The 57,671-nt window shown below is 71.8% G+C and carries 50 protein-coding genes and 1 riboswitch (2 of these 51 cut by a window edge); of the genes, 37 read left to right on the top strand and 13 right to left on the bottom strand.

Going from position 1 to position 57,671, the window contains the following annotated elements; genetic code table 11:
* A protein-coding gene (locus AC069K_RS05365; RefSeq protein ID WP_478612255.1) for an HIT family protein crosses the window boundary here: on the top strand, positions 1-321 show its 3' portion. 255 nt of this gene lie to the left of the window's left edge; the window shows 321 of its 576 coding nt (coding positions 256-576); its start codon lies off the left edge, out of view; it ends in the stop codon at positions 319-321.
* A gap of 25 nt (positions 322-346) precedes the next feature.
* On the opposite strand, the gene AC069K_RS05360 is transcribed toward AC069K_RS05365, so the two are convergent.
* From AC069K_RS05360 to gcvT, 8 genes are all read right to left on the bottom strand, one after another.
* Positions 347-1,114, bottom strand: coding sequence for a hypothetical protein (locus AC069K_RS05360; protein WP_478612252.1), 768 nt, complete (start codon positions 1,112-1,114; stop codon positions 347-349).
* A 68-nt stretch (positions 1,115-1,182) separates the two neighbouring features.
* A complete protein-coding gene (thiL, locus tag AC069K_RS05355) occupies positions 1,183-2,292 on the bottom strand; it encodes a thiamine-phosphate kinase (RefSeq protein ID WP_478612249.1) in 1,110 nt (369 codons plus the stop codon).
* Positions 2,289-2,954, bottom strand: coding sequence for a (d)CMP kinase (locus tag AC069K_RS05350; RefSeq protein ID WP_478612246.1), 666 nt, complete (start codon positions 2,952-2,954; stop codon positions 2,289-2,291). Before AC069K_RS05350 ends, thiL begins: the two co-directional genes overlap by 4 nt.
* Positions 2,955-2,975: 21 nt before the next feature.
* A complete protein-coding gene (locus tag AC069K_RS05345; RefSeq protein WP_358833244.1) occupies positions 2,976-3,653 on the bottom strand; it encodes an HIT family protein in 678 nt (225 codons plus the stop codon).
* A 311-nt stretch (positions 3,654-3,964) separates the two neighbouring features.
* On the bottom strand, positions 3,965-5,335 hold the full coding sequence (locus AC069K_RS05340; protein ID WP_358833243.1) for an L-serine ammonia-lyase: 1,371 nt from the start codon (positions 5,333-5,335) through the stop codon (positions 3,965-3,967).
* 161 nt (positions 5,336-5,496) lie between these two features.
* The gene (glyA, locus tag AC069K_RS05335) at positions 5,497-6,759 is read right to left on the bottom strand and encodes a serine hydroxymethyltransferase (protein WP_478612243.1); all 1,263 of its coding nucleotides are present in this window, start codon (positions 6,757-6,759) and stop codon (positions 5,497-5,499) included.
* 25 nt (positions 6,760-6,784) lie between these two features.
* Positions 6,785-7,162 carry a glycine cleavage system protein GcvH gene (gene gcvH, locus AC069K_RS05330; RefSeq protein WP_358833241.1) on the bottom strand — a complete coding sequence of 126 codons (378 nt, stop codon included), beginning with the start codon at positions 7,160-7,162 and terminating at the stop codon, positions 6,785-6,787.
* A 69-nt stretch (positions 7,163-7,231) separates the two neighbouring features.
* Complete coding sequence (gene gcvT, locus AC069K_RS05325; RefSeq protein ID WP_365100704.1) at positions 7,232-8,344, bottom strand: glycine cleavage system aminomethyltransferase GcvT; 1,113 nt, start codon at positions 8,342-8,344, stop codon at positions 7,232-7,234.
* A 143-nt stretch (positions 8,345-8,487) separates the two neighbouring features.
* Positions 8,488-8,610, bottom strand: a riboswitch (glycine riboswitch).
* A 127-nt stretch (positions 8,611-8,737) separates the two neighbouring features.
* Between gcvT and AC069K_RS05320 the strand changes: the two genes are divergently transcribed.
* The 11 genes from AC069K_RS05320 (at position 8,738) to AC069K_RS05270 (ending at position 21,175) form a co-directional block, all read left to right on the top strand.
* Positions 8,738-9,400, top strand: a complete 663-nt coding sequence (locus AC069K_RS05320) for an AAA family ATPase (RefSeq protein WP_365100706.1) — start codon at positions 8,738-8,740, stop codon at positions 9,398-9,400.
* Positions 9,401-9,476: 76 nt separating this feature from the next.
* Positions 9,477-10,244 (top strand): enhanced serine sensitivity protein SseB, encoded by a 768-nt coding sequence (locus AC069K_RS05315; RefSeq protein WP_478612240.1) that lies wholly within the window; start codon positions 9,477-9,479, stop codon positions 10,242-10,244.
* Positions 10,245-10,368: 124 nt separating this feature from the next.
* A complete protein-coding gene (locus AC069K_RS05310; protein ID WP_358833237.1) occupies positions 10,369-11,166 on the top strand; it encodes an enhanced serine sensitivity protein SseB C-terminal domain-containing protein in 798 nt (265 codons plus the stop codon).
* A 377-nt stretch (positions 11,167-11,543) separates the two neighbouring features.
* Positions 11,544-12,542 (top strand): ABC transporter permease, encoded by a 999-nt coding sequence (locus AC069K_RS05305; protein ID WP_358833236.1) that lies wholly within the window; start codon positions 11,544-11,546, stop codon positions 12,540-12,542.
* 65 nt (positions 12,543-12,607) lie between these two features.
* A complete protein-coding gene (locus AC069K_RS05300; RefSeq protein ID WP_365100710.1) occupies positions 12,608-14,365 on the top strand; it encodes an ABC transporter substrate-binding protein in 1,758 nt (585 codons plus the stop codon).
* Between the two features lie 103 nt (positions 14,366-14,468).
* Positions 14,469-15,479 (top strand): ABC transporter permease, encoded by a 1,011-nt coding sequence (locus AC069K_RS05295; protein WP_358833234.1) that lies wholly within the window; start codon positions 14,469-14,471, stop codon positions 15,477-15,479.
* Entirely contained in the window at positions 15,476-16,570 is a 1,095-nt protein-coding gene (locus AC069K_RS05290) for an ABC transporter ATP-binding protein (RefSeq protein ID WP_478612237.1), read from the top strand. The genes AC069K_RS05295 and AC069K_RS05290 overlap by 4 nt, the downstream gene beginning before the upstream one ends.
* A gap of 50 nt (positions 16,571-16,620) precedes the next feature.
* The gene (locus AC069K_RS05285) at positions 16,621-17,973 is read left to right on the top strand and encodes an ABC transporter ATP-binding protein (protein WP_478613286.1); all 1,353 of its coding nucleotides are present in this window, start codon (positions 16,621-16,623) and stop codon (positions 17,971-17,973) included.
* A gap of 96 nt (positions 17,974-18,069) precedes the next feature.
* On the top strand, positions 18,070-19,476 hold the full coding sequence (locus AC069K_RS05280) for a M1 family metallopeptidase (protein WP_478612235.1): 1,407 nt from the start codon (positions 18,070-18,072) through the stop codon (positions 19,474-19,476).
* A gap of 75 nt (positions 19,477-19,551) precedes the next feature.
* Entirely contained in the window at positions 19,552-20,208 is a 657-nt protein-coding gene (locus tag AC069K_RS05275) for a trimeric intracellular cation channel family protein (protein ID WP_358833231.1), read from the top strand.
* A 127-nt stretch (positions 20,209-20,335) separates the two neighbouring features.
* Positions 20,336-21,175, top strand: coding sequence for a thioesterase family protein (locus AC069K_RS05270; RefSeq protein WP_478612232.1), 840 nt, complete (start codon positions 20,336-20,338; stop codon positions 21,173-21,175).
* A 427-nt stretch (positions 21,176-21,602) separates the two neighbouring features.
* Here AC069K_RS05270 and AC069K_RS05265 read toward each other — a convergent pair whose 3' ends face one another.
* A complete protein-coding gene (locus tag AC069K_RS05265) occupies positions 21,603-22,253 on the bottom strand; it encodes a TetR family transcriptional regulator (protein ID WP_365100717.1) in 651 nt (216 codons plus the stop codon).
* 93 nt (positions 22,254-22,346) lie between these two features.
* On the opposite strand from AC069K_RS05265, the gene AC069K_RS05260 reads away from it, so the two are divergent.
* The 4 genes from AC069K_RS05260 (at position 22,347) to mnmA (ending at position 25,207) form a co-directional block, all read left to right on the top strand.
* A complete protein-coding gene (locus AC069K_RS05260) occupies positions 22,347-22,505 on the top strand; it encodes a hypothetical protein (protein ID WP_329401865.1) in 159 nt (52 codons plus the stop codon).
* Positions 22,506-22,507: 2 nt separating this feature from the next.
* Entirely contained in the window at positions 22,508-22,777 is a 270-nt protein-coding gene (locus AC069K_RS05255; protein WP_365100718.1) for a DUF4190 domain-containing protein, read from the top strand.
* Positions 22,778-22,812: 35 nt separating this feature from the next.
* Positions 22,813-23,982 carry a cysteine desulfurase family protein gene (locus AC069K_RS05250; protein WP_478612229.1) on the top strand — a complete coding sequence of 390 codons (1,170 nt, stop codon included), beginning with the start codon at positions 22,813-22,815 and terminating at the stop codon, positions 23,980-23,982.
* Between the two features lie 100 nt (positions 23,983-24,082).
* Positions 24,083-25,207: a tRNA 2-thiouridine(34) synthase MnmA gene (gene mnmA, locus AC069K_RS05245; RefSeq protein WP_358833225.1), complete on the top strand. Its 1,125-nt coding sequence runs from the start codon at positions 24,083-24,085 to the stop codon at positions 25,205-25,207.
* 66 nt (positions 25,208-25,273) lie between these two features.
* Here the strand turns inward: mnmA and AC069K_RS05240 are convergent, their stop codons facing one another.
* Complete coding sequence (locus AC069K_RS05240; RefSeq protein WP_365100722.1) at positions 25,274-25,702, bottom strand: DUF427 domain-containing protein; 429 nt, start codon at positions 25,700-25,702, stop codon at positions 25,274-25,276.
* Positions 25,703-25,806: 104 nt separating this feature from the next.
* Here AC069K_RS05240 and AC069K_RS05235 point away from each other — a divergent pair, with 104 nt between their 5' ends.
* From AC069K_RS05235 to AC069K_RS05175, 13 genes are all read left to right on the top strand, one after another.
* On the top strand, positions 25,807-26,346 hold the full coding sequence (locus tag AC069K_RS05235) for an LOG family protein (RefSeq protein ID WP_358833223.1): 540 nt from the start codon (positions 25,807-25,809) through the stop codon (positions 26,344-26,346).
* 16 nt (positions 26,347-26,362) lie between these two features.
* Positions 26,363-27,052: an SDR family oxidoreductase gene (locus AC069K_RS05230; protein WP_365100726.1), complete on the top strand. Its 690-nt coding sequence runs from the start codon at positions 26,363-26,365 to the stop codon at positions 27,050-27,052.
* Positions 27,049-28,077, top strand: a complete 1,029-nt coding sequence (locus tag AC069K_RS05225) for a methionine synthase (protein ID WP_365100727.1) — start codon at positions 27,049-27,051, stop codon at positions 28,075-28,077. Before AC069K_RS05230 ends, AC069K_RS05225 begins: the two co-directional genes overlap by 4 nt.
* Before the next feature lie 31 nt (positions 28,078-28,108).
* Positions 28,109-30,301, top strand: a complete 2,193-nt coding sequence (gene ligA / locus AC069K_RS05220; protein WP_365100729.1) for an NAD-dependent DNA ligase LigA — start codon at positions 28,109-28,111, stop codon at positions 30,299-30,301.
* A gap of 254 nt (positions 30,302-30,555) precedes the next feature.
* The gene (locus tag AC069K_RS05215) at positions 30,556-32,679 is read left to right on the top strand and encodes a putative bifunctional diguanylate cyclase/phosphodiesterase (protein ID WP_365100731.1); all 2,124 of its coding nucleotides are present in this window, start codon (positions 30,556-30,558) and stop codon (positions 32,677-32,679) included.
* A 774-nt stretch (positions 32,680-33,453) separates the two neighbouring features.
* Positions 33,454-33,750, top strand: a complete 297-nt coding sequence (gene gatC / locus AC069K_RS05210) for an Asp-tRNA(Asn)/Glu-tRNA(Gln) amidotransferase subunit GatC (RefSeq protein WP_003966094.1) — start codon at positions 33,454-33,456, stop codon at positions 33,748-33,750.
* Positions 33,751-33,754: 4 nt separating this feature from the next.
* Positions 33,755-35,248 (top strand): Asp-tRNA(Asn)/Glu-tRNA(Gln) amidotransferase subunit GatA, encoded by a 1,494-nt coding sequence (gatA, locus tag AC069K_RS05205; RefSeq protein ID WP_478612224.1) that lies wholly within the window; start codon positions 33,755-33,757, stop codon positions 35,246-35,248.
* Positions 35,245-35,484, top strand: a complete 240-nt coding sequence (locus tag AC069K_RS05200) for a hypothetical protein (RefSeq protein WP_344070060.1) — start codon at positions 35,245-35,247, stop codon at positions 35,482-35,484. Before gatA ends, AC069K_RS05200 begins: the two co-directional genes overlap by 4 nt.
* Positions 35,485-35,500: 16 nt before the next feature.
* Complete coding sequence (gene gatB / locus AC069K_RS05195; protein WP_478612222.1) at positions 35,501-37,009, top strand: Asp-tRNA(Asn)/Glu-tRNA(Gln) amidotransferase subunit GatB; 1,509 nt, start codon at positions 35,501-35,503, stop codon at positions 37,007-37,009.
* Between the two features lie 182 nt (positions 37,010-37,191).
* The gene (locus tag AC069K_RS05190; RefSeq protein ID WP_365100736.1) at positions 37,192-37,704 is read left to right on the top strand and encodes a hypothetical protein; all 513 of its coding nucleotides are present in this window, start codon (positions 37,192-37,194) and stop codon (positions 37,702-37,704) included.
* Between the two features lie 198 nt (positions 37,705-37,902).
* Positions 37,903-40,116: an MMPL family transporter gene (locus AC069K_RS05185; RefSeq protein WP_478612219.1), complete on the top strand. Its 2,214-nt coding sequence runs from the start codon at positions 37,903-37,905 to the stop codon at positions 40,114-40,116.
* A 36-nt stretch (positions 40,117-40,152) separates the two neighbouring features.
* Positions 40,153-40,710: a GNAT family N-acetyltransferase gene (locus AC069K_RS05180; RefSeq protein ID WP_478612217.1), complete on the top strand. Its 558-nt coding sequence runs from the start codon at positions 40,153-40,155 to the stop codon at positions 40,708-40,710.
* Between the two features lie 69 nt (positions 40,711-40,779).
* Positions 40,780-41,388: a hypothetical protein gene (locus AC069K_RS05175; protein WP_478612215.1), complete on the top strand. Its 609-nt coding sequence runs from the start codon at positions 40,780-40,782 to the stop codon at positions 41,386-41,388.
* A 4-nt stretch (positions 41,389-41,392) separates the two neighbouring features.
* Here the strand turns inward: AC069K_RS05175 and AC069K_RS05170 are convergent, their stop codons facing one another.
* The gene (locus AC069K_RS05170; protein WP_478612213.1) at positions 41,393-42,094 is read right to left on the bottom strand and encodes an SIMPL domain-containing protein; all 702 of its coding nucleotides are present in this window, start codon (positions 42,092-42,094) and stop codon (positions 41,393-41,395) included.
* 267 nt (positions 42,095-42,361) lie between these two features.
* On the opposite strand from AC069K_RS05170, the gene AC069K_RS05165 reads away from it, so the two are divergent.
* Positions 42,362-42,541 carry a hypothetical protein gene (locus AC069K_RS05165; protein WP_365100745.1) on the top strand — a complete coding sequence of 60 codons (180 nt, stop codon included), beginning with the start codon at positions 42,362-42,364 and terminating at the stop codon, positions 42,539-42,541.
* A 19-nt stretch (positions 42,542-42,560) separates the two neighbouring features.
* Complete coding sequence (locus tag AC069K_RS05160) at positions 42,561-45,668, top strand: helix-turn-helix transcriptional regulator (protein WP_478612211.1); 3,108 nt, start codon at positions 42,561-42,563, stop codon at positions 45,666-45,668.
* A gap of 27 nt (positions 45,669-45,695) precedes the next feature.
* Here the strand turns inward: AC069K_RS05160 and AC069K_RS05155 are convergent, their stop codons facing one another.
* Both AC069K_RS05155 and AC069K_RS05150 read right to left on the bottom strand, forming a co-directional pair.
* Positions 45,696-46,853 (bottom strand): PQQ-dependent sugar dehydrogenase, encoded by a 1,158-nt coding sequence (locus tag AC069K_RS05155; protein ID WP_365100748.1) that lies wholly within the window; start codon positions 46,851-46,853, stop codon positions 45,696-45,698.
* Positions 46,854-46,944: 91 nt separating this feature from the next.
* Positions 46,945-47,943, bottom strand: coding sequence for an aldo/keto reductase (locus tag AC069K_RS05150; RefSeq protein WP_365100750.1), 999 nt, complete (start codon positions 47,941-47,943; stop codon positions 46,945-46,947).
* A gap of 84 nt (positions 47,944-48,027) precedes the next feature.
* Between AC069K_RS05150 and AC069K_RS05145 the strand changes: the two genes are divergently transcribed.
* From AC069K_RS05145 to serA, 6 genes are all read left to right on the top strand, one after another.
* Positions 48,028-48,966, top strand: coding sequence for a 2-hydroxyacid dehydrogenase (locus AC069K_RS05145; RefSeq protein WP_365100751.1), 939 nt, complete (start codon positions 48,028-48,030; stop codon positions 48,964-48,966).
* 464 nt (positions 48,967-49,430) lie between these two features.
* Positions 49,431-52,280 carry a putative bifunctional diguanylate cyclase/phosphodiesterase gene (locus tag AC069K_RS05140; protein WP_478612208.1) on the top strand — a complete coding sequence of 950 codons (2,850 nt, stop codon included), beginning with the start codon at positions 49,431-49,433 and terminating at the stop codon, positions 52,278-52,280.
* 230 nt (positions 52,281-52,510) lie between these two features.
* A complete protein-coding gene (locus AC069K_RS05135) occupies positions 52,511-54,370 on the top strand; it encodes an acetolactate synthase large subunit (RefSeq protein WP_365100755.1) in 1,860 nt (619 codons plus the stop codon).
* Positions 54,371-54,393: 23 nt separating this feature from the next.
* Positions 54,394-54,921: an acetolactate synthase small subunit gene (ilvN, locus tag AC069K_RS05130; protein WP_358836664.1), complete on the top strand. Its 528-nt coding sequence runs from the start codon at positions 54,394-54,396 to the stop codon at positions 54,919-54,921.
* A 100-nt stretch (positions 54,922-55,021) separates the two neighbouring features.
* Positions 55,022-56,023: a ketol-acid reductoisomerase gene (gene ilvC / locus AC069K_RS05125; RefSeq protein WP_358836665.1), complete on the top strand. Its 1,002-nt coding sequence runs from the start codon at positions 55,022-55,024 to the stop codon at positions 56,021-56,023.
* A 394-nt stretch (positions 56,024-56,417) separates the two neighbouring features.
* Positions 56,418-57,671 carry the 5' portion of a phosphoglycerate dehydrogenase gene (gene serA, locus AC069K_RS05120; protein ID WP_358836666.1) on the top strand. Its footprint extends 336 nt past the window's final position, so 1,254 of the gene's 1,590 nt are visible here — the first part of the coding sequence; it begins with the start codon at positions 56,418-56,420; its stop codon lies beyond the right edge, outside the window.

The following is a 57,671-nucleotide window of genomic DNA, read 5'->3' as shown; positions in this document are numbered from 1 at the left end:
CATGTCGAATCCTTCTTCGACCTGACGGCGAGGGAACTCAAGGACGCCTATTCCCTGATCCGGTCCGCGCAGGAGAACATCGACGACCGGCACCATCCGGACGGCTACACCATCGGGGTCAACGAGGGCCGGGCCGCCGGCCGGACCGTCGACCACCTCCATATCCATCTGATTCCCCGGCATCACGGAGACGTGGACGATCCGCGCGGCGGGATCCGCCAGGCGGTGCCGAACTGCGATCCGGACTCCTGGGCGGGTGAGCGGCGCTGCGAGGACGAGGCGGCCGAGGGCCTCGCGGGCGCGCACCGGGGCCGCGGGTAGTTCGCGGACGTGTCCCTTCGCGGCCCTAGATGTCGTCGAGACCGCCGTGCCCGAGGCGTGAGCACAGGGAGTTGACCTCGTGCCACAGGTCCGGGACGTTCAGGGAGTCGTGCCCGCGGCCGGCGTCCACGCTGACGCAGCCGCGAAAGGTGCCGGTCGCGCCCCGGATGGGGCTGGCGAATACCGCCCCGCGGTGCCGGACGCGCTGGAACTCCTCCCAGCTGAGCCTCATGACGGACTCCGGTCCGTGCGAGGCCTTGTGAGCCTCGAACCTCTCCCGGTCGGTGAGGGCGGCGGCCAGTTTCTCCACGTCGACGGACACCTCCGTATTGCGCTCCCAGCAGAGACCGACCACGCCCACACCGCGGGGCGGCGCGAAAGTCCGGGTCGCCGGGGTGCTGCCGAGCCGATAGGTGGCGACGCGCTGGAGATGTCCGTGGAGGGGGTGGCGCGGTGATCTGCGGATACGCCAGACGTGCAGTCCCAGATCCTGGAGTTCGACCGGCGGCCGTGCGCTGATGGCGATCCCCGCCATTTTTCCGTAGTGGGTGAGCACTTCCTGGCGAATGGCCGATCTCCGCTCGACCCGTTTCCGTTCGGACAGTGCCTGGAACGGGGTGAAGGCTCCGAATATCCCGATCGTGCAGATCAGGACCACGATGAGGTAGGGGCGACCGCTCGATAATTCGGTCCAGAATGTCCGCTCGGGGAAGTCGTACTGGCGGGCCACCATGCAGACGCTGGCCGTGAGCAGGATCAGACGATCCAGGAGCTTGGCCGACAAGGACCTCATTTCTCGATTGTAGGGTCGGTTCCCGGCCGCGGCGCCGACCGGTACCGTACTTCTTCGCCGCTCCTGCGCTAATCCTCCACGGGCCCGGCGGCGAGGAGACTGATATCCGTCTTCTGGTGCTTCCAGGCGACTCCCGGAAGCGGACGCACCGCATGCAGATGGTTGACGGACTCGGCTCTTGCGCTGTCCGTCGCCTCACCGATGACATGGAAGTCCAGTCCGGCCACGTCGAACGCGGACCGGCAGCTGTCGAGGGCGCCGGCATCGAGGGTGAAGGCGAGCTGGAAGTCGGAGGACGCGCTCATCGCCAGGGCCAGCGGCTCGACGCCCATCAGGTCGGCGACCATGGCCACGGCGGGGTCGACGGGGACGTCCTCCTCGACGACGCGGAACCCCACACCGCTCGCCTGCATGATCTGCTCGACGGTCGCCTTGAGGCCGTCCGAGGTGTCCTGGCAGGCCGTCGCGTACGACTTCGCGCCGAGGAGCCTTCCCTCGGCGACGCGTGCCCGCGGACGCTTCCAGGCGTCCAGGAGCAGACGCTCGACCTCCTCGGGGAGGCGCTTGCCGAACGTGTCCCGGCGGGGGAAGTAGGCGACGGCCGCGCCGAGGAGCCCGCAGGGCCCCGTGACGCAGAGCAGGTCGCCCGGCCGGGCGCCACCGCGCATCAGCGCGGTCCCCGGCCGGCACACGCCGAAGGCGGTGGCCGAGAGGATGAGCCGTTCGGCGTTGCCGATGTCGCCGCCGACGTTCAGCGTTCCGCAGTCCGTGCACCCCTGGTGGATGCCCGCCATCACGTCCCGGAACTCCGCGTCGTCCACCTCGTGGGGGTAGCGGACCACGCTCAGCAGGCCGATCGGAGTCGCTCCCATGGCGGCCACGTCACTGACGTTGGCGACGGCCAGGTAGTAGCCGATGTCGAAGCCCGAAAGCAGGCCGAGTTCGTAGAGGACGAACTTGGGGCCGCGGATGTAGTCGGAGCCGATGACCAGGCTCATGGGGGAGTCCAGGTCGTAGACGGCGCAGTCGTCCCGCGCGTCCGCCCCCGCGGTCAGCCGGACCGCGAGCCCGTCCGCGTCGAGGACCGTTCCCGACTGCCCGGTGAGGAACGCGCCGACGAGCTGCCCCACCCTGGTCGGTTCGTCGGAGTACGCCGGCCGCTCCTCCCGGGGGCTCACGACGAATACCGCCGCAGCCCGTGCAGGGCGGCCCTGAAGACGGCCGCGGCCGGGGTGTACGTCGAGTCGATCTCCAGAGCGTTCGGCATGGCCCGGATGGCGTCGCGGTTCTCCAGGTCGCGCGCCGTCGCGGGGCCGACCGCCGTGGAACGGTCCGTGAAGTCCCGGTACTGGGCTCGGCGCCGCTCTGTGCGCACGGCGTGCTCGGCGGTGAGATAGACATGGAGCGAGGCTCCGGGAAGCAGGGTCGTGGCCACGTCGCGGCCGACCGCGACGATGTTCTCGTACTTCTCCACGATCTCCCGGTGCATGAGCAGGATTTCCCGCCGGCAGGCCTGGTCCTGCGAAATGGCTTTCAGATGTCCGTCGAGTTTCGCGTTCCAGATCCTGTGCGTGATGTCCTCTCCTTTGAAGAGGACGCGATGGTGCTGGCAGATTCCGCCGCCGCGCCCGGGATGATGAACCTCCGGCTGGTGGACGAGCAGGGATCCCAGTTCCGCCCTGAGCTTTTCGACGGGTACGTGGTCGAGGGCGTAGGCCAGGCTGCGATAGGTGACGCCGGTATCCAGGAATGCCAGACCGAGTTCCTCCGCGAGGCCGGTGGCCAGGGTGGTCTTGCCGCTGGCGGTCGGACCGTCGATGGAAATGGATACACCGGACATGCGGGTTCCTCCGGGCTGCGTTCAGGTCGAGTGGGAATCCGGTCCGACGCGCCAGGAAGAGGTGAGCGCGACGGTTTCACGGAAGAGGTCCTTGCGGACGACGAGGGCGTAGTCCCACAGGGGATCCGCGATGCCGACGGTCCTCGCGACCCGCGAGCGGAGGTACTGGCGGGGCATGCCGCGCCGCGGCCGGTAGACCCGCGCCCCTTCCTCGTGCAGGCACAGGAAGTAGGGGGCGTCGTCGAAGCCGGCCAGGTCGTCCAGGCCGGTGAGGGCGGTGGACGCCAGCCCGTCGGCCGCGATGAGCTCGTTCATCCGCCGTCCGTCGACCGGCAGGATGTGCCAGTGGGCGTGGGATATACAGGCACTCGACTCCATACCGGGGCACGATCCGTGTTCCAGTACGGTGAACGCACCGAAGGTTTCCCGGTAAGCCGGTTCGAGCGTGCCCATGAATGCGCGGAGCTCGTCGCCGAAATCCTTTACCAGCTGAGCGAAGCTGACATAGTGGTCCACCGGCAGGAGAAGGAGGTGGCCGAGCGTCATGGGCGAAAGATCGGCCAGCAGCCGGAAATTCTCCGTCGCCGTGATAACCCGGCTCGGCGGCTCGCCCTCGTACACCATCGAGAACGTCGTGTCCTGGGCCCCCGCGAGTTCCTCACAGAGATCGGATCCGGCGCACTCGATCCCGCGCGGCATGTTCCACTCCTCGGCTTGTGGAGCAGGCGAGTCCTCGGATGAAGGCCGAAAAGACGGCGATAACGTACTGTAGTCGCCCGTAACGTGCAAGCGGAGTACGGTAATTGGCCAAACTGCACCGGCGGGTTCCGATCCATGGGTGATCGGCCATTCCGGACAGCCGGCCGGGGTTCGCCCTTTCGTTCGGGAAGCGGAATCCGTCTTCCTTCTTTCATGGCGAAAGGCGGCGGCGAGGAGACCACGAAGGTCCTCGCCACCGCCTTGCCGGACAGCCGGGGGCCGTCAGGAGACGTCGGGGGTGCTCGTCGCCGTCAGCACTCGATGATGTTGACGGCCAGACCGCCGCGCGCGGTCTCCTTGTACTTCACCGACATGTCCGCGCCCGTCTCCTTCATGGTCTTGATGACCTTGTCCAGGGAGACCTTGTGGCTGCCGTCGCCGCGCATCGCCATCTTCGCCGCCGTCACGGCCTTCACGGCCGCCATGCCGTTGCGCTCGATGCACGGGATCTGGACCAGACCGCCCACCGGGTCGCAGGTCAGGCCCAGGTTGTGCTCCATGCCGATCTCCGCGGCGTTCTCCACCTGCTCGGGGGTGCCGCCGAGGACCTCGGCCAGGGCGCCCGCGGCCATCGAGCAGGCCGAGCCGACCTCGCCCTGGCAGCCGACCTCGGCGCCGGAGATCGAGGCGTTCTCCTTGAAGAGCATGCCGATCGCGCCGGCGGCCAGCAGGAAGCGGACCACGCCCTCGTCGTCCGCGCCGGGCACGAAGTTCATGTAGTAGTGCAGTACGGCCGGGATGATGCCCGCGGCGCCGTTGGTGGGGGCGGTGACCACCCGGCCGCCCGCCGCGTTCTCCTCGTTGACCGCCATCGCGTACAGCGTCGCCCACTCCATCGCGTGCGCGTCCGGGTTGCCCTCGGCGCGCAGCTGGCGGGCGGTGGTGGCGGCGCGGCGGCGGACCTTGAGGCCGCCCGGCAGGATGCCCTCGCGGGACATGCCGCGCGAGACGCACGCCTGCATCACGCGCCAGATCTCCAGGAGCCCGGCGCGGATCTCGTCCTCGGTGCGCCAGGCCTTCTCGTTCTCCAGCATCATGGCGGAGATCGACAGGCCCGTCTCGCCCGCGAGGCGCAGCAGCTCGTCGCCGGTGCGGAAGGGGTACTTCAGGACGGTGTCATCGGGGACGATCGGGTTCTCGCCGGCGACGGCATCCTCGTCGACGACGAACCCGCCGCCGACCGAGTAGTACGTCTTCTCCAGGAGCAGGGCGCCCTCGCCGTCGTAGGCGAAGACCGTCATGCCGTTGGCGTGGTACGGCAGCGCCTTGCGGCGGTGCAGGATCAGGTCCTCGTCGAAGGCGAAGGGGATCTCGTGGGCGCCGAGCAGGTTGATCCGCCCGCTGGACTTGATCCGCTCCACCTCGTCGTCGGCGCGCTCCACGTCGACCGTGCGCGGCGAGTTGCCCTCCAGGCCCAGCAGGACCGCCTTGGGGGTGCCGTGGCCGTGGCCGGTGGCGCCCAGCGAGCCGTACAGCTCGGCCCGTATCGAGGCGGTGTGGGCCAGCAGGCCCTCGTTCTTCAGACGGCGCGCGAACATGCGGGCCGCGCGCATCGGGCCGACCGTGTGGGAGCTGGACGGGCCGATGCCGATCGAGAACAGGTCGAAGACCGAGATGGCCACGGAAAAACTCCTTGGTGAGGTAGACGCCGTTGTCTGCCGGGTGGTGCAGAGCGAGCAGGTGGAACGGGCGGTGCAAGGGTTCGGGGCACCGCACTCACTGTCCAGTGTGCGTCCAGTGTGCGCGATGCCCCGAAGGTTCGTACGAACAAAAGGGTACGAAATTACTTCAGGCCGGGGTACAGGGGGTGCTTGGCGGCCAGGGCGGAGACCCGGGCTGCCAGCGCGTCCTTGTCGAAGTCCGGCTTGAGGGTCTCGGCGATGATGTCGGCGACCTCACGGAAGTCGTCCGCGCCGAAGCCGCGGGTGGCCAGCGCCGGCGTGCCGATCCGCAGGCCCGAGGTGACCATCGGGGGGCGCGGGTCGTTCGGGACGGCGTTGCGGTTGACCGTGATGCCGACCTCGTGGAGGCGGTCCTCGGCCTGCTGGCCGTCGAGCTCGGAGTTGCGCAGGTCCACCAGGACCAGGTGCACGTCCGTGCCGCCGGACAGGACCGAGACGCCGTGCGCGGTGACGTCGTCCTGGACCAGGCGCTCGGCCAGGATGCGGGCGCCGTCCAGGGTGCGCTGCTGGCGCTCCTTGAACTCCTCGGAGGCCGCGACCTTGAAGGACACCGCCTTGGCCGCGATCACGTGCTCCAGGGGACCGCCCTGGAAGCCCGGGAAGACCGCGGAGTTCAGCTTCTTCGCGAAGTCCTTGTTCCGGGCCAGGATGATGCCGCCGCGCGGGCCGCCGAGCGTCTTGTGCGTGGTGGAGGTGACCACGTCCGCGAACGGCACCGGGTTCGGGTGCAGCCCGGCCGCGACCAGGCCCGCGAAGTGCGCCATGTCGACCCACAGCAGGGCCTCGACCTCGTCCGCGATGCGGCGGAACTCGGCGAAGTCCAGCCGGCGCGGGTACGCCGACCAGCCCGCGATGATCACCTTGGGGCGGTGCTCCTTGGCCAGGCGCTCGACCTCGGCCATGTCGACCAGACCGGCCTCGTCGACGTGGTACGGGACCACGTTGAACTGCTTGCCGGAGAAGTTCAGGCGCATGCCGTGGGTGAGGTGGCCGCCGTGCGCCAGGTCCAGGCCGAGGATCGTGTCGCCGGGCTGGGCGATCGCGAAGAGGGCGGCCTGGTTGGCGGAGGCGCCGGAGTGCGGCTGGACGTTGGCGTACTCCGCGCCGAACAGGTCCTTGACCCGGTCGATCGCGATCTGCTCGGTCACGTCCACGTGCTCGCAGCCGCCGTAGTAGCGGCGTCCGGGGTAGCCCTCGGCGTACTTGTTGGTGAGGACCGTGCCCTGGGCCTCCATGACCGCGACCGGAGCGAAGTTCTCCGAGGCGATCATCTCCAGGGTGGACTGCTGGCGGTTCAGCTCGGCGTCGACGGCCGCGGCGACGTCCGGGTCGAGCTCGTGAAGAGGGGTGTTCAGAAGCGACATCGGAAGATCAGTCCTTACGCCGTGGTCAGCTGCCTGCGAACGCGGTGTACTCGTCGGCGGAGAGCAGGTCGCCCGGCTCCTCGGCGACGCGCACCTTGAACAGCCAGCCGCCCTCGAAGGGGGCGGAGTTCACCAGGGACGGGTCGTCCACCACGTCCTGGTTGGCCTCGACGACCTCGCCCGAGACCGGCGAGTACAGGTCGCTGACCGACTTGGTCGACTCCAGCTCGCCGCAGGTCTCGCCCGCGGTCACCGTGTCACCGACCGCCGGGAGCTGGACGAACACCACGTCACCGAGCGCGTTGGCCGCGTGCTCCGTGATGCCGACCGTCGAGACGCCGCCCTCGGCGTCCGACAGCCACTCGTGCTCCTTGCTGTAGCGCAGCTGCTGGGGGTTGCTCATGACCAGAATTCTCCTGTACGAGGGGGAGTGGTGGTGAACGGAAAAGTCATGCGGTGCGTGTGCGAGGGGTCACTTCTGGCGCTTGTAGAACGGCAGCGCCACGACCTCGTACGGCTCATGCGTACCGCGAATGTCCACGCCGACGCCGGAGGTGCCCGGTGCGGCGTGCTCGGCGTCCACGTACGCCATGGCGATCGGCTTGCCCAGGGTGGGCGACGGGGCGCCCGAGGTCACCTCGCCGACGACCTCGCCGTTCGCCACCACGGAGAACCCGGCGCGGGGCACCCGGCGGCCCTCGGCGATCAGGCCGACCAGCTTGCGCGGCGCCTTGGCGGCGGCGCGCTCGGCGGCGGCCTCCAGGGCCGCGCGCCCCACGAAGTCGCCCTCCTTCTCGAACTTCACGACCCGGCCGAGCCCCGCGTCGAACGGGGTCAGCGCGGTGGTCAGCTCGTGCCCGTACAGCGGCATGCCCGCCTCCAGGCGCAGCGTGTCGCGGCAGGACAGACCGCACGGCACCAGGCCCGCGTCCTTGCCCGCCTCGGTGAGCGCCTGCCACAGCTTCTCGGCGTCGGCCGGGGCCACGAAGAGCTCGAAGCCGTCCTCGCCGGTGTAGCCCGTACGGGCGATCAGCGCCGGGACGCCGGCCACGGTGCCGGGCAGGCCCGCGTAGTACTTGAGGCCGTCCAGGTCGGCGTCGGTGAGCGACTGCACGATGCCGGGGGACTCGGGGCCCTGGACGGCGAGCAGCGCGTAGGCGTCGCGGTCGTCGCGGACCTCGGCGTCGAAGCCGGCCGCGCGCTCGGTGACCGCGTCCAGGACGACCTGGGCGTTGCCGGCGTTGGCGACGACCATGTACTCGCTCTCGCCGAGGCGGTAGACGATCAGGTCGTCGACGATGCCGCCGTCCTCCTGGCAGATCATCGTGTAGCGGGCGCGGCCCACGCCGATGGTGGCGATGTTGCCGACGAGCGCGTAGTCCAGGGCCTTGACGGCCTCCGGGCCGGTGACGGTGATCTCACCCATGTGGGAGAGGTCGAAGAGACCGGCCCTGGTGCGGACGGCGTTGTGCTCGTCGCGCTCGCTGCCGTAGCGCAGCGGCATGTCCCAGCCGGCGAAGTCGGTCATGGTCGCGCCCAGCGAACGGTGCGTCGCGTCGAGGGCGGTGAGACGGGGGTTGCTCATGAGGGTGTGGCTCCCAGGGCATGACGGCGAGGACGATCCTCCCCATCTGTCATCGGAACCTGAGAGGTTCGCCGGGAGACCCGGCTTGCACCTTGGGTGGAGCCACGCCGTCCGGGAACGCGCGACCCGCTTTTCAGATCTGCCTCATCCACGCGGTACGGGGCCTGAGAGATTCAAGGGAGGGACTTGCTCCTTCGGCGCCCCGCGATCCACCCGGCCTTCTGGGGCCTTGGGGGAACTGCCGGGGACTCTCCCGCGTGGATTCAAGCGGCCGGTATGCAGTTGGCGGGCACATCATTGCACGGCTGCGCGGAACGGCACATCACTCAGCTCTTATTACCATCTCTTTACGCACATTGGGGAAGGGTCGCACGACCCGGCAGGGGAGGACCGATGACGGTGCACAGGCACACGGCGGCGAAGGCCGGTCCGGCGGTGCCCGCGCAGCGCGCCACGGCGCCCGGTGCGGCGCGAGCGGTGCGGGACCTGCGCGGAAGCACCGGAGGGACCCCGCGCACGCTCCGGTTCGCGGCGGGCGACGTGGTGGTGGTCTCCGGACTGCCCGGCAGCGGCAAGACGACCCTGCTGCGGCAGGCGGCGCCCGGCCTCGGCATCGACTCGCAGGACACCCGCAAGGCCTGGGAGGCCCGGCTGCCCGGGGTGCCGTACGCGCTGTACCGCCCGGTGGCCCGCGTCGCCCACTTCCTGCGGATGCACCGGGCGCTGCGGGCGGGCGGGGGCCTGGTCGTGCACGACTGCGGCACCCACGCCTGGGTGCGCTGGTCGCTGGCGCGGCGGGCGGCCCGGCGCGGGCGCTCCCTGCATCTGGTGCTGCTCGACGTCCCGCCCGAGGTGGCGCTCGCGGGGCAGACGGCACGCGGCCGCAAGGTCTCGGCGTACGCCTTCGCCCGCCACTCCCGGGCGGTGCCGCGCCTGATAGCGGCGGTCGCGGCGGGCAGCCTCCCCCGGGGGGTCGCCTCGGCGGTCCTGCTGGACCGGGAGGCGGCGCGGACGGTGGAGCGCATCGCCTTCGGGGAGCCGTCCGGCCGGGGCTAGAGTTTCCGCGGGACCGCGCGAGCGGCCCCGTACGGCCCGCGGTGACCCGCACCGACCCGCAGACGAAGGACGGCGTATGAACTTCCCGCACCCGCTCCCGCAGGGCGGCGGCGGCTGGCCGGGCAACGAGCTGGAGGAGGCGCTGGCCGCGGCCCTGGGCAACCCCACGGCCGGCCCCCGCCTGATAGAAGTCATGGGCCGCAACCCCGTCTGGGTGCCGCTGCCCAACGGCGGCGGCCAGGACAGCCGGGACCTCGATCTGCCCACCATGGAGATCGACGGCGCGCCGTACGTCCCGGTCTACAGCTCCGAGCAGCAGTTCCTCCAGTGCGTCGGCCCGCACATGTCGTTCGCGATCGCGCCGGCCGTCGAGTTCGCCCGCGGGCTGCCGCCCCAGCTGGGCATCGCGCTCAACCCGGAGGGCGCGGTGGGCGTACCGCTGCCGCCGCCCGCCGTGGCCGAGCTGTGCCGGACCGGGCGCACCGCCCTGGACGGCCCCGCCTCCGGCGCCCGGGTGCGGCTCTTCGAGCCCGACTGGCAGGAGGACCCGGTGGACTTCCTGGCCGCCGCCTCCGCCGAGTTCGAGGCCATCGGCGTGGTGCGCACCGCCCGCCGCGCGCTCGCCTCCATCGAGGGGGACGAGCCGGCGCTCTTCATCGGCGTGGAGTTCTCCACCTGGGACGGGGCCGGGCGCAACGCCCCCATGGAGGCGCTCGGCCGGGCGATGGGCCGCGTCCCGGTCGGCTGGCCGGTGAACCTGGTGCTGCTGGACGTCGCCCAGGACCCGGTGGGGGACTGGATGCGGGAGCGGGTGCGCCCCTTCTACACGCGGTCCGCCGTCTAGTCCGCCCACGCGCGGGCCGCTCCGCCGCCCTCCCGCATAAGCTGGTTCCATAATCCGTAGACCCCCCACGGCCGCCCGCCTGTGCACCGGCGCCGCGGGGGACCGAAGAGGGGCGGGACCCAGGGTGAGTGCGTCAGGCACCGCGGCGGCCGGGCAGGTCGAGCACATGCTGCGCCAGGTGGCCCCCGGACGCTACGACGCGTACGAGGCGCTGCTGCACGCCCTCGCCGACCCCTCCTCCGGCCGGCTGTGGATGCTGCTGTGGCACGGCGGCCCCGGCGCCCCCGACGCGCAGTACGGGAACATGGAGGTCGACGGGGTGGCGTACGCACCCTGTGTGACCTCCGCCCAGGAGCTCTCTGCCAGTGGCTGGAACCGGGCCCACGAGGTGGTCACCGGCCGTGACATCGCCCGCGCCCTCTACCCCGACCGGTACGGGATCTGGCTCAACCCGCACGCCCCGGGCGGCGGGGTCGGCATCCCGTGGCCGGATCTGCGCCGGATCGCCACGGGCCTGGACCGGATGCCCGCGGGCCCGCTGCGGATCACCGAACCGGCCGTGGAGATCCCGCAGTTCTACGCCCTGCTCACCCAGCACGCGCACCGCACCCCGGCCGTGCGGGCGCTGCGCCGCGCCTGGGTGCAGCCCGCGCTCGGCACCCCGTACCTCGCGATCGGCCTCGACCTCTACGACACCGGGCCGCGGTCGGTCGACGCGGTGCGCGCGATGATGCAGCAGTCCGTCGCCGCCGTCCCCGACGGGCTGCCGGTCTCCACGGTCGCCCTCTCCGACGAGTACGACCCGGTCGGGATGTGGCTGCGCGCCAAGGGCCGGCCCTTCTACGACCGCGAGGCGCACGCCGCCCCGGCGGCCCCGGCGGGCGGGTACGGCTATCCGCCGGCCGCCCCGCGCGCCTACTGACGGCCCCCGCACGTCGTACAAACCGCATACGCCCCACACGTACCCAACAGTCGCCCCTGCCCCGGTTGCGCCTGGCTGGTCCACCCAATTGGCCACCTCATCAGGGCAGTTGGGCGACATGACCGATCTGGTCGGTTAGTGCCTGACTGGTCCGCTCAGACGATCACGACGTCCGCATAACGGAAGTCATCTGACCGCATCACGTTTAGGCAACCATTCACCGTCAGGTCTGGCGGGTGATCGCGAACGCGTTGAAGACTCCCGGCTAACAAGGGCCCGTTGGCCCGTCGCAGATCACCGCACCACCTGATGGAACAAGCCGCCACAGCGGCTGGTACGGGCCGGCCATCCGCCGGCCGGGAGGGGTCAGAGGCACTGTGACCGCACCGCTCGAGACCACCGGATCGGCTGCCGAGGTGCCGCCGGAGGCAGTACTCACGGGGGCCAAGCAGAGCCAGATCGAAGGCCGTTCGCTCGGACAGATCGCCTGGACGCGCTTCAAGCGCGACAAACTCGCGGTCGCCGGTGGCGTCGTCGTCGTCCTGCTCGTCCTGCTCGCCGTTCTCTCCAAGCCCATCCAGTGGGCGTTCGGGCTCGACCCGAACGAGTTCCACCAGGACCTGATCGACCCGGCCCTGCTGGCGCCCAAGGGCGCCTGGGGCGGCATGAGCTGGGAGCACCCGCTCGGCGTCGACCCGCAGTACGGGCGCGACATCCTGTCCCGCATCATCGAGGGCTCCTGGGTGTCGCTGCTCGTCGCGGGCGGCGCCACGCTGCTCTCGGTGGTCATCGGCGTGATCATGGGCGTCACGGCAGGGTTCTACGGCGGCTGGGCGGACACCCTGATCAGCCGCGCGATGGACGTGTTCCTGGCGTTCCCGCTGCTGCTCTTCGCCATCTCGATCTCCGCGTCGCTCCAGGACGGGGCGTTCGGACTGACCGGACTGCCCCTGAGGATCTGTGTGCTGATCTTCGTGATCGGCTTCTTCAGCTGGCCCTACATGGGCCGTATCGTCCGGGCCCAGACGCTCAGCCTGCGCGAGCGCGAGTTCGTCGAGGCCGCCAAGAGCCTCGGCGCGCGCGGTCCGTTCATCCTGGTCCGGGAGCTGCTGCCGAACCTGGTGGCGCCGATCCTGGTCTACGCGACGCTCCTGATCCCCACGAACATCCTGTTCGAGGCCGGCCTCAGCTTCCTCGGCGTCGGCATCGCGCCGCCGCAGGCATCGTGGGGCGGAATGCTCACCACCGCGACCGACCTCTACGAGGCGGACCCGCAGTACATGATCGTGCCGGGCCTGGCGATCTTCATCACGGTCCTGGCGTTCAACCTGCTGGGCGACGGGCTGCGAGACGCCCTCGACCCGCGAGGCAAGTAAGCACGCGGCACCTTCCACGCAAAGACACATCTGCCGCAACCATCCCAAAAGGGGGCATTCCTCAGGTGAAGACGAGAAAAGCGACCGTTCTGATCGCTACCGCCGTGGCGCTGACGCTGGGGGCCACCGCGTGCAACGACTCCAAGGACGACGACTCCAAGGGCAAGAGCGGTAAGAGCGCCGCCGACGCGGCCCTCACCCAGATCGTGAACAAGTCCGACAAGAAGGGGGGCACCGCGACGTACGCCATGACGGACGTGCCGGACTCCCTAGACCCGGGCAACACGTACTACGGCTGGGTGCAGAACTTCTCCCGCCTGTACGGCCGTACGCTCACCACGTTCAAGCCGGCCCCCGGCAAGGACGGCCTGACCGTGGTCCCGGACCTCGCGGAGTCGCTCGGCAAGCCCAGCGCCGACGCCAAGACGTGGACGTACACCCTGAAGAAGGGCCTCAAGTTCGAGGACGGCACGCCGATCACCTCGAAGGACGTCAAGTACGCCGTCGAGCGCTCGAACTTCGCCCCCGAGGCCCTGTCCAACGGTCCGACGTACTTCAAGTCCCACCTGGAGGGTGGCGACAAGTACGAGGGTCCGTACAAGAACAAGGACCCCAAGGGCATCGCGTCCATCGAGACCCCGGACGACTCCACCATCGTCTTCAAGCTGAAGGACGCCTTCGCGGACTTCGACTATCTGGCGACGTTCTCGCAGACGGCGCCGGTGCCGAGGGACAAGGACAAGGGCGCGACCTACGTCCAGCACATCATCTCCTCCGGCCCGTACAAGTTCGAGTCGTACGAGGAGGGCAAGAGCGCCACCCTCGTCCGCAACCCGCAGTGGGACCCGAAGACCGACCCGAACCGCCCGGCGCTGCCCGACAAGATCAGCATCCGGTTCCAGGTCAACGCGGTCACGGTCGACAACGAGCTGCTCGCGGACAACCTGACGGTCGACGCGGCCGGCACCGGTGTCGCCCCGCAGACGCAGCCGAAGGTCATCACCAGCGCGAAGCTGAAGGCGCAGACGGACGGTTCGTACGCCGGCGCGACCTCGTACATCGGTCTGAACGTGAACGTCGCCCCGTTCGACAACATCCACTGCCGCAAGGCCGTCCAGTGGGGCATCGACAAGGCGTCGATCCAGGCCGCCGCGGGTGGCGCGCCCAAGGGTGACGTCGCCACGACGCTGCTGCCGCCGTCGGTCAACGGCTACGCCAAGTTCAACCTGTACGAGACCCCCGGTGACAAGGGCGACGAGGCCAAGGCCAAGGACGAGCTCAAGCAGTGCGGTCAGCCGAACGGCTTCTCGACCAACCTGACGGCCCGCTCCGACCGTCCGTCCGAGATGGCCATGGCCACCGCGGTCCAGGCGTCGCTGAAGAAGCTCAACATCAACGCCGAGATCAAGTCCTTCCCGGCGGGCAAGTACTTCCAGAACTTCGCCGGCAACCCGCAGTACGTGCACGACCACAAGCTCGGCATGCTCATGACCGCGTGGGGTGCCGACTGGCCGACCGGCTTCGGCTTCCTGGACCAGATCATCAACGGCGCGGCCATCAAGCCGTCCGGTGGCAACAACGTCCAGGAGCTGAACGACCCGGCGATCAACAAGGCGCTGAACGACGCGATCTCCAACACGGACAAGTCCGCCCGTGAGAAGGCCTGGGGCGACATCGACAAGATGGTCGCCGAGAACGCCTCCGCCGTGCCGCTGATCTACCGCAAGAACCTGCTGTTCCGCCCGACGTCGGCCACCAACGTCACCGTCACCCAGGCGTACCTCGGTATGTACGACTACCTGCTGATGGGTTCCTCCAAGTAAGTAGCGGTCGAACCCCCGAGTTTCTTTGAAAGGCAGGTGAAGGCACCGGTGCCCGCCGGGTCGGGAGACCCCCGGCCTGGCGGGCACCGACTGCCGGACAGCTGTGGCTGCGTACATCATCCGACGCGTTTTCGGCGCGGTGGTCCTGCTGCTGATCGTCAGCGCGGTCACCTTCGCGATTTACTTCCTGGTGCCCCGGCTCGCCGGCCAGACGATGGACCAGCTGGCCGCCCAGTACGTGGGCAAGGACGCCAATGCCGGTGCGATCGCCGCGGTGAAGAAGAACCTCGGGTTCGATCAACCGCTCTACGAGCAGTACTGGCACTTCATCAAGCAGATCTTCGTCGGCGCGACCTACCAGTTCGGTCCCGACGCGTCGGTCTGCCACGCTCCCTGCTTCGGCTACTCGTTCAGGAACCACGTCGAGGTCTGGCCAGAGCTGACCAAGCGCATCCCGATCACCTTCTCGCTGGCCATCGGCGCGGCCGTGATCTGGCTGATCTCCGGTGTGGCAGTCGGTGTCGTCTCCGCTCTCAAGCGGGGCTCCTTCCTGGACCGCTTCTTCATGGGCGTCGCCCTCGCCGGCGTCTCCCTCCCGATCTTCTTCACCGGAATGCTGTTCCTGGGGCTGTTCACCGTCCAATGGCCCATCTGGGACGGTGTGAACTACGTACCGTTCACGGAGAACCCGGCCGACTGGGCCTGGAACCTGCTGATCCCCTGGTGCAGCCTCGCCTTCCTCTACTCCGCGCTCTACGCCCGGCTCACCCGGGCCGGAATGCTGGAGACCATGGGCGAGGACTACATCCGCACCGCCCGCGCCAAGGGCCTGCGGGAGCGGACCGTCGTCGGCAAGCACGGCCTGCGCGCCGCGCTCACCCCGATCGTCACCATCTTCGGCATGGACTTCGGTCTTCTCGTCGGTGGCGCGGTCATCACCGAACAGGTCTTCTCCTTCCAGGGCCTCGGCTTCTACGCGGTCAAGGGCGTCCAGAACAACGATCTCCCGATCGTCATGGGCGTGACCCTGGTCGCCGCCTTCTTCATCGTTCTCTGCAATCTGCTGGTGGACCTGGTGTACGCCGCGATCGACCCCAGGGTGAGGCTCTCGTGAGCGACCTGAACAAGACCGGCGCGGCCGTCGGCGAGCCGGTGGCCGAGCGCCCCGCCGACGCGGGGGAGGCCTTCCTCTCCGTACGGGACCTGCGCATCCACTTCAACACCGACGACGGCCTGGTGAAGTCCGTCGACGGGGTCAGCTTCGACATCAAGCCCGGCAAGACCCTCGGCATCGTGGGCGAGTCCGGCTCCGGCAAGTCGGTGACCTCGCTCGGCGTGATGGGGCTGCACCGCAGCGTCAACGCGCAGATCTCCGGCGAGGTGTGGCTGGACGGCGAGGAGCTGATCGGCGCCGACCCCGACCACGTGCGGCGGCTGCGCGGCCGGAAGATGGCGATGATCTTCCAGGACCCGCTCTCGGCGATGCACCCGTACTACACGGTCGGCGCCCAGATCGTGGAGGCCTACCGGGTCCACAACCAGGTCTCCAAGAAGGTCGCCAGGACCCGCGCCATCGAGATGCTCGACCGGGTCGGCATCCCCGAGCCGCGCAAGCGCGTGGATTCCTACCCGCACGAGTTCTCCGGCGGTATGCGCCAGCGCGCGATGATCGCGATGGCGCTGGTCAACAACCCGGAGCTGCTGATCGCGGACGAGCCGACCACCGCCCTGGACGTCACCGTCCAGGCGCAGATCCTGGACCTGATCCGCGACCTGCAGAAGGAGTTCGGCTCCGCGGTCATCATGATCACGCACGACCTCGGCGTGGTCGCCGAGATGGCGGACGACCTCCTGGTGATGTACGGCGGCCGGTGCATCGAGCGCGGACCCGCCGAGAAGGTCTTCTACGAGCCCCAGCACCCCTACACCTGGGGCCTGCTGGGATCGATGCCGCGCATCGACCGCGAGGAGACCGACCGGCTGATCCCCGTCAAGGGCTCGCCGCCGTCGCTGATCAACGTGCCGTCCGGTTGCGCCTTCAACCCGCGCTGCCCGTACGCGGACCTCCCCAAGGACAACGTCACGCGCACCGTGCGTCCCGAGCTCAAGCAGTGGGACGACGCCGAAGGGCACTTCTCGGCCTGCCACATGTCGCAGGAGGAGCGGACCCGTATCTGGACCGAAGAGATTGCGCCGAAGCTGTGAGCGAGAGCGAGAAGAAGCCCGCCCCGGGCACCGAGGGCACCGAGAAGGCGATCCCGGAGCAGTCGGCCGCCTCGCCCGAGCCGCTTCTGCGGGTGGAGGGGCTCACCAAGCACTTCCCCATCAAGAAGGGGCTGCTCGGGCGGCAGACCGGCGCGGTCAAGGCGGTCGACGGCGTCTCCTTCGACGTCATGGCGGGTGAGACCCTCGGCGTGGTGGGCGAGTCGGGCTGCGGCAAGTCGACGATGGGCCGGCTGGTGACCCGGCTGCTCGAACCGACCGGCGGCAAGGTCGAGTTCGAGGGCCACGACATCACGCACATGTCGGCCGGGAAGATGCGTCCGCTCCGGCGCGACATGCAGATGATCTTCCAGGACCCGTACGGCTCGCTGAACCCGCGCCACACCATCGGCGGGATCGTCTCCACCCCGTTCCGGCTCCAGGGCGTCACGCCCGAGGGCGGGGTGAAGAAGGAGGTCCAGCGGCTGATGGCGCTGGTGGGCCTCAACCCCGAGCACTACAACCGCTATCCGCACGAGTTCTCCGGCGGCCAGCGCCAGCGCATCGGCATCGCCCGCGCGCTCGCGCTCAACCCGAAGCTGGTCGTGGCGGACGAGCCGGTCTCGGCGCTCGACGTGTCGATCCAGGCGCAGGTGGTCAACCTCCTGGACGACCTCCAGACCGAGCTGGGCCTCACGTACGTGATCATCGCCCACGACCTGTCGGTCATCCGGCACGTCTCGGACCGGATCGCGGTGATGTACCTCGGCAAGATCGTGGAGATCGCCGACCGCAAGTCGCTGTACGCCGCCCCCATGCACCCGTACACCAAGGCGCTGCTCTCGGCGGTGCCGGTGCCGGACCCCAAGCGCAAGGGCGTCAAGAGCGAGCGCATCCTGCTCAAGGGCGACGTTCCCTCGCCCATCTCGCCGCCGAGCGGCTGCCGCTTCCACACCCGCTGCTGGAAGGCGACGGAGGTCTGCAAGACGCAGGAGCCGCCGCTGATCGCCCTGAAGACCGGCCACCAGGTGGCCTGCCACCACCCGGAGAACGCCCCGGACCAGGTCCCGGGCGAGGCGGTGCTGCCGCAGGCGCGGGAGGCGGTCGAGCTGTCGGCGCCCAAGGGCGGGACGGCGGAGACCGGACCGGCGGAGCCGGAGACCGGAGCGGAGGCAGCGGCCGAGGCGACGGCGCGGGCGGAGGTCGCGGCCGAGGCCGTGGCGACCGCCGAGGCGGCAGCGAGTGCCGAGGCGACGGCGGCCCCCGGGGACACGGCGGCAGGCCAGGCCTCCGCGACCGCAGCGACCGCCGGGGCCGCGCCCGTGGAGCCCGCCGGGACGCCGGACGCGGACGGACGGGACGCGGACGGACCGGACGCTCCCGCTCAGGAGTCAACCGACAAGTAACGCATGACGGTTCGGCAAAGTCATGTTCACGCCGAAACGGGAGAGTGCAGAGTCTGCCTGTCCGTACGCACGGAAACGCGTTCGAAGGGCAGACCCATGGCACTCTCCCGTTCGGCACGTCGCACCTCACGGCTGCTCGCCCTCGCCACCGCGGCGGCCTCGGCCTTCACCATCGCCGCCGCACCCGGCGGCGGCTCGCCCGGCGCCGCCGGGATCGGCGACCCCTACTTCCCCGGCCTCGGCAACGGCGGCTTCGACGCCCTCCACTACGACCTCGGCGTCAGCTACCACCCGGACTCCGGCCGGCTCGACGGGCGTACCACCCTCACCGCCCGCGCCACCCAGACCCTCACCCGCTTCGACCTCGACCTCCAGAAGCTCTCCGTCGACGCGATACGGGTGAACGGCAGACCGGCCGGCTTCACCCGCGACGGCGACGAGATCGTGGTGACACCGCGTCACAAGCTGCGCAAGGGCAGCGAGTTCGAGGTGACCGTCGTCTACGGCGGAGTCCCCGTCGCCCTGAACGGGCCCATCGTCTTCGGCTCCGACTACGGCTGGATGAAGACCAAGGACGGCGTCTTCGTGGCCTGCGAGCCGAACGCCGCCTCCACCTGGTTCCCCTCCAGCGACCACCCCGCCGACAAGGCCACCTACGACATCCGCATCGACGCGCCCAAGGGCCTGACCGGCGTCTCCAACGGCCGTCTGCTCTCCTCGTACGACCGGGGCGGCCGCTCCTACTTCCACTGGCGCGAGAACCGGCCGATGGCGACCTACCTGGCCACCGCGACCATCGGCACCTTCGACGTGAAGCGGGGGAAGACCCCGGCCGGGACGCCGATCTACGTGGCCATCGACCCCGTCCTGAAGAACCAGAACCAGGTCGACGTGTACGCGGTCACCGCCGAGGCCACCGACTACTGGTCCCAGGTCTTCGGCCCGTACCCGTTCGAGGAGACGGGTGCGATCGTCGACGACATGCCGCAGGCGGGCTTCTCGCTCGAAGTGCAGTCCAAGCCCGCGTACTCGGCGGTGCGCAACGAGACCACGATCGTCCACGAGCTCGCCCACCAGTGGTTCGGGGACTCGGTCTCGGTGGCGCAATGGAAGGACATCTGGCTCAACGAGGGCTTCGCGAGCTACGCGCAGTGGCTGTGGGAGGAGCACAAGGGCCGTGGCACCGCGCACGACCTGGCCCGCGCCTACTACAACCGGGTGCCCGCCACCGACCCGTTCTGGCAGCGGGAGGTCGCGGACCCGCAGCGCGACACGATGTTCGCCGGGGCCGTCTACCGGCGCGGCGCGCTGACGCTCCAGGTGCTGCGCGAGCGCATCGGGGACCAGGCGTTCTTCAGACTGCTGCCGGCGTGGACCAGGCTGCACCGGTACGGCAACGCCGACACGGCCCAGTTCATCGCGCTGGCCGAGAAGATCTCGGGACAGCAACTGGACGACCTCTTCCAGACCTGGATCCACACGACCGGCAAGCCGGCCTGGTAGGAGAGCGGGTCCGGTAGCCGGGCGGGAGCACCCGGCGTGTTCGAGCGCCGAACAGGCGCGGGGTAAAAATGTCGGGTGCTCCACGAACTGTTCACCCCTTCCGTCCAGCATTCGCTGGACCTCGCCGGGATCTTCGTCTTCGCGATCTCCGGCGCGCTGCTCGCCGTACGCAAGAACTTCGACGTGTTCGGCATCGCGGTCCTGGCCGAGGTCACCGCGCTGGGCGGAGGGCTGTTCCGGGATCTGATCATCGGCGCGGTGCCGCCCGCCGCGTTCAGCGATCTCGGCTACTTCCTCACCCCGCTGCTCGCCGCCGTCCTGGTCTTCTTCCTCCACCCCCAGGTCGAGCGCACCCAGCGCGCGGTGAACGTCTTCGACGCGGCGGGCCTCGGCCTGTTCTGCGTCACGGGCACGACGAAGGCGTACGACTACGGGCTCGGCCTCACCTCCTCCGCCACCCTGGGCCTGGCCACGGCGGTCGGCGGCGGTGTGCTGCGCGATGTCCTGGCCAACGAGGTCCCGTCCCTGCTCCGCTGGGACCGCGACCTCTACGCGGTGCCGGCGATCGTGGGCGCCACGATCGTGGCGCTGTGCATCCGCTTCGACACCCTCAACGCGCTGACCAGCGGATTCGCCGTGGTCGCCGCGTTCCTGCTGCGCCTGGCGGCGATGCACTACCACTGGCGGGCGCCGAGGGCGTGGAACAGGCGGAGCGCGGCGGCGGAGGAGTAGGGAGGAGCGGGGGCCCGGCCGCTCGGGGTGCCCCGGCCGACTCGGCGCGGCTCGGCTGCCCCGGTCGGCTCGGCTCGGATAAGAAAAAAAGCTACCGCTCAGTAACGTCCCCGTGTACGGTGTCCGCATGGCACAGGCAACGATCGGGGACAGCGAGTTCGACCGCGACACCGCCGTCACCCCGCGCGCAGACGAAGACGGCGTCTACGACGCCCACCTCTCGGCCGGATGGACGATCATCCACGCCGTGAACGGCGGCTACCTCCTCGCCCTCCTCGGCCGCACACTCGGTCAGGCGCTCCCGCACGCGGACCCGTTCAGCGTGACGGCCCACTACCTCACGCCCTCGTCCCCGGGCCCGGCCGTGGTCCGCACCCAGCGCGTGCGCACCGGCCGTACGCTCTCCACCGGCCAGGCGTCGCTCTTCCAATACGACGAGAACGGCGCCGAGGTCGAGCGCATCCGCGTCCTCGCCTCCTACGGCGACCTGGACGCGCTCCCGGACGACGTGCGCACCACCGCCAAGCCGCCCGTGATCCCGCCGATCGAGCACTGCCTCGGCCCGGACGACGGCCCCGCCCCGATCCCGGGCAGCTCGGCCATCACCGACCGGCTGATGCTGAAGCTGGACCCCACCACGCTCGGCTGGGCGGTCGGCGCGCCCTCCGGTAAGGGCGAGATGCGCGGCTGGTTCGGTCTGGCCGACGGCCGCGACGCCGACCCGTACTCGCTGCTGCTCGCGGTCGACGCGCTGCCGCCCACGGCGTTCGAGATGGGCCTGACGGGCTGGACGCCCACGGTCGAACTCACCGTCCACATCCGCTGCCGCCCGGCCCCGGGCCCCCTGCGCGTCTCCATCACCACGCGCAACCTGGCGGGGGGCTTCCTGGAGGAGGACGCGGAGGTCTGGGACAGCGCGGACCGCCTGGTGGCCCAGTCCCGCCAACTGGCCCGGGCGCAGCGGTAGTCCTGACGCCCGGCCTTTGTCTGCGGGCCGTGGGGGTTGCCCGCGCAGTTCCCCGCGCCCCTTCGTGGGCCCTGGCGGGCCCTTCTTGGGTGGGGCTTTCGTCTGCGGGTTGTCCTGGGCTGGTCGCGCAGTTCCCCGCGCCGCTTCGTGGGCCCTGGCGGGCCCTTCTCGGGTGGGGCTTTCGTCTGCGGGTTGTCCTGGGCTGGTCGCGCAGTTCCCCGCGCCCCTTCGTGGGCCCTGGCGGGCCCATCTTGGGTGAGGGTTTCGCCTGTGAGCTGTCCTGGTTCGGTCGCGCGGTTTCTTGGGCCGCTTGGTGGTCAGGGCCGCGGGAGCTTGCCGGTGTGCTCGCGGTGCCGGGGCACTTTCAGGGGCGCGGGGAACTGCGCGACCAGCCCCCACTCACCCGCAGACGAACGCCCGGCCCCGATCAGTCCAACCAGTGCCGACGCCCCAGCGTCACCAGGCGCAACTGGCGCCGCGCGGTGGCGATGACCGCCTCCTCGGCGAGCGTGGCCGCCTCCTCCCCGTCGTGCGCGGCCCCCGCCCCCGCCTCCAGGATCGCGGAGGCCGTCATCACCATGTGATCCACGTACACCCCCGCCAGCATCAGCAGATCCTCCGCGCTCCAGCCCCGCGACTCCGGATCCGCCCCCAGCGCCGCCGCCACCTCCTCCGCGAACCGGCGCAGCTGCACCTTGATGGCCTCCCGCACCGACGCCACCCCGCCGTGCCGCTCGCGCGCGATGAAGCGGACATGCGCCGGATGCGCCCGCACATGCGCGGCGATCAGCGACACCGCCCGGTCGATGCGCTCCTCGCTCTCCCCGGTGGTCACCATCACCGCCCGGATCGTCGCGTGCAGACTCCCGAGCGCCCCCTCCACCAGCGCCACCCCGAGGTCGGCCGTGTCCCTGAAGTGCCGGTAGAACGCGGCGGGGGAGACCCCCACGGCCCGGGTGACCTCGCGCAGTCCCAGGCTGCTGAGGCTCTGGTGCTCCAGCAGGGCGAGGGCCGCGTCCAGGAGCGCCTGACGCGTCTTCTGCTTCTGTGCCTGCCGGATCCCGAGAGTGTGGCTCATACCACTCAGTAAACAACCGTTCGCTGATTTTGAAAAGGCTAGACTGGGTAGTCAGTGAACAGTCGTACTCCGAAATCGACTTGAGAGGCACTCATGCTTTTCCTCGTCGCAGCCCTCCTCCTGCTGGGGGTCGTGCTGGGCTCAGCGGCGCACCTTCCGCTCCCGGTCACCCTCGCCGTCGCCGGCGCCATCGGGCTCTGGCTGATCGTCTTCGCCGTACGTGAACGCATCTCGTCGCACCGAAGGGCCTGACCATGGATCTCGTCCTGAACCGCCGCCGTGCCCGTGACAAGGACGCCGACGGCATGGCCGTCGCCTCCTTCGTCCTCGGACTGCTCGGCCTGCTGGTCATGAACGTCGTACTCGGCCCGATGGCCATCGTGCTGGCCGGCCTCGCCCTGCGGTACGGCACCGTCCGCCGCGGCCGCGCCTGGCTGGGACTCGCCCTCGGCCTCGCCGACCTCGCGGTGCTCGCGGCCCTGGTCATGGCCGACGGAACCGTCTCCTGGGGGCTCGGCGCCTGAGGCCGGTCCCGGTGGCTCGTAGAATCGGGCCCACCATGGCTTACCTCGACCACGCCGCCACCACTCCGATGCTCCCGGAGGCGGTCCAGGCGATGACCGCCCAGCTCACCGCCACCGGCAACGCGTCCTCGCTGCACGCCGCCGGGCGCCGGGCCCGCCGCACCGCCGAGGAGGCCCGCGAGGAGCTCGCCGAGGCACTCGGCGCCCGGCCCAGCGAAGTCGTCTTCACGGCCGGCGGCACCGAGGCCGACAACCTCGCCGTCAAGGGCCTGTACTGGGCCCGCCGCGACGCCGACCCGCGCAGGGTCCGGGTCCTGGCCAGCCCCGTCGAGCACCACGCCGTGCTCGACGCGGTCCACTGGCTCGCCGAGCACGAGGGCGCGACCGTCGAGTACCTCCCCGTCGACCGCTACGGGCGGGTGCACCCCGACTCCCTGCGCGACGCGATCGCGCGCGACCCCTCCGACGTGGCCCTGGCCACCGTCATGTGGGCCAACAACGAGATCGGCACGGTCCTGCCGGTGGCCGAACTCGCCGCCGCGGCCAGCGAGTTCGACATCCCGCTGCATGCCGACGCGGTCCAGGCGGTGGGCCAGCTCGACGTCGACTTCGCCGCCTCCGGCCTCGCCGCGATGACCGTCTCCGGCCACAAGATCGGCGGCCCGTACGGCATCGGGGCGCTGCTGCTCGGCCGTGAGTACACCCCCGTCCCCGTGCTGCACGGCGGCGGCCAGGAGCGCCATGTGCGCTCCGGCACGCTGGACGTCCCCGCCATCGCCGCGTTCGCCGTGGCGGGCCGGCTGGCCGCCGAGCGCCGCGCCGACTTCGCGCGCGAGGTCGGCGGACTGCGCGACCAGCTCGTCGAAGCCGTCCGCACGGCCGTCCCGGAGGCCATCCTGGGCGGCGACCCCGCCCCCGGCGGCCGTCTCCCCGCGAACGCGCACTTCACCTTCCCCGGCTGCGAGGGCGACTCCCTCCTGCTGCTCCTGGACGCCCAGGGCATCGAGTGCTCCACCGGCTCGGCCTGCACGGCGGGCGTGGCCCAGCCCAGCCATGTCCTGCTCGCCACCGGCACACCCCCCGACCTGGCCAGGGGCACCCTGCGCTTCTCCCTCGGCCACACCTCCACCGAAGCCGACGTCCAGGCCGTGGCGAAGGCGATCGGCCCGGCGGTGGAGCGGGCGAGGACGGCGGGGCTGAGCTGACACCCGGCGGGGGAGGCGGGCCCGAGGACCCGCCCGGCTTCCCCGCGCCGGGATACTCGCGAGCCGACCGCCCCGCGCGCCACGTACCCTGGTGGGTGCTATGACGAAGACACCCCCGCGCCCCCTCCGTGTGCTCGCCGCCATGTCCGGTGGCGTCGACTCGGCCGTCGCCGCCGCCCGAGCCGCCGAGGCGGGCCACGACGTCACCGGCGTCCACCTCGCCCTCTCCGCGAACCCGCAGTCCTTCCGGACCGGCGCGCGGGGCTGCTGCACCATCGAGGACTCCCGCGACGCCCGTCGTGCCGCCGATGTCATCGGCATTCCCTTCTATGTCTGGGACCTCGCGGAGCGCTTCCGCGAGGACGTGGTGGAGGACTTCGTCGCCGAGTACGAAGCCGGTCGCACCCCCAATCCGTGTCTGCGCTGCAATGAGAAGATCAAGTTCGCCGCGCTGCTCGACAAGGCCCTCGCCCTGGGCTTCGACGCCGTGTGCACCGGCCACTACGCCACGGTCGTCCTGAACGAGGACGGCAGCCGCGAACTGCACCGCGCCAGCGACATGGCCAAGGACCAGTCCTACGTCCTCGGTGTCCTGGACGAGAAGCAGCTCGCCCACGCGATGTTCCCGCTCGGTGACACCCTCACCACCAAGGACGAGATCCGCGCCGAGGCCGAGCGCCGCGGCCTGGCCGTCGCCAAGAAGCCGGACAGCCACGACATCTGCTTCATCGCCGACGGCGACACCCAGGGCTTCCTGGCCAAGCGGCTGGGCAAGGCCGAGGGCGACATCGTCGACGAGTCCGGCACCAAGGTCGGCTCGCACGAGGGCGCCTACGGCTTCACCATCGGCCAGCGCAAGGGTCTGCGCATCGGCCACCCGGCCGCCGACGGCAAGCCCCGCTATGTCCTGGACATCTCCCCGGTGAACAACACTGTCACCGTCGGCCCCGTCGAGGCCCTGGACGTCACCGGCCTCACCGCGATCAGGCCCCGCTGGTGCGGTCAGGCCCCGGCGGGCCCCGGCACGTACACCGCGCAGCTGCGCGCCCACGGCGGCGAGACGACGGTGACGGCGGAGCCGGTGGGCGACGAGCTGGTGGTGAGCTTCGCCGAGCCGGTGCGCGGCGTCGCACCCGGCCAGGCGATCGTGCTGTACGACGGCACGCGGGTGGTGGGCTCGGCGACGATCGCCACCACCACGCGCCGCGCCGAGGCACTGGCCTGAGCGGAGCCCGCACGGGCCGGGGCTGGGCCGGTCCCGGTCCAGGCCGCGCCCTCTACCGCGCCAAGGCTAGGCCGGGCCGTCCTGGGCCGCCTCGGTCATCGGGCCGACGAAGCACAGGTGGTCCTTGATCAGCGCCACCGCCGCCAGCGGCTCGTGGTACGCCCAGGCTATGTCCGGCGCGTCCGGCAGAGACCAGTACGCGGCAACTCCCTTGTACGGGCAGGTCGTTCGCGTCGTGGACGGGCTCAGCAGGTCCGTCCGGACGTCCTCGGGCGGCAGGTAGTAGCGGACGGGCAGGCCGTCCTCGCGCACCAGCAGGGGGCGGGTGCTGTCCGCGAGCACCTGCCCGTCCCACAGCACGCGGACGCGCAGCGCGCCCTCCCCGGCGGCCTCGGCCGTGACGAGGTGGTCCGGGTCGAAGGGCGGCGGCGGGCCCGGCGGGGGCGTCGCGGCGCCGGTGGGCTCGGCGAGAATCGTGTGCATCGTCGTCGTCATGCCCGCTCAACGGCCCGTCGCCCGGCGCTTGTTCCCCCGATTCGCCGTTCGGGCCACTGTTCACCCGTTCGAGTGGCCGAGGCCTCCCGGCGTACGGTTGAGCCATGAACATCTGCGTCTTCCTCTCCGCCGCCGACCTCGACGAGCGCTACACCGGCCCCGCCCGTGACTTCGCCGAGCTGCTCGGCAAGGGCGGCCACACGCTGGTGTGGGGCGGCTCGGACCGCGGGCTGATGAAGGTCGTCGCGGACGGGGTGCAGGAGGCGGGCGGACGGCTCGTCGGGGTCTCCGTCGACTTCCTCGCCGTCTCGGCCCGCGAGAACGCCGACGAGATGGTCTTCGCCCGGGACCTCGCCGAGCGCAAGGCGCTGCTGCTGGAGAAGGCCGACGCCGTCGTGATCATGGTCGGTGGCACCGGGACCCTCGACGAGGCCACCGAGATCCTGGAGCTGAAGAAGCACGGCAAGCACACCAAGCCGGTGGTGCTGCTGAACACCGCGGGGTTCTACGACGGCCTCAAGGAGCAGTTCCGCCGCATGGAGGACGAGGGCTTCCTGCCGATGCCCCTCACTGACCTGGTCTTCTTCGCGGAGGACGGCGTCGCGGCCCTCGCCTACCTGGAGGAGTCGGCAGGGGTCCAGTAGTGCGAGCATGGCGGGTATGGCTACACACCTGATCACTGGGGCGGGCTCCGGCATCGGCGCGGCGGTGGCGCGCCGACTCCACGAACGGGGCGACGAGCTCGTCCTGCTCGCCCGCGACGCCGGACGCGCCAAGGAACTCGCGGCCCTCTTCCCCGGCGCCCGCACGCTCGTCGCCGACCTCGCCGACCCGGACCGCATCTCCAAGTCGCTCGGCATGCAGCCGATGCCCGACCACCTCGACTCCCTCCTGCACATCGCGGGCGTCGTCGACCTCGGCCCGGTCGGCGAGCTCCGCCCCAGGACCTGGCACCAGCAGCTCAACGCGAACCTGGTCTCGCCCGCCGAACTGACCCGTCTCTTCCTCCCGCACCTGCGCGCGGCCCGCGGACACGTCGTGTTCGTCAACTCCGGCGCCGGGCTCAACGCCCACGCCGAGTGGGGCGCGTACGCCGCGTCCAAGCACGGCCTCAAGGCGCTCGCCGACTCGCTGCGCCAGGAGGAGCACGCGGGCGGCGTCCGCGTCACCTCCGTCTACCCGGGGCGCACCGCAAGTCCCATGCAGGCCAAGGTGCACTCGCAGGAGGGCAGGGCGTACGACCCGGCGCAGTACATCGACCCCGAGTCGGTGGCGACCACGATCGTGATGGCGCTCGACCTGCCGCGCGACGCCGAGGTCAACGACCTGACGGTGCGGCCGGGCCGATGAGCGACACCGCCAGCGACTTCCCCTGGGGCTCCGCCACCGGCGTCGGCTCCCTGCCCGGCGGCGACGCGCGCGAGGCCGCCAAGACCGTCACCGGCTCCCTCATCGGCGCCGAGGGCTCGGCCGGCGACTTCCCCTTCCTGCCCGAACTGCCCGCGCGCGGCCCGGGCGCCGACATGATCGGGCGCACCGCAGGGCTGCTCGTCGAGATGTACGCGCGCGTGGAACCCAGTGGCTGGCGGCTCGGCGACCGGCCGGGCCGCGACACCCGCCGGGCCCACTCCTGGCTGGGCGAGGACCTGGACGCCCTGGAGGAGTTCACCCAGGGGTACGAGGGTCCGCTCAAGGTCCAGGCGGTCGGGCCGTGGACGCTCGCCGCCGCCCTGGAGCTGCGCGGCGGCGAGGCCGCGCTCGGCGACCCCGGCGCCTGCCGCGACCTGGCCGGTTCGCTCGCCGAGGGCCTGCGCGGCCACCTGGCGGACGTGCGCCGCCGGGTGCCGGGCGCGCGCATCCTGCTCCAGCTCGACGAACCCTCCCTCACCGCCGTCCTGCGCGGGCAGATCAGGACCGCCAGCGGCTACCGCACCCACCGGGCCGTCGACCGCCAGGTCGTCGAGTCGGCGCTGCGCGATGTCATGGCGGTGCACGACGGCCCCGTGGCGGTCCACTCCTGTGCCCCGGACGTGCCGTTCGCCCTGCTGCGCCGGGCCGGCGCCGCCGCCGTCTCGTTCGATTTCTCCCTGCTCACCGAGCGTGACGACGAGGTGATCGGTGAGGCGGTGGAGGCCGGCACCCGGCTCTTCGCCGGAGTGGTCGGCGGCACCGACGGCCCATTGTCAGACCCTGCCGGTAGCGTCATGGGTGTCAGGACGTTGTGGCGCAGGTTGGGGCTGCATCCGGGGACTCTCGCCGAGTCCGTCGTGATCACCCCGGCGTGCGGGCTCGCGGGCGCGTCGCCGGCGTATGCCCGGGCCGCGCTCGCCCACTGCGTCCGGGCGGCGAGATCGCTCGCGGACAACCCTGAGTGACGGGGAAGACGGGAAACGGGAGGACATGACAGTGGCTGGCGAACAGAACGACGTGGTGCCCGCGGACGCACGGGAGAAGCACGCGCTCCTCGCCGAGCAGGTCGAGGAGCACCGGTTCCGGTACTACGTGAAGGACCAGCCGGTCATCAGCGACGGCGAGTTCGACAAGCTGCTGCGCGGTCTCGAGGCCCTGGAGGAGGAGTACCCGGAGCTGCGCACCCCGGACTCCCCGACCCAGAAGGTGGCGGGGGCGTACGAGACGGACTTCACCGCGGTGGAGCACCGCGAGCGCATGCTGTCGCTGGACAACGCCTTCGACGACGAGGAGCTGGCCGCCTGGGCGGACCGCGTCGCCAAGGACGTCGGCGCCGCCCGCTACCACTACCTGTGCGAGCTGAAGGTCGACGGCCTCGCGGTCAACCTGACGTACGAGCACGGGCGGCTGACCCGCGCCGCCACCCGCGGCGACGGCCGCACCGGCGAGGACATCACGCCCAACGTCCGCACCATCGAGGACATCCCCGACCGCCTCAAGGGCGACCGCGTCCCCGACCTGGTGGAGATCCGGGGCGAGGTCTACTTCCCGATGGAGGCGTTCGAGGGGCTGAACGCCCGACTGGTCGAGGCGGGCGACAAGCCGTTCGCCAACCCGCGCAACGCGGCGGCCGGTTCCCTGCGCCAGAAGGACCCCAAGGTCACCGCCACCCGTCCGCTCCACATGGTGGTGCACGGCATCGGCGCGCGCGAGGGCTTCACCATCGACCGCCTCTCGCAGGCGTACGAGCTGCTGCGCGAGTGGGGCCTGCCCACCGCCCAGCACAACAAGGTGGTCGCCTCCATGGACGAGGTGCGGGACTTCATCGCGTACTTCGGAGAGAACCGCCACTCGGTGGAGCACGAGATCGACGGCGTCGTCGTCAAGCTCGACGAGATCCCCCTCCAGGGCCGCCTCGGCTCCACCGCGCGCGCCCCGCGCTGGGCGATCGCCTGGAAGTACGCGCCGGAGGAGGTCAACACCAAGCTCGTCAACATCCGCGTCGGCGTCGGCCGCACCGGCCGCGTCACGCCGTACGCGCAGGTGGAGCCGGTGACCGTGGCGGGCTCCGAGGTCGAGTTCGCCACCCTGCACAACCAGGAGGTGGTCAAGGCCAAGGGCGTCCTCATCGGGGACACCGTGGTGCTGCGCAAGGCCGGTGACGTCATCCCGGAGATCCTGGGCCCCGTCACGGACCTGCGGGACGGCACCGAGCGGGAGTTCGTGATGCCCGCCGAGTGCCCCGAGTGCGGCACCGCGCTGCGCCCCATGAAGGAGGGCGACATCGATCTGCGCTGCCCCAACGCGCGGTCGTGCCCCGCCCAGTTGCGCGAGCGCCTCTTCTACCTGGCGGGCCGCAAGAGCCTGGACATCGAGAACTTCGGCTACGTCGCCGCCACGGCCCTCACCAAGCCGCTGGAGCCGGCCGAGCCGCCGCTGCTCGACGAGGGAGACCTCTTCGACCTGACGATGGAGCGGCTGCTCCCCATCCGGGCGTACGTCCTGGACCAGGACAGCGGGCTGCCCAAGCGCGACCCCAAGACCGGCGAGGAGAAGACCGCCCTGGTCTTCGCCAACATGAACGGCGAGCCGCGCAAGAACGCGGTCTCCATGCTGGAGAACATCGCGGCCGCCAAGGAGCGCCCGCTGGCCCGGTTCCTCACCGGTCTGTCGATCCGTCACGTCGGCCCGGTCGCCGCCGAGGCGCTGGCGCGCGAGTTCCGCTCCATCGAGCGCATCGAACAGGCCACCCAGGAGGAGCTGGCGGCGGTCGAGGGCGTCGGCGGGATCATCGCGGCCTCGCTCAAGCAGTGGTTCGAGGAGGACTGGCACCGCGAGATCCTGCGCAAGTGGAAGGCCGCGGGCGTCCGGATGGAGGACGAGCGCTCCGGCGAGGACGAGGGACCGCGTCCCCTGGAGGGGCTCACGGTGGTCGTGACCGGAACCCTGGCCCACCACACCAGAGATGGCGCGAAAGAAGCGCTCCAGAGCCGTGGAGCGAAGGTCACCGGTTCCGTTTCCAAGAAGACGTCCTTCGTCGTCGTCGGCGACAGCCCTGGTTCGAAGTACGACAAGGCGATGCAGCTGAAGGTTCCGGTTCTCGACGAGGACGGGTTCGCTGTGCTGCTGGAACAGGGTCCCGAGGCTGCTCGCGAAGCGGCTGTGCCGAGCGCACAGGAAGGGGAATAACAGGAGTGGAGGGCTCCTCCCGGGCGGCCCGCCATCACCCGTTCGGCTCATAGCAGACGGCTCTTGGTGGTCAGTTCGCATTCGGGCAAGAGATGGAGACCGCTGCCCGTGGGAGCCCTCCGCGGCCTACTGTTGTGATGAGCGCCAGTCGTGCACGGCTGAAACGGGAGCTCGGGGGAGCTCTCTGGGTCGTGGTGGCATGACAAAGGGGCCATCGCGTGGCATCGGCACCGCCGGCTGTGAGAGGGACGGGAATGAAACCGACCGAGAGCGCCGCCCCGGCCGTACGGCTGCGCGGGTTCGCGGGCTTCTCCTCCAGGCTGACCGCCGGCGTCCTCGGGACCGCCGCCCTCGCCCTGGCCCTGGGGTTCTACCGGGCCCTCGACACGGGCGACGCCCTGTTCCCCGGCTCCACCCGGGGCTGGGCGCTGGCCGTGCTCACCGGCATCATCGTGGGCCACCTGGTCGCGCTCGGGCGCGACCGCTGGTGGGGCGGCACCGGCTCCGGCGCCGCCCTCACCCTGGCCGTGCTGCTGCTGTACGGCTGGGTGCCCGCCGGGCTCGTCTCCATGGCGGTCGTGGTGCTGGTCGGCGCCGCCCGCCGGCACCGCTGGCGCCAGGGCGTGCTGCACGGCGCGGTCGACGTCCTCGGCATCGGCGCCGCGGCGCTCGTGCTCGCCCTCTTCGGCCACCACCCCAGCGTCCGTTCACCCTGGTGGCCCACCGAGTGGACGGTCTCCTCGGCCCCCGTGGTCGCCCTGGCCGCCGCGACATACCTGGCGGTCACCCGGATACTCCTCTGGTACGCGCTGGCGCCCCGCGGCGGCGGCCTGCCCACGGTCGCCCGGACCGCCCTGCTGCGCCAGGGCCTCGTCGCCGTCGCCCTGCTGGGCATCGCCCCGCTGATCTGCGTGGTCGCGATGGCCCTGCCGATCCTGCTGCCGCTGTTCGCGGTGCCGCTGATCGCCCTCGACTCCACCCTGTGGATCGCCCGCGCCCGCGCCGAGGAGCAGCTGCGCGACCCGCTCACCGGCCTGCCCAACCGCCTCTGGCTCCTGGAGCGCACCTGGGCCGCCCTGGAGGAGGCCGAGGGCCCCGGCAACCGGGCCGCGCTCGTCCTGATCGACATGGACCGCTTCCGCTCGGTCAACGACACCCTCGGGCACCTCGCCGGCGACCGGCTGCTCCTGCAGATAGCCGAGCGGCTGCGGCTCGCCCTGCCGCGCGGCGCCGAGGCGGCCCGGCTCGGCGGCGACGAGTTCGCCGTGCTGCTGCCCGTGGCCGACTCCGCCACCAGCACCATGCGCATAGCCCGCGGCCTGGTCGCCGAACTCTCCTCGCCGCTCGACCTCGACGGGCTCACCCTGGTCCTGGAGGCCAGCGCGGGCGTCGCGGTCTACCCCGACCACGCCCTGGACGCCGAGGGGCTGCTGCGCCGGGCCGACGTGGCGATGTACCAGGCCAAGCGGGACCGTACGGGCGTGGAGGTGTACGAGTCCAAGCGGGACTCCAACACCCCCGACCGGCTCGGCCTGCTGGGCGATCTGCGGCGGGCGCTCGACGCGGGCGACGTGGAGCTCCACTACCAGCCCAAGGTCCGCTTCGACGGCCAGGTGGCCGGGCTGGAGGCCCTGGTGCGCTGGGTGCACCCGGAGCGCGGCCGGGTCCCTCCGGACGAGTTCATCGCCATCGCGGAGTCCTCGGGGCTGATGCCGCACCTCACCGAGTACGTCCTGGAGACGGCGCTCGCCCAGGTCGCCCGGTGGCGGGCCCAGGGGCTCACGGTCCCGGTCGCCGTGAACGTGTCGCCGCGCGACGTCCACACCCCGGGCTTCGCCGGAGCGGTCGCGGCCCGGCTGGCCCGGCACGGCGTCCCCGCGGGCGCCCTCCAGCTGGAGATAACCGAGCACGTCCTGCTGGAGGACCCGCAGCGCGCCGCCGACACCCTGGCGGGGCTCACCGGGCACGGCGTGAAGATGTCGCTCGACGACTTCGGCACGGGGTACTCGTCGCTGGTGCACCTGCGCCGGCTGCCGGTCAGCGAACTCAAGATCGACCGTTCCTTCGTGGCCCGGCTCGCGATCGACAACGAGGACGCCGAGATCGTCCGCTGCACCCTCGACCTCGCCCACTCCCTCGGCCTGCTCGTCGTCGCCGAGGGCGTCGAGGACGACGAGACCTGGGAGCGGCTGCGCGACCTCGGGTGCGACGCCGTCCAGGGCTGGCTGGTCGCCGCCGCGATGCCGCCCGCCGAGGCCACCGCCTGGCTGCTCGCCCGGGGCTCCAACGGCTGGCAGCGCCCCGCCGACCTGGAAGCGGCGGCGGCCGCCAGGATCGCCGCCGCGGCCGAGGAGCCGTCGGGCACCCCGGTCCAGTGACACTCCCCGGCGCCGGCCGCACGCCAGGCGCCGCCGTGCCCCCGCGGCGGTAACACCGGACACCACGGCTCCGGCCGCCCCGCCCCGGTGGGCCGGACCGTCCGGGAACCACCCGGCGAGGAGCCCCGGCCCCGGGCGACCGCCCCGCCCCCGGGCGCCCCGCCCTCCGGGCGACTGTCCCGGCTCCGGGCGGCTGCCCCGCCCCCGGCCGACCGCCCCGCCCCCGGGCGACTGTCCCGGTGGGCCGGACCGTCCGGGAACCACCCGGCGAGTAGCCCCGGCCCCCCCGGCCCCCCCGGCCGACCCGCCCCCCCGGCTGCCCCGCCCCCGGGCGGCTGCCCCGGTGGGCCGGACTGTCCGGGAGCCACCCGGCGAGGAGCGCCTCCCCGCCCCGCCTTGCCGTACCCCGGGCCAGGTCGGACGCCCCGGCCGGGCACCGGCCCCCGGGCCGGCCGCCCCGCCGGACCCCGGCCCCCCACTGGAACCGCGCCGTCCCCGCACCCGGTCAGGGCCCCCCGGGACAAACCGTTTAGTCGAGTGGCGACCCGGCCCCATAGGATTGGGGCCGGTGGTCCCGTGCCTGTCCGGCGCGCGGCGACCGGCACGCACGCTCGCCGCGTCGCCGAACCGTCCACGTGGCCCTGTCACGAGGACGCTCCGGCGCCCTGCGATCGCTCGTACCGGACGCCGCGCGACCCGCCCCCGGGCGGACGGCGGGCGCGGGACCACCGGCCCCGGCCCCACACCACCCGTACTCACCCTGAGGATCGCTGCATGCCTGGCATTACGCGCGAGGAGGTCGCCCACCTCGCCCGGCTGGCGCGTCTGGAGCTGAAGGGCGAAGAGCTCGACCACTTCGCCGGACAGCTCGACGACATCATCGGCGCGGTCGCCCGCGTCTCCGAGGTCGCCGACCAAGACGTGCCCCCGACCTCCCACCCGCTGCCGCTGACCAATGTCATGCGCGCGGACGAGGTCCGTCCGTCGCTCACCCCCGCGCAGGCGCTCTCCGGCGCCCCGGCCCAGGAGCAGCAGCGTTTCAAGGTGCCGCAGATCCTGGGGGAGGACTAATCACATGACGGACATCATCAAGCTCACCGCCGCCGAGATCGCCGCGCGCATCGCGTCCGGCGAACTCACGGCCGTCGAGGTCACCGAGGCCCACCTGGCCCGGATCGAGGCCGTCGACGAGAAGGTGCACGCCTTCCTGCACGTCGACCGCGAGGGGGCGCTCGCGCAGGCCCGCGCCGTCGACGACAAGCGCGCGCGGGGCGAGAAGCTCGGCCCGCTGGCCGGTGTGCCCCTCGCCCTGAAGGACATCTTCACCACCGAGGGCATCCCGACCACGGTCGGCTCCAAGATCCTCGAAGGCTGGATCCCGCCGTACGACGCGACGCTCACCAAGCGCCTCAAGGCCGCCGACGTCGTCATCCTCGGCAAGACCAACATGGACGAGTTCGCCATGGGGTCGTCGACGGAGAACAGCGCCTACGGGCCGACGGGCAACCCCTGGGACCTGACCCGGATCCCCGGCGGCTCCGGCGGCGGTTCCTCCGCGGCCCTCGCCGCCTACGAGGCCCCGCTCGCCATCGGCACGGACACCGGCGGTTCGATCCGCCAGCCCGCCGCCGTCACCGGCACCGTCGGTGTCAAGCCGACCTACGGCGCGGTCTCCCGCTACGGCATGGTCGCCTTCTCGTCCTCCCTCGACCAGGGCGGCCCCTGCGCCCGTACGGTCCTGGACGCGGCGCTGCTGCACGAGGTCATCGCCGGGCACGACCCGCTCGACTCGACCTCCATCGACGCGCCGGTCCCGCCGGTCGTCGAGGCCGCGCGCAACGGCTCGGTGGCCGGGATGCGCGTCGGCGTCGTCAAGCAGTTCTCCGGCGACGGCTACCAGGCCGGCGTCGTCCAGCGCTTCAACGAGTCGGTCGAGCTGCTGAAGTCGCTCGGCGCCGAGATCGTCGAGCTGGACTGCCCCTCGTTCGACCTGGCGCTCTCCGCGTACTACCTGATCGCCCCGAGCGAGTGCTCCTCCAACCTGGCCCGCTTCGACGCCATGCGCTACGGCCTGCGGGTCGGCGACGACGGCACCAGGTCGGCCGAGGACGTCACCGCGCTCACCCGCGAGGCGGGCTTCGGCGACGAGGTCAAGCGCCGCATCATCCTCGGTACGTACGCGCTGAGCTCCGGCTACTACGACGCGTACTACGGCAGCGCCCAGAAGGTCCGCACGCTCATCACGCGCGACTTCGAGAAGGCCTTCGAGCAGGTCGACGTGATCGTCTCGCCGACCACGCCCACCACCGCCTTCCCGATCGGCGAGCGCGCCGACGACCCGATGGCGATGTACCTCGCCGACCTGTGCACGATCCCGACCAACATGGCGGGCAACGCCGCCATGTCGCTGCCCTGCGGCCTCGCGCCGGAGGACGGCCTGCCGGTCGGGCTGCAGATCATCGCCCCCGCCCTGAAGGACGACCGCCTGTACAAGGTGGGTGCCGCCGTCGAGGCCGCCTTCGTGGAAAAGTGGGGCCACCCGCTGCTCGAGGAGGCTCCGTCGCTGTGAGTGCACTGACCAAGGCCAAGGGATTCAAGAAGTCCAAGGCCGGCACGTACCTGTCCATCGGCACCACCGCCTTCGGCGCGATCAGTGTGCTCAAGCAGGCCAGGAAGGCCCGCACGGAGCAGGACAAGCTCCAGCTGCTCGACGCCGTCGTCTCCGCCGCCGCCATCGCCACCGGCGTCGCCATCCTGCTGCGCGAGCTCAAGCGCATGGGTGACGACGACGTCCTGCTGGGCTGAGAGGGATTGTTTCACCGTGACCGTCACTGATCTGGTCTCGTACGAGGACGCCCTCGCGTCGTACGACCCCGTCATGGGCCTGGAGGTCCATGTCGAGCTCGGTACGAAGACCAAGATGTTCTGCGGCTGTTCTACCGAGCTGGGCGCCGAGCCCAACTCGCAGACCTGCCCCACCTGCCTCGGCCTGCCCGGCTCGCTCCCGGTCGTCAACGCGATCGGCGTCGAGTCGGCCGTCAAGATCGGCCTCGCGCTCCACTGCGAGATCGCCGAGTGGTGCCGTTTCGCCCGGAAGAACTACTTCTATCCGGACATGCCGAAGAACTTCCAGACCTCGCAGTACGACGAGCCGATCGCCTTCAACGGCTATCTGGACGTCCAGCTGGAGGACGGCGAGATCTTCCGCGTGGAGATCGAGCGCGCCCACATGGAGGAGGACACCGGCAAGTCGACCCACGTCGGCGGTGCCACCGGCCGCATCCACGGCGCCTCGCACTCGCTGCTCGACTACAACCGGGCCGGCATCCCGCTCATCGAGATCGTCACCAAGCCGATCGAGGGCGCGGGCGAGCGGGCCCCCGAGGTCGCCAAGGCGTACGTCGCCGAGCTGCGCGAGCTCATCAGGGCGCTCGGCGTCTCCGAGGCCCGGATGGACAAGGGCCAGATGCGCTGCGACGTGAACCTGTCGCTGCGCCCGCACGGCGTCGAGACGTTCGGCACCCGCTCGGAGACCAAGAACGTCAACTCGCTGCGCTCCGTGGAGCGGGCGGCGCGCTTCGAGATCCAGCGCCACGCCGCGGTGCTGTCCTCCGGCGGCACCATCGTGCAGGAGACCCGTCACTTCCACGAGGACGACGGCTCCACCACCTCGGGCCGCATCAAGGACAACGCCGAGGACTACCGGTACTTCCCGGAGCCGGACCTCGTGCCCGTCGCCCCGGCCCGCGAGTGGGTCGAGGAGCTGCGCAAGGGGCTGCCCGAGCTGCCGCGCGTGCGGCGCAACCGGCTGCGCGAGGAGTGGGGCGTCACCGAGCACGACATGCAGTCCATCCTCAACGCGGGCGCGGTCGACCCGATCGTCGCCACGATCGAGGAGGGCGCGGACGCCGCGGCGGCCCGCAAGTGGTGGATGGGCGAGCTGGCCCGTAACGCCAACGAGCAGGGCGTCGCCCTGGACGAGCTGCCCGTGACCCCGGCCCAGGTGGCCCGGGTGGCGGCGCTGGTGGCCTCCGGCGACCTCAACGACAAGCTGGCGCGCCAGGTCATCGAGGGCGTCCTCGCGGGCGAGGGCGACCCGGACACGGTCGTCGAGAAGCGCGGCCTGAAGGTCGTCTCGGACGAGGGCGCGCTCGGCGCGGCCGTGGACGAGGCCATCGCGGGCAACGCGGCCATCGCGGACAAGATCCGCGGCGGCAAGGTGCAGGCCGTCGGCGCGCTCGTCGGCGCGGTCATGAAGACCACGCGCGGCCAGGCGGACGCGGCCCGCGTCAAGGAGCTCATCCTGGAGAAGCTGGGCGTCGAGGGCTGAGCACCGGGCGCTGAGCGCTGAACTCCTGGTTTCGCCTCCCGCGTCCGCCGGACGTGACCGGCCCGGCCCCCGTATCCACGTCATCCACGTCGGTACGGGGGCCGAGGCATGTTCCGCGGCGGCGTGGAACCAAACCCTCCCGCCGGGTGACCTCGCTCCGGATCGTCTATAGGGTGCCGAGCGTGGACGGGCGAGAAGCGGTAAGAGTGCTGGGACGGCGTACGGCGCTGCGGTATCTGGCGCTGGGGACGGCGGCCAGCGCCGTGGCGGCCTGCACCGGCGCGGGAGCGGCGGAGGGGCCGCGCAAACAGGCGCTGAAGGCGTTCGTGAAGGGCGAGTGGGCCTACCGCTCGAACCGGAGCCACCAGGGCGTCCTCACGGTCAATCCCGAAGGGCACTGGTCTGTCACCCAATGGGGTGGAATGTCCGGTCAGTGGATGCTCGACGGCGCCGTCCTCTCGGTGAGCACCGACGCGCCCACCGGGGACGCGGAGTCCGAGGAGCAGGAGGCGTTCACCCTGACGAGCATGCCGGAGAAGGTCTCCAAGTCGTTCTCCGAGCTCTTCACGCTCTCCGGCGGCTGGTCGAGCATCGGCACCGCCGTCGAGGCCGGGTACCGCAAGGGCGTCCTGACCCTCGCCTTCCGGGGCGACGGGGCGGACGACCTGCTCGTCACCTGCACCCGCCGCAAGTAGCGCGCGGAGAAGGCCCCGGGCGCCGCCGCTGTCCGCGCCCCGCGCCCGGTGTCCCGTGCGCGTAATCCCTCCTATCCCTGTGAGTAAGCCCACGAAACGGGCAAACGATCACTATTCGCTGCCAGAGTGGCTCCGCGCACAGGCAGTCGGACCGGCTCCCCGGGCGAAGATCCACGAAGCATCCAGGGAGCACACGCGTTGGCAGCCATAGCCCGGTGGTGTGTCCGCCACCGCCTCCTCGCCGTCCTGCTCTGGCTCCTCGCCCTCGGTGGCGCCACCACCGCCACGGCCGTCGCCGGCACCGCGTACTCCAACGACTACGAAGTCCCCGGCACCGAGTCCGGCCGCGCCACCGCCCTGCTCGACGCCGGGTTCCACGGCGGCCGCGGCGGCGACACCGGCACGGTCGTCTGGCACACCGCCGCCGGCTCGGTGCGCGCCCCCGACGTCCAGCAGCGCATGTCCCAGGCCCTCGGCGCGCTCGCCGAACTCCCCGGCGTGGCCTCCGTCTCCGGCCCGTACGGACGCGACGGCGGCGCGCAGATCAGCGCCGACGGGCGCACCGCGTACGCCCTGGTCACCTTCGGACACACCGCCGACGCGCTCCCCGAGGCCCAGGCGCGGGCCGTCGTCGACACCGCCCGAGCCGCCTCCACCGACCAGCTGCTGGTCGCGGCCGGCGGCAGCGCAGCCGCCCGCACCGAGTCCGGCTCCGCGCACCTGAGCGAGCTCGTCGGCGTGGCCGTCGCGGCCGTCGTCCTCTTCCTGGCCTTCGGCTCGCTCGCCGCCAGCGTCCTGCCCCTCGTCACTGCCGCGGTCTCCGTCGGCACCGCCTACGCGGGCATCGGGCTGCTCGGCCACGCCATGGCCGTGGCCGACTTCGCGCCCATGCTCGGCCTGCTCATCGGGCTCGGCGTCGGCATCGACTACGCCCTGTTCATCGTCACCCGCCACCGCCGGGGCCTGCGCCAGGGGCTCAGCGCCGACGAGGCCGCGATCCGGGCCGTGGCGACCACCGGGCGGGCCGTGGTCTTCGCCGGGGCGACCGTCTGCATCGCCCTGCTCGGCATGCTCGTGCTGCGCCTCGGCTTCCTCAACGGGGTCGCCGTCGCCGCCTCGCTGACCGTCGTGCTCACCGTCGCCGCGTCCGTGACGCTGCTGCCCGCGCTGCTCTCCCTGATCGGGACGCGGGCGCTCGGCCGCCGCGAGCGCCGCAGGCTCGCCGAGCACGGGCCCCGGCCGGAGCTGCCCACCGGGTTCGCGGCCCGCTGGTCCGCGGTCGTCGAGCGCCGCCCCAAGCTGCTGGGCGCGGTCGCCGCCGCGGTGATGCTGCTGCTCGCCCTGCCCACGCTCTCGCTCCGTCTGGGCACCTCCGACCAGGGCAACAACCCCGCCGGGTCCACCACCCGTACCGCCTACGACCTGCTCGCCGACGGGTTCGGCCCCGGCGTCAACGGGCCGCTCACCCTCGCCGCGAAGCTCGACGGCGCCGACGACCGGCTCGCCATGGAGCGGCTGCCCGGCGTGCTGCGGGGCGCCCAGGGCGTCGCCTCGGTGGGCCCGGTGACGTACAACGCCGGCGGGGACACGGCCGTGCTGACCGTGGTGCCCGCATCGGCGCCGCAGTCCCAGCAGACCAGCGCCCTCGTCGACCGGCTGCGCGAGAAGGTGCTGCCGGCCGCGGAGCGGGGCACCTCGCTCGACGTCCGCGTGGGCGGGGTGACCGCGAGCTACGACGACTTCGCCGAGGTGATCGTCGGGAAGCTGCCGCTCTTCGTCGGCGTGGTGATCACCCTCGGCTGCGTCCTGCTGCTCCTCGCCTTCCGCTCCCTGGGCATACCGCTCAAGGCCGCCGTGATGAACGTGATGGCGGTCGCCTCCGCGTTCGGGATCGTCGTCGCCGTCTTCCAGTGGGGGTGGGGGAGCGAACTCCTGGGCCTGGGACGGCCCGGCCCGATCGAGCCCTTCCTGCCCGTGATCATGGTCTCGGTGCTCTTCGGGCTCTCCATGGACTACCAGGTGTTCCTGGTCAGCCGGATGTACGAGGAGTGGCGGGAGACCGGTGACAACCGGCGGGCGGTCCGGGTCGGTCTCGCCGAGACCGGCCGGGTGATCAACTCGGCCGCCGTGATCATGATTTCGGTCTTCCTGGCCTTCGTGCTCAGCGGCGACCGGGTGATCGCCATGTTCGGCATCGCCCTCGCCGCGGCCGTCGCCCTCGACGCGTTCGTCCTGCGCACCCTGCTGGTGCCCGCCCTGATGCATCTGCTCGGCGGCGCCAACTGGTGGCTGCCCGGCTGGCTGGACCGGCGGCTTCCCCGGATCAGCATCGAGCCGCCCGAGTGCCGCCGTGCGACGATTTCGACGCGGCCCGCGCCCGAGCGGGCCGACGCACTCGCCGGCCGGCCGTAGCAGGCGCGGGCGGCGCCACACACGTGAAGGAGCGGGATGTTCGCGATATCGCTGGGGGACGACGGCGCCGAGCTGCGGCCACTGGAGCCGTACCACGCCGAGGAGTACCTCGCGCACATCGACCGGGGACGTGACTTCATCGGACGGTTCATCATGCTCGCCGAGGTGAGCAAAGACCTCGACGGGGCGCGGGCCTTCCTCCAGTCGTACGCGGACAAGGCGGCGGCCGACACCGGACGCCTCTACGGCATCTGGTCCGACGGGACGCTCGTCGGCGGCGTCCTCTTCCGTACGTTCGACGCCCGGCTCGGCACCGCCGAGGCCGGCTGCTGGCTGGAGGAGGCGGCGGTCGGGCGCGGACTGGTCACCCGCGCGGTCCGGGTGCTGATCGACTGGGCCGTCCACGAGCGCGGGATCCACCGCGTGGAGTGGCTGGCCGCCTCCGGCAACACCGCCAGCGTCAACGTGGCCAAGCGGCTGGGGATGACACGGGACGGGGTGCTGCGGGAGAGCTACCCCTACCGGGGCGAGCGCCAGGACACCGAGGTGTGGTCCCTCCTGGCCCCCGAGTGGCGGGCGCGCGCCACGGCCTGAGCCATCGGTGCCGGCGGCCGGGGCCCGGTGTTAAGACGCCTCTCAGAAAGGCCGCCTACCGTCGCCGCCATGACTGCCACCCCCTCCACCACCAGCACCGACGACCAGGCCGACGCCGGGACGACGGCTGCCGCACAGCCCGGGACCACCACCGCCGGCACCCTCGTGAAGGCCCCCGAGGCCCCGGACGCGCACGCCGAGGCCGAGGCCGAAGACGAGAACGAAGACGAAACCGGCGGTGAGTCCGGCGACGGGGCGGTGCCCACCGCGTCCGCCTCCACCGGCATCGGGGCGGGCGCCGCCGCCGTCGTCTCCGCGGCGCTCGGCCTCGTCTCGCTGACCGGCACCTGGACGGGCAAGGTCCTCTCCGAGCGCGAGACCCTGCTCGGCCAGATCAAGACCGCGCAGGGCGGCTCGGCCTCCGCGCAGATCCACGAGATCTACGGCGACTCCTGGCACACCACCGCCGCCGTCAACGGCGGCTTCGCGCTGCTCGCCCTGCTGGTCGGCGCCTTCGTCCTGGCCCGCCCGGCGTTCGGCGCCCCCGAGGCCCACCCGCGCCCGGTGTGGGTACGGGCGGTCGCGCTCGGCGGTCTCGTCCTCGGCGCGATCGGTCTGCTGCTCTCCGTCGGCATGTACCTCGACCTGTTCGCCACGCTGCCCTCGACCGGCTCCTGAAGGCTCAGAGCGCCGGGGGCGCCATCGTGAAGCGGGCCAGCACGGTGGCGGTCACGGTCTGGCGCTGAGGCGCCAGATCCAGCTCGGGGACGCTCTCCGGGTCGCCGCCGCCGTACCCCGAGGCACGCATCATCCCGGGCGCGCCCCCGCCGTACGGCCGTACCTCCTCGGCGTCCTCGTCGGCGAGTTCGAGCAGCGCCACCAGCTCGCTGCCGAGCGCCGCCGCGTACTCGCGGGCCCGTTCCACCGCCTGCTCGACGGCCCGGCGACGGGCCCTGCCGTACGCCGGGGAGGCCGGGCGCAGGGACCACCAGGGGCCGGAGACCTGCGTCAGCTCCAACGCGGCCAGCCGGGCGGCCAGTTCACCGAGCGCCGTGAAGTCACCGAGCTCCACCGTCACCCGCACCTGCCCGCGGTACGCGCGCACCCGCTCGCCCCGGCCGTGCCTGCCCAGTTCGGGGCCGACCGAGAACGAGCCGGTCTCCAGCTGCTCCACCGCCTCCCCGTACGACTTCACCAGGTCGAGGACGGCCGCGTTGCGGCGGGTGAGGTCCTCCAGGGCGGTGCGCCGGTCGGTGCCGCGCGCGGTGACCGTCACCGAGAGCCCGGCGATCTCCGGGTCGACATCGAGCACGGCTTCCCCCCGCACCGCGATCCGGGGCGTGTCGGGGGTGCCGTAGGGAAGGTGCGGGGACGGCTGGGTCATGTCTGCTCCTGGGGTCGCCGGGTGCGGCCCACTCTTCCACCGGTGCGCCCCTCAGGTCAGCCACCGGACATCCACCGCCCGCCTAGGACCGCTGCCTTAGACGCGGATTTTGGGCCCCGCCGCCCGCCGCGCGTCTAAGGCCCCGCACTCCTGGGGATGGGTCACTCTCCCGATGTCCCGGAGCCCCCTGGGAGACGAGAGTAGGGGCATCGCAAGAAGCGACGGACCACCAACTCAAGCCCCTCCGGGGGCACCAGGGAGCCGAAGATGTTCGAGTACCGGATGCACAAGGTGAACGAGGCCGAGCTGCTCCGCGAGGCCGCCGCCCAGCGGCTGGTCCGCCAGGCCCGCCTCGCCCGCCGCGGCCGGCGGCACACGGAGCACGAAGCCGAGGGGCCGGTGAGCCACCTGCGCGACCTGCGCGACCGTTTCGCGCACGCCGCCTGAACGCCGCGCGGGAAACGCGATGACCTTGATCGTCCCCACGGGTGCCGCGACACCGTACGGCTGTGCGATGCTCGGCCCTGTGGAGACCAGGTCCTTCAGCCCCGTGTTCGTCGGCCGTGCCGGTGAACTGACCGTCCTGACCGAAGCGCTCGCCCGCGCCACCGCGGGCGAGCCGCAGGCGTTGCTGGTGGGCGGTGAGGCCGGAGTCGGCAAGACCCGGCTCATCGAGGAGTTCACCAACGCCGCCTGCGACGCCGGCGCGGTGGTCGCCGTCGGCGGCTGCGTCGAGATCGGCGCCGACGGACTGCCGTTCGCCCCCTTCTCCACCGCCCTGCGCACCCTGCGCCGCCGGCTGCCCGAGGAGCTCGCCGCGGCCGCCGAGGGCCAGGAGGAGGAGCTGGCCCGGCTGCTGCCCGAACTCGGCGAGGCCAGCCGGGAGAGCGGCGAGGACGGCACCGCCCGCCTCTTCGAGCTCACCGTACGGCTGCTGGAGCGGACCGCCGCCGACCGCACGGTCGTCCTGGTCCTGGAGGACCTGCACTGGGCGGACGCCTCCACCCGCCATCTGCTCGCCTACCTGCTGCGCACCCTGCGGCGCGGCCGGCTCGTCGTCGTCGCCACCTACCGCGCCGACGACATCCACCGCCGCCACCCGCTGCGCCCCCTGCTCGCCGAGCTCGACCGGCTGCGCACGGTCCGGCGCATCGAGCTGTCCCGCTTCAGCCGCGGCGAGGTACGCCGCCAGCTCGCCGGGATCCTCGCCGCCGAGCCCGACCAGGCCCTGGTCGACGACATCTTCGCCCGCTCCGACGGCAACGCCTTCTTCGTGGAGGAGCTGAGCGTCTGCCACGAGTCGGGCTGCGCCCCCGGCGGCCTCAGCGACTCCCTGCGCGACCTGCTGCTCGTACGGGTGGAGACGCTGTCCGAGAACGCCCAGCTGGTCGTCCGCATCCTCGCCGAGGGCGGCTCCACCGTGGAGCACCCGCTGCTCGCCGCCGTCTGCCGGCTCCCCGAGGACGACCTCGACGCGGCGCTGCGGGCGGCCGTCGGCGCCAACATCGTGCTGCCCACCGAGGACGGCGACGGCTACCGGTTCCGGCACTCGCTGGTCCGCGAGGCCGTCAGCGACGACCTGCTGCCCGGCGAGCGCTCCCGCCTCAACCGCCGGTACGCCGAGGCCCTGGAGGCCGCTCCGGCGCTGGTCCGCGCCGACGAGTACGCCACCCGCCTCGCCACCTACTGGTACTCCGCGCACGACGCCGCCAAGGCCCTGCCCGTAGTGCTGCGCGCCGCCGTCGAGGCCCGCAAGCGGCACGCCTACTCCGAGCAACTGCGCCTCCTGGAGCGGGGAATGGAGCTGTGGGACTCCGTCCCCGCCGACGTCCGCGCCGAGCTGCGCCCGCTGGACTACGCCGGCGCCTACCCCTCGTGCGACACCTGTGACCCCGCCACCACCCCGCTCGGCTACCTCGACCTGCTCGCCGAGGCGGCCGTCGCGGCCCGCTTCAGCGGGGACCGCGAACGCGCGATGAAGATCGCCAAGCGCGCGCTGCGGATCATCGAGGCCCAGGAGGCGGACGCCCCGCCCGGGACCCCCCACGGCGACCCGCTGCGGGCCGCCTGGTTCTGGACCGAGCTGTCCAAGCTGGTGCAGAGCCTCGGGCGCGGCGACGGCTGGGACGAGATCGCCACCGCGCAGGAGCTGGTGCGCGGGCTGCCGCCGTCCGCCGTGCACGCGGCGGTCCTGGCCACCGCCGCGGGCTGGGGCATGCTGCACCGCCCCGGCCCCGAGTCGCTCGCCGCCGCCGAACGGGCCGTGGAGTACGCCCAGTTGGTCGACGCGGAGGAGACCGAGCTCAACGCCCGGCTCACCCTCGGCGGCCTGATGGTCGACGCGGGCGACGTCGAGGGCGGCCTCGCCCTGATGCGCCAGGTCGTCGAGCGCTCGCTGGAGCTCGGGCTGGTCGGCGAGGCGAGCCGCGGCTATGTCAACCTCTCCTCCAGCCTCGAATCGGTCGGCCGCTCCCAGGAGGCCGCGCGGACCGCGGCCGAGGGCGTACGCGCCGCGCGCCGGTTCGGCCTGCTCGACAGCGAGTGCTGGGCCGCGACCAACCAGGCCGAGGCCCTGCTCGGCCTCGGCCGCTGGGACGAGGCCGCCGAGCGCGCCGAGTGGGTGCGGCGCGCCGGTGTGAGCGGCAAGCCCCGCGGCTCCGCCGCCCTGCGTCTGTCCCAACTGGCCGTCGCCCGCGGCGAGCTGGACCGCGCCGCCGAGCGCCTCGCCGAGGCCGTCGGCTTCTTCGGCGTCCGCGACTCCATCCCGCAGAACGCGCTGCCCGTGGCCCAGATCGAGCTCGCCGTCGCCGCCGGGCAGGGCCGGTTCACCGACGCGCGCGCCGGTCTCGCCCGCGCCGTCGAGGCCGGCTTCCCGCCCGGCACCCAGCGCTACGGCTGGCCGCTGCTGATCACCGCCACCGCCGTCGAGGCCGATCTGCGCGGGCTGCCCGCCGCCGGGGACGGCCGGGCCGACGCGCTCGCCCTGATCCGCTCGGCGGCCCGGACGATGCCCACCCCGAGCCCGCTGGCCCAGGCGTACGCCCTGTGCGTCGAGGCCGATCTGGCCCGCGCCGAGGGCCGGGACGACGCGGCGCGCTGGGAGGCGGCGGCCGCCGCCCTCCAGCCGCTGGAGCGCCCGTACGACCTCGCCCGGATCTGCCACCGCTGGGCCGCGGCGCTGCTCGCCGAGGGCAACCGGCGCGACACCGCCGCCACGCTGCTGCGGCAGTCGCACGCCGCCGCGCTGCGGCTGCGGGCCCGGCCCCTGGTGGAGGAGGTGGAGCTGCTGGCCCGCCGGGCCCGGCTGCCGCTCACCGAACCGGAGCAGCCGGCCGTCCCCGAGGAGGCCGACGACCCGGCCGGGGCCCTCGGCCTGACCAGCCGGGAGCAGGACGTCCTGCGTCTGGTCGCCGCCGGGCACAGCAACCGCCAGATCGCCGAGGAGCTGTACATCTCGCCCAAGACGGCGAGCGTGCACGTCTCCAACATCCTGGCCAAGCTGGGCGTCTCGGGCCGGGGCGAGGCCGCGGCGCTGGCGCACCGGCTGAACCTCTTCACCAGCAGCGCCGCCTGAGCGGGGGCCGCGGCCCCCGCCGCGGCGTCACGTCACCTCCAGCTCCAGGATCCTGTCGTCACCCGGCTTCGGGGTGCCCCGGCCGTCGGTCTGGCTGGTCACCAGGAGCAGGGTGTGCGGCCCCGTCGCCACCACCGTGCGCAGCCGTCCGTACGTGGACGTCAGGAACGCCTGGGGCGCGGCCAGCGGCCTGGTGCCGTCCAGCGGGACGCGCCACAGCCGCTCGCCGCGCAGGGACGCCACCCAGACGCACCCCGCCGCGTACGCCACCCCGCTCGGGGAGGCCTCCGCGGTCCTCCACTGCTCCACCGGGTCCACGAACCCCGGCCTGCCCCCCTTGCCCTCGACCACCGGCCAGCCGTCGTTCTCGCCCGGTCCGATCAGATTGAGCTCGTCCCAGGTGTCCTGGCCGAACTCCGAGGCCCACAGCCGGTTCGCGCCGTCCCAGGCGAGGCCCTGCACATTGCGGTGGCCGTACGAATACACCACCGAGTCGGCCTCGGGGTTGCCGTGCACCGGCTGTCCGTCCGGCGTCATCCGCAGGATCTTGCCGCCCAGCGACTTCCTGTCCTGCGCCAGGCCGCGCTCGCCCGTCTCGCCCGTGCCCACGTACAGCATCTTGTCCGGGCCGAAGGCGATCCGGCCGCCGTTGTGGATGGTGCCCTTGGGGATGCCCCGCAGGATGGTGTCGGGCGCGCCCAGCTGCTCGCCCGGCGGGCGCTTCTCGTCGTAGATCATGCGGGCGACGCGGTTGTCGGACGCGGTGGTGAAGTACGCGTACACCTGGTGGTCCGAGGCGAACGCGGGGGAGAGGGCGAGGCCGAGAAGACCGCCCTCGCCGCCGGGCTGTACGCCCGGCACACTGCCGACCGCGGTCTGCCTGCCGTCCGGGCCGACCCGTCCGACCGTGCCGCCGTCGCGCGAGGCGACCAGCAGGCCGCCGTCGGGCAGCGGGGCCACGCCCCAGGGCGACTTCAGGCCCTGGGCCACGGTTCTGACGACCTTGACCGAGCCCTTCGCGGGCGGGAGGCCGGCGGTCGACGCCGAGGGGGAGGTCCTGGGGGAGGCCGGGGCGGGCGAGGCGTGGGTGCCGCCGTCGGGCCGCGGCGCGGTCCCGGACGAGCACCCGGCCGCGAGCACCAGCACGGCGGCGGCCAACAGGGCGGTCACAGCAGGACGTTGCACGGTTCGCTTCCTTTCGAGCGGCTGCGGCCCCTACCGTACTCAGAGCCGCCCCCCGAACCCCCGCCCGCGCCCCGTTTCCGGGACCCGCTCCTCAGTCCCAGGAGCCGCGTGCCGGCGGCAGCCGTTCGATCTCCGCCTCGTCCCGGGCCGTCAGCACCAGCTCCGCCGCGGCGGCGTTCTCGCGGGCCCACTCCTCGCGCTTGGTGCCCGGCACCGGGATCACGTGCGGGCCCTGCCCCAGCAGCCAGGCCAGGGCGACCTGGGCCGGGGTCACCCCCTCCCCGTGGCGGGCGGCGACCCGGCGCAGCCCCGCCACCACGGGCTGGTTGGCCGCCATCATCTCGGCGGTGAAGCGGGGATGCCGGGCCCGGACGTCGTCCGGCTCGAAGCCCTGGCCCGGGGTGAGGGTGCCGGAGAGGAAGCCGCTGCCGAGCGGCATCGCGGCCAGGAAGCCCACGCCCCGCGCCGCGCACCACGGCAGCAGCGCGTCCAGCGCCTCGCGCGCCCACACCGACAGCTCGGCCTGGACGGCGCTGACCGGGAAGACCTGCTGCACCCGCTCCAGTTGACGGATCGTCCCTTCATGGGGGGCGCCCGCCCGCCGGGCGACCGGAGCGCCCGTGGCGCACACCCCCAGGGCCCGGACCTTGCCCGCCGACACCAGCTCCGCCATCGCGCCCCAGGTCTCCTCGACCGGGACCTCGGGGTCCGCGCGGTGCAGCTGGTAGAGGTCGATGACGTCCGTCTGGAGCCGCCGCAGCGAGGCGTCGCAGGCCCGCTTCACATAGCCGGGCCGGCCATTGGCCACCACATGCGCGTCACCGCCCACCAGCAGCCCGCACTTGGTGGCGACGAAGGCGTCGCCCCGGCGCTCCTTCAGCGCCCGGCCCACCAGCAGCTCGTTGGTGAACGGCCCGTACATGTCCGCGGTGTCGAGCAGCGAGGACCCGGCGTCCAGGGCCGCGTGCACGGCGCGCAGCGAGCGCTCCCCGCTCCGCTGCGACGCGGTGTATCCCCAGCTCATGGGCATGCAGCCGAGGCCGATCGCGCCCACCTCCAGGGCCGCCGCACCGATAGTCCTGCGCTCCAACTCCCCGTACCCCTCACGTACCGCCCTGGGTGTGCCCCCCAAACTAACCTCTGGCCCCCGCCGGTCCTGACATAGCCTCCGGGCATGACTGCTGACGTGTGGCTTCCCCTCCCGGCCGACGAGATCCCGGGCCTTCCCGACGGCCTCTCCTACCGCTTCTGGGACGGCGGCGCGGACTACCCCGCCGACCCCGCCGACTGCGCCTTCTACGTGGTCCCGTACATGAAGGGCGCGCCCGTCGCCGTGCGGCCGCTCGCCGCGATGACCGGCGTACGGGTCGTCCAGACACTGTCGGCGGGCATCGACCACGTGCAGCCCGGACTCGGCGCGCTGGCCCCGGGCGTGCGGCTGTGCAACGCGCGCGGTGTGCACGAGGCGTCCACCGCCGAGCTCACCCTCGCGCTGATCCTGGCCTCGCTGCGGGGGATTGCCTCGTTCGTCGTGGGGCAGGAGAAGGAGGAGTGGCGGTCCGGGTTCTATCCGGCCCTCGCCGACAAGACCGTGCTGATCGTGGGGTACGGATCGATCGGCGCGGCCATCGAGGACCGGCTCGCGCCTTTCGAGTGCGCCCGGGTGGCGCGCGTGGCGCGCTCCTGGCGCACGACTGCGCGCGGCCCCGTGCATCCCCTCACCGAACTGCCCGCACTCCTGCCGGAAGCCGACGTGGTGGTCCTCTCCACACCGCTCACCGAGCAGACGAAGCACCTCGCGGACGCAGACTTCCTGGGCCGCATGAAGGACGGAGCGCTGCTGGTGAACGTCGCCCGCGGCCCCGTCGTGGACACCGGGGCGCTCCTCGTGGAGCTGAGGAAGGGCCGTCTCCACGCCGCCCTGGACGTCACCGATCCGGAGCCGCTGCCCGCCGGACACCCGCTGTGGCATGCGCCGAACGTGCTCATCAGCCCGCACGTCGGGGGCTCCACGTCGGCTTTCCTGCCGCGGGCCAAGTCACTGCTCGCCCGTCAGCTGACCAAGTACGCGGCCGGGCAGCCGCTGGACAACGTGGTCATGACGATCGCGTAGGGCCGCCCCGCCTTCGATTGGCAACTCTGCGCAGTGGTCCGCGTGCGATCCGTGTCCCCAACTCCCTTGGCGGTCACGGAGCGTAGAGGAACTATGTCCCTGAGTGACGAGACTGGTGTATCGTCCCGACCGGGGGCTGCGCCGCGTGTCCGAGGCGCGGGGGAGCGAAAGTCACAGCGAGGGGGGCGACGGGCGATGCACGGCCAATGGACCAACGATCCGACGCGACGGGGCCGCCGACGGCTGCCCCGGGGCACCCGAGCGGGACTCCCGCGCCACCGCACCCGGCCCAGGGTCCGGGGCCGGGCCCGCACCAGGATGCCGGCCCGGCCCCGGCCTCCGGCCGGGGCGGCCCGCCCGCCCTCCCCGGCCGCCGGCCCGGCGGCCGCCAGGGCCCACCCGCCGGGCCGGGCGAGCGGCCCCGGGCCCCGCGTCCGTACCGCGTCCCGGCCCGGAGGGGCCCGGTGAGCGCCCCGGGTGCGGTGCTGCCCCACCGGCCGCTCCCCGACGAGGGGACGGGCCTGGTCTCCCAGCTCGTCCTCGCGGTGATCTGCGCGGGGTACGCGACGGGGGCGGCGCTCGGCTGGGGATCCCCGGAAGTCGCCGAGGTGATGGGGGACTTCGGGTTGAGCGCCGCGGCGCTCACGGCCTCGGTCTCCTGCTTCCTCTACGCGCGCGGAGGCGCCGGGGAGGGGGAGAGCCGCTTTCGGCCCGCGTGGCTGCTGTTCTCGTTCTCCTCCGCCATGGCGGCGAGCGGCAACGGAATCTGGGGGTGGTACCAGGTGGTGCTGGAGCACCCGGTCCCCACGCCCTCCGCGGCCGACCCGTTCTTCCTGCTCTTCGCGCCGCCCGCGATCGTCGGTCTCCTGGTGCTGGCCAAGCGCCCGGTCACCCGGGCCGGCTGGGTCTGCCTGGCGCTGGACTCCTGGCTGATCGGCGGCTCGCTGCTGACCCTCTCGTGGAGCCTGGCCCTCGCGCGCACCGCCCACCTCGAGGGCGGCAGCGTCGCGCGGGCCGCCCTGGGCCTCGCCTATCCACTGCTCGACATCGTGCTGGTGAGCATGGTGCTCGCGCTGCACTTCCGGCGCTCCTCCGCCAACCGGTCGGCGATCAACACGACCATCGCCGCGCTCGCCCTGACCGTGCTGTGCGACACGCTGTACACCTCACCGCTGCTGCACCAGCACTACCAATCCGGCCGGCTCCTGGACGCGGGCTGGTTCGCCGCCTCGCTGCTGCTGGCCTACGCGCCGTGGGGAGCCCGCAGGATCGCCGCCGGCCGGATGCCCGCACCGCCCCCGCCGCCCCGGCGGCCCGGCGCGCCCCCGGCGAGCCGCCCGATCGCCGGCTCCCTGGGAGCGCTCACGCCGTACCTCGCGGCCGCGGTGTGCACCCTGGGCATCCTGTACAACGTGATCGAGGGCCGCCGGGTGGACCGCGTCGTCGTCTTCACCGGGTGCACGGTCGTGCTGGCACTCGTGGTGCGCCAGGCGATCATGCTGGTGGACAACATCGCCCTGACCCACGAGCTGGCCCAGAAGGAGAACCACTTCCGCTCCCTGGTGCAGGGCTCCAGCGACGTCATCATGATCGCCGCGCCCACCGGCATACTGCGCTATGTGAGCCCCGCCGCCGCGGGGGTCTACGGACGGGACGCGGAGGACCTGGTCGGCTCCGAGCTGGCCTCCCTCATCCACCCCGAGGACCTGGGGCGGGTGGTGCACGAGGTGCGGCGCTTCCTGGCCGCGCCCCCGCTGGAGGAGCCGACCACCCGGATCGAGTGCCGCTTCAAGTCGGGCACCGGCGAGTGGCTGAACGTGGAGTCCACCATCAACCGCCACCAGGGCGGCCTCATCCTCAACAGCCGGGACGTCACCGAACGGGTGCGCCTCCAGGCCCAGTTGCAGCACAACGCCGAGCACGACCCGCTCACCGACCTGCCCAACCGCGCGCTGTTCACCGAGCGGGTGCGCCAGGCCCTGAGCGGCCGCCGCGCCTCCGACCCCGGCACCGCGGTGCTCTTCATCGACCTCGACGGCTTCAAGCAGGTCAACGACACCATCGGCCACCAGGCCGGCGACGAACTGCTGATCCAGGCGGCCCGCCGCCTCCAGGACTCGGTCCGGGCCGGTGACACCGCCGCCCGCCTCGGCGGCGACGAGTTCGCCGCCCTGATCCTCGGCGACGGCGGCCGCGACCGCGCGGCCCGCCAGCGCCAGGTGTACGAGATCGCCGACCGGCTGCGCCTGACGCTCTCGCAGCCGTACCAGATCGACGGCAACGAGGTGCGGGTCGCCGCCTCCATCGGCGTCGCCTTCGCCGAGCGCGACGTCAGCGCCCGCGAGCTGATGCGCAACGCCGACCTCGCGATGTACCGCGCCAAGTCCGGCGGCAAGAACCGCGTCGAGATGTACGGGCCGCAGATGCAGGCCGAGGTGGTCCGCAAGACCGAGATCGCCGCCCGGCTGCGCACGGCGCTGCACGAGGGCGAGTTCGCGCTGCTGCACCAGCCCGTCGTCAACCTCACCACCGGGCGGGTGGCCGCCGTGGCCGCCCAGGCGCGCTGGAGATCGGCCCAGGGGATCCTGTTCACCCCGGCCGAATTCCTGCGGGTCGCCGACGACAGCGAGCGCACCGCCGAGCTCGGCCGATGGCTCCTGGAGGAGGCCGTCGAGCAGGCCGCCGAGCGGCGCGCGGCCGGGCACCACACCCCGGTCGCGGTCCGCCTCCCGGCCCGCCGCCTGCTCGACAAGTCGATGCCGCTCGGATCGGTGGAAGCCCTGCTGACCAGGTACGGACTGCCCTCGGGCGCCCTGGTGATCGAGCTGTCCGACAGCGACCCGAGGATCTCCTTCGACGAGCTGGAGCGCCGTCTGGTGAGCCTGCGCCGGCTGGGCGTACGGATCGCCCTGGACGGCTTCGGCAGCGGCTACGCGGCGATCAACGCCCTGCGCCGCCTCCCCATCGACGTCCTGAAACTGGACAGGGGACTGGTCGAGGGCGTGGTCGAGTCCGCCCGGCTGCACAAGATCACCAGCGGGCTGCTGCGGATCGCCTGCGACCTCGGGATGCAGTCCGTCGCCGAGGGCGTGGACGTACCGGAACAGGTGATGGCGCTGCGGGCCATGGGATGCACCCACGGACAGGGCATGGCCTTCTCCGGGCCGCTGGACGAGTACCGGCTGCGCCGGGCACTGGTGCGGGGCACGTTCCCGGTGCCGGGCGGGGCCGCGCTGCCCGTGCTCAGCGGCCGGACGCTGCCCTCCGTCCGGGTCAACCACTCACATAGTGAGACACCCGTCCCACCTACTTGACACGTCCGGGGCGCCGGGGGGAGGGTCAATGCCATGCGCACCCGAATTCTCGTACTTGGAAAGCGCGTCGGCTGAAGCCGGGCCCCCCACGCGGGCCCAGTGGACCACACCCCGACGCGCTCCCCTCGCTTGCCTCACGGCACGAGGGGTTTTTTGTTGCACTGGCACCCCTGACGCACGACAGCGATCTCGACCAAACCCCCGCACAAACCCTCAGCTTCGAGAAGAGAATGCCGATGACCGAGCAGGCCACCGGGGCCCACCATCCGCAGCCGCGGGCCCGTAACGGCGGACACCACTCCGCCCCCGTTGAGCACGTCACGGGCGCGCAGTCCCTCATCCGCTCTCTCGAGGAAGTCGGGGCCGAGACCGTCTTCGGCATTCCGGGCGGCGCCATCCTCCCGGCGTACGACCCGATGATGGACTCCACCCGGGTCCGCCACGTCCTGGTCCGCCACGAGCAGGGCGCCGGCCACGCCGCCACCGGCTACGCGCAGGCCACCGGCAAGGTCGGCGTCTGCATGGCGACCTCCGGCCCCGGCGCCACCAACCTGGTCACCCCGATCGCCGACGCCCACATGGACTCGGTCCCGCTGGTCGCGATCACCGGTCAGGTCTCCTCCAAGGCGATCGGCACCGACGCCTTCCAGGAGGCGGACATCGTCGGCATCACGATGCCGATCACCAAGCACAACTTCCTGGTCACCAAGGCCGAGGACATCCCGCGCACCATCGCGGAGGCCTTCCACATCGCCTCCACCGGCCGCCCGGGCCCGGTCCTGGTCGACATCGCCAAGGACGCCCTCCAGGCGCGCACCACCTTCTCCTGGCCGCCGCACATGGACCTGCCGGGCTACCGCCCGGTGACCAAGCCGCACGCCAAGCAGATCCGCGAGGCCGCCAAGCTGATCGTCCAGGCGAAGCGCCCGGTGCTGTACGTCGGCGGCGGCGTCCTGAAGGCCGGCGCCACCGCCGAGCTGAAGGTCCTCGCGGAGCTGACCGGAGCGCCCGTCACCACCACCCTGATGGCGCTCGGCGCCTTCCCCGACAGCCACCCGCTGCACGTGGGCATGCCCGGGATGCACGGCGCGGTCACCGCCGTCACCGCGCTCCAGAAGTCCGACCTGCTGATCGCGCTCGGCACCCGCTTCGACGACCGGGTCACCGGCAAGCTGGACAGCTTCGCCCCGTACGCGAAGATCATCCACGCGGACATCGACCCGGCCGAGATCGGCAAGAACCGCGAGGTCGACGTGCCGATCGTGGGCGACGCCCGCGAGGTCATCGCCGACCTGGTCCAGGCGGTCCAGGCCGAGCACACCGAGGGCCACACGGGCGACTACACCGCCTGGTGGAACGACCTGAACCGGTGGCGCGAGACCTACCCGCTCGGCTACGAGCAGCCGGACGACGGCAGCCTCTCCCCGCAGCAGGTCATCCAGCGCATCGGCGAGCTCGCCCCCGCCGACACGATCTTCGCGGCCGGCGTCGGCCAGCACCAGATGTGGGCCGCCCACTTCATCAACTACGAGCGCCCCGCCACCTGGCTGAACTCCGGCGGCGCCGGAACGATGGGGTACGCGGTCCCGGCGGCCATGGGCGCCAAGGCCGGTATGCCGGACCGCCCGGTCTGGGCGATCGACGGCGACGGCTGCTTCCAGATGACCAACCAGGAGCTCACCACGTGTGCGCTCAACAACATCCCGATCAAGGTCGCCATCATCAACAACGGCGCCCTCGGGATGGTCCGCCAGTGGCAGACCCTCTTCTACAACCAGCGCTACTCCAACACCGTGCTGCACAGCGGCCCGGGGGCCACCGGCAAGGAGCCGAGCGCCGGCACCCGCGTCCCGGACTTCGTGAAGCTGTCGGAGGCGATGGGCTGTTACGCCATCCGCTGCGAGCGCCCCGAGGACCTGGACAAGGCGATCGAGGAGGCCAACTCGATCAACGACCGCCCGGTCGTCATCGACTTCATCGTCCACGAGGACGCCCAGGTGTGGCCGATGGTCGCGGCCGGCACCTCCAACGACGAGGTCATGGCCGCCCGGGGCGTCCGTCCCGACTTCGGCGACAACGAAGACGACTGAGAGAGCAGAGAGAGACCGCCACCATGTCCACCAAGCACACGCTCTCCGTCCTGGTCGAGAACACCCCCGGCATCCTCGCCCGGATCGCCGCGCTGTTCTCCCGCCGCGGTTTCAACATCGACTCGCTCGCCGTCGGTGTCACCGAACACCCCGACATCTCCCGCATCACCATCGTGGTCAATGTCGAGGACCTGCCGCTGGAGCAGGTGACGAAGCAGCTCAACAAGCTGGTCAACGTCCTGAAGATCGTCGAACTCGAGCCCAGCGCCGCGATCCAGCGCGAACTCGTTCTGGTGAAGGTGCGGGCCGACAACGAAACGCGCTCCCAGATCGTCGAGATCGTCCAGCTGTTCCGCGCCAAGACCGTCGACGTCTCGCCCGAGGCGGTGACCATCGAGGCCACCGGCGGCGCCGACAAGCTGGAGGCGATGCTCAAGATGCTGGAGCAGTTCGGTATCAAGGAGCTCGTCCAGTCCGGGACGATCGCCATAGGGCGCGGCTCGCGGTCCATCACCGACCGCAGTCTGCGGGCCCTGGACCGCTCGGCCTGAACCCGTCCCTCGCGGTGTTCATATCGCGAGACTCAAAACTGACCCTGCCATCCCCGCCGTACGGTGGGACGCAACACCAGCACACCAAGGAGATATCCCAGTGGCCGAGCTGTTCTACGACGCCGACGCCGACCTGTCCATCATCCAGGGCCGCAAGGTCGCTGTGATCGGTTACGGCAGCCAGGGCCACGCCCACGCGCTGTCGCTCCGCGACTCGGGTGTCGACGTCCGCGTCGGTCTGCACGAGGGCTCCAAGTCCAAGGCCAAGGCCGAGGAGCAGGGCCTGCGCGTGGTCACGCCCGCCGAGGCCGCCGCCGAGGCCGACGTCATCATGATCCTCGTCCCGGACCCGATCCAGGCCCAGGTCTACGAGGAGTCCATCAAGGACAACCTCAAGGACGGCGACGCGCTGTTCTTCGGCCACGGCCTCAACGTCCGCTTCGGCTTCATCAAGGCCCCCGAGGGCGTCGACGTCTGCATGGTCGCCCCCAAGGGCCCGGGCCACCTCGTCCGCCGCCAGTACGAGGAGGGCCGCGGCGTCCCGTGCATCGCGGCCGTCGAGCAGGACGCGACCGGCAACGGCTTCGCGCTGGCGCTCTCGTACGCCAAGGGCATCGGCGGCACCCGCGCCGGCGTCATCAAGACGACCTTCACCGAGGAGACCGAGACCGACCTGTTCGGTGAGCAGGCCGTGCTCTGCGGCGGCACCTCCGCGCTGGTCAAGGCGGGCTTCGAGACCCTCGTCGAGGCGGGCTACCAGCCGGAGATCGCCTACTTCGAGTGCCTCCACGAGCTGAAGCTCATCGTCGACCTGATGTACGAGGGCGGCCTGGAGAAGATGCGCTGGTCGGTCTCCGAGACCGCCGAGTGGGGCGACTACGTCACCGGCCCCCGCATCATCACCGCCGACACCAAGGCCGAGATGAAGAAGGTCCTCACCGAGATCCAGGACGGCACCTTCGCCAAGAACTGGATGGACGAGTACCACGGCGGTCTGAAGAAGTACAACGAGTACAAGACCCAGGACGAGAACCACCTCCTGGAGACCACCGGCAAGGAGCTGCGCAAGCTCATGAGCTGGGTGAACGACGAGGAGGCGTAAGCCTTCGCGAGGGGCCGCGGCGGTGTGCCGCGGCCCCTTGTCCATCCCGTCCACACCCGGACGGGTGACATTCCTCCGTGGCGGAAAAGACCGCCTTGAGCACCACTACACTGCTGCTCAACACCTACGCGTCAGGCCCACAGCGTCGTGCGTCTTCCACGCGGCCAAGCGACACCGGAGAAGAGCGGGCACATCCCCACGCCGCCCGGCACGTGCTCTCGCCGCACCGGCCGAAGGCCCCAGTAGCTCCGCTACGAGGACCTTCACCCGGCACAGCGAGAGCACGCACCGAACGACGCGGGAACGCACCCTCCCTTTCTCCGGCGCCGCTCCCCCTCCACCGCCTGCGGCCGTCGGGACGGCAGTCCGCAGCACTGGAACTGTGAGGACTCACGTGAGCTCGAAACCTGTCGTACTCATCGCTGAAGAGCTGTCGCCCGCCACCGTCGACGCCCTCGGCCCGGACTTCGAGATCCGGCACTGCAACGGAGCCGACCGCGCCGAACTGCTGCCCGCCATCGCCGACGTGGACGCGATCCTGATCCGCTCCGCGACCAAGGTCGACGCCGAGGCCGTCGCCGCCGCGAAGAAGCTGAGGGTGGTCGCCCGCGCGGGCGTCGGCCTGGACAACGTGGACGTCTCCGCCGCCACCAAGGCCGGCGTGATGGTCGTCAACGCCCCGACCTCCAACATCGTCACCGCCGCCGAGCTCGCCTGCGGTCTGCTGGTCGCCACCGCGCGCAACATCCCGCAGGCCAACACCGCGCTGAAGAACGGCGAGTGGAAGCGGAACAAGTACACCGGCGTCGAGCTGAGCGAGAAGACGCTCGGCGTCGTCGGTCTCGGCCGCATCGGCGTCCTGGTCGCCCAGCGCATGTCCGCGTTCGGTATGAAGATCGTCGCGTACGACCCCTATGTGCAGCCCGCGCGCGCCGCGCAGATGGGCGTCAAGCTCCTCACCCTCGACGAGCTGCTCCAGGTCGCGGACTTCATCACCGTGCACCTGCCCAAGACCCCTGAGACCCTCGGCCTCATCGGCGACGAGGCGCTCCACAAGGTCCAGCCGCACGTGCGGATCGTGAACGCGGCGCGCGGCGGCATCGTCGACGAGGCCGCGCTGTACTCGGCGCTCAAGGAGGGCCGCGTCGCGGGCGCGGGCCTGGACGTGTACGCGAAGGAGCCCTGCACGGACTCCCCGCTCTTCGAGCTCGACCAGGTCGTCTGCACCCCGCATCTGGGCGCCTCCACCGACGAGGCCCAGGAGAAGGCGGGCATCGCGGTCGCCCGCTCGGTGCGCCTGGCGCTCGCCGGCGAGCTGGTGCCGGACGCGGTCAACGTCCAGGGCGGCGTCATCGCCGAGGACGTGAAGCCGGGTCTGCCGCTCGCCGAGCGCCTGGGCCGGATCTTCACCGCGCTCGCGGGCGAGGTGGCGGTCCGCCTCGACGTCGAGGTGTACGGCGAGATCACCCAGCACGATGTGAAGGTGCTCGAACTGAGCGCGCTCAAGGGCGTGTTCGAGGACGTGGTGGACGAGACCGTCTCCTACGTCAACGCGCCGCTGTTCGCGCAGGAGCGCGGTGTCGAGGTACGGCTGACGACCAGCTCGGAGTCCCCGGACCACCGCAACGTCGTCACCGTGCGCGGCACG

This window comes from Streptomyces sp. NPDC043908 (assembly GCF_056435525.1).
The sequence above is the reverse complement of the archived record's forward strand: the minus strand, read 5'-3'. Positions and strand labels throughout refer to the sequence as shown.

What these genes read in the sequence shown, in the direction of transcription:
- AC069K_RS05255 (WP_365100718.1), top strand. Translation starts at nt 22,508, where the DNA reads ATGGATCTCGTCCTGAACCGCCGCCGTGCCCGTGACAAGGACGCCGAC.
- AC069K_RS05165 (WP_365100745.1), top strand. Translation starts at nt 42,362, where the DNA reads ATGTTCGAGTACCGGATGCACAAGGTGAACGAGGCCGAGCTGCTCCGC.
- AC069K_RS05175 (WP_478612215.1), top strand. Translation starts at nt 40,780, where the DNA reads ATGACTGCCACCCCCTCCACCACCAGCACCGACGACCAGGCCGACGCC.
- gatA (WP_478612224.1), top strand. Translation starts at nt 33,755, where the DNA reads ATGACGGACATCATCAAGCTCACCGCCGCCGAGATCGCCGCGCGCATC.
- AC069K_RS05145 (WP_365100751.1), top strand. Translation starts at nt 48,028, where the DNA reads ATGACTGCTGACGTGTGGCTTCCCCTCCCGGCCGACGAGATCCCGGGC.
- AC069K_RS05265 (WP_365100717.1), bottom strand. Translation starts at nt 22,253, where the DNA reads ATGAGCCACACTCTCGGGATCCGGCAGGCACAGAAGCAGAAGACGCGT.
- ilvN (WP_358836664.1), top strand. Translation starts at nt 54,394, where the DNA reads ATGTCCACCAAGCACACGCTCTCCGTCCTGGTCGAGAACACCCCCGGC.
- gcvH (WP_358833241.1), bottom strand. Translation starts at nt 7,162, where the DNA reads ATGAGCAACCCCCAGCAGCTGCGCTACAGCAAGGAGCACGAGTGGCTG.
- AC069K_RS05135 (WP_365100755.1), top strand. Translation starts at nt 52,511, where the DNA reads ATGCCGATGACCGAGCAGGCCACCGGGGCCCACCATCCGCAGCCGCGG.
- mnmA (WP_358833225.1), top strand. Translation starts at nt 24,083, where the DNA reads ATGACGAAGACACCCCCGCGCCCCCTCCGTGTGCTCGCCGCCATGTCC.
- AC069K_RS05160 (WP_478612211.1), top strand. Translation starts at nt 42,561, where the DNA reads ATGACCTTGATCGTCCCCACGGGTGCCGCGACACCGTACGGCTGTGCG.
- AC069K_RS05250 (WP_478612229.1), top strand. Translation starts at nt 22,813, where the DNA reads ATGGCTTACCTCGACCACGCCGCCACCACTCCGATGCTCCCGGAGGCG.
- AC069K_RS05315 (WP_478612240.1), top strand. Translation starts at nt 9,477, where the DNA reads ATGAACTTCCCGCACCCGCTCCCGCAGGGCGGCGGCGGCTGGCCGGGC.
- AC069K_RS05345 (WP_358833244.1), bottom strand. Translation starts at nt 3,653, where the DNA reads ATGCCGCGCGGGATCGAGTGCGCCGGATCCGATCTCTGTGAGGAACTC.
- AC069K_RS05235 (WP_358833223.1), top strand. Translation starts at nt 25,807, where the DNA reads ATGAACATCTGCGTCTTCCTCTCCGCCGCCGACCTCGACGAGCGCTAC.
- AC069K_RS05230 (WP_365100726.1), top strand. Translation starts at nt 26,363, where the DNA reads ATGGCTACACACCTGATCACTGGGGCGGGCTCCGGCATCGGCGCGGCG.
- gatC (WP_003966094.1), top strand. Translation starts at nt 33,454, where the DNA reads ATGCCTGGCATTACGCGCGAGGAGGTCGCCCACCTCGCCCGGCTGGCG.
- AC069K_RS05270 (WP_478612232.1), top strand. Translation starts at nt 20,336, where the DNA reads ATGGCACAGGCAACGATCGGGGACAGCGAGTTCGACCGCGACACCGCC.
- gcvT (WP_365100704.1), bottom strand. Translation starts at nt 8,344, where the DNA reads ATGAGCAACCCCCGTCTCACCGCCCTCGACGCGACGCACCGTTCGCTG.
- AC069K_RS05360 (WP_478612252.1), bottom strand. Translation starts at nt 1,114, where the DNA reads ATGAGGTCCTTGTCGGCCAAGCTCCTGGATCGTCTGATCCTGCTCACG.
- glyA (WP_478612243.1), bottom strand. Translation starts at nt 6,759, where the DNA reads ATGTCGCTTCTGAACACCCCTCTTCACGAGCTCGACCCGGACGTCGCC.
- AC069K_RS05280 (WP_478612235.1), top strand. Translation starts at nt 18,070, where the DNA reads ATGGCACTCTCCCGTTCGGCACGTCGCACCTCACGGCTGCTCGCCCTC.
- AC069K_RS05215 (WP_365100731.1), top strand. Translation starts at nt 30,556, where the DNA reads ATGAAACCGACCGAGAGCGCCGCCCCGGCCGTACGGCTGCGCGGGTTC.
- AC069K_RS05180 (WP_478612217.1), top strand. Translation starts at nt 40,153, where the DNA reads ATGTTCGCGATATCGCTGGGGGACGACGGCGCCGAGCTGCGGCCACTG.
- AC069K_RS05225 (WP_365100727.1), top strand. Translation starts at nt 27,049, where the DNA reads ATGAGCGACACCGCCAGCGACTTCCCCTGGGGCTCCGCCACCGGCGTC.
- AC069K_RS05240 (WP_365100722.1), bottom strand. Translation starts at nt 25,702, where the DNA reads ATGACGACGACGATGCACACGATTCTCGCCGAGCCCACCGGCGCCGCG.
- AC069K_RS05320 (WP_365100706.1), top strand. Translation starts at nt 8,738, where the DNA reads ATGACGGTGCACAGGCACACGGCGGCGAAGGCCGGTCCGGCGGTGCCC.
- AC069K_RS05260 (WP_329401865.1), top strand. Translation starts at nt 22,347, where the DNA reads ATGCTTTTCCTCGTCGCAGCCCTCCTCCTGCTGGGGGTCGTGCTGGGC.
- AC069K_RS05350 (WP_478612246.1), bottom strand. Translation starts at nt 2,954, where the DNA reads ATGTCCGGTGTATCCATTTCCATCGACGGTCCGACCGCCAGCGGCAAG.
- AC069K_RS05170 (WP_478612213.1), bottom strand. Translation starts at nt 42,094, where the DNA reads ATGACCCAGCCGTCCCCGCACCTTCCCTACGGCACCCCCGACACGCCC.